At 72.4% G+C, this 56,796-nt stretch carries 49 protein-coding genes, 1 tRNA gene, 2 pseudogenes and 1 riboswitch (1 of these 53 only partly in view); of the genes and pseudogenes, 23 read left to right on the forward strand and 29 right to left on the reverse strand.

Features of this window, described 5'->3' with window-relative positions:
- Window positions 1–121: 121 nt before the first annotated feature.
- Window positions 122–2,854: a pyruvate dehydrogenase (acetyl-transferring), homodimeric type gene (gene aceE, locus ABZ990_RS23260; RefSeq protein WP_361234703.1), complete on the reverse strand. Its 2,733-nt coding sequence runs from the start codon at window positions 2,852–2,854 to the stop codon at window positions 122–124.
- Between the two features lie 418 nt (window positions 2,855–3,272).
- Between aceE and ABZ990_RS23265 the strand changes: the two genes are divergently transcribed.
- From ABZ990_RS23265 to ABZ990_RS23290, 6 genes are all read left to right on the forward strand, one after another.
- Window positions 3,273–3,695, forward strand: coding sequence for a DUF3052 domain-containing protein (locus ABZ990_RS23265; RefSeq protein ID WP_361234706.1), 423 nt, complete (start codon window positions 3,273–3,275; stop codon window positions 3,693–3,695).
- A 137-nt stretch (window positions 3,696–3,832) separates the two neighbouring features.
- Entirely contained in the window at window positions 3,833–4,291 is a 459-nt protein-coding gene (locus tag ABZ990_RS23270; protein WP_361234709.1) for a peroxiredoxin, read from the forward strand.
- 118 nt (window positions 4,292–4,409) lie between these two features.
- The gene (locus ABZ990_RS23275) at window positions 4,410–4,985 is read left to right on the forward strand and encodes a TerD family protein (protein WP_361234711.1); all 576 of its coding nucleotides are present in this window, start codon (window positions 4,410–4,412) and stop codon (window positions 4,983–4,985) included.
- 388 nt (window positions 4,986–5,373) lie between these two features.
- Window positions 5,374–5,949: a TerD family protein gene (locus ABZ990_RS23280; RefSeq protein WP_361234714.1), complete on the forward strand. Its 576-nt coding sequence runs from the start codon at window positions 5,374–5,376 to the stop codon at window positions 5,947–5,949.
- A 30-nt stretch (window positions 5,950–5,979) separates the two neighbouring features.
- Window positions 5,980–7,128 (forward strand): DUF475 domain-containing protein, encoded by a 1,149-nt coding sequence (locus tag ABZ990_RS23285; RefSeq protein WP_361234717.1) that lies wholly within the window; start codon window positions 5,980–5,982, stop codon window positions 7,126–7,128.
- Between the two features lie 101 nt (window positions 7,129–7,229).
- On the forward strand, window positions 7,230–7,967 hold the full coding sequence (locus ABZ990_RS23290; RefSeq protein WP_361234720.1) for a Tellurium resistance: 738 nt from the start codon (window positions 7,230–7,232) through the stop codon (window positions 7,965–7,967).
- Window positions 7,968–8,053: 86 nt separating this feature from the next.
- Here the strand turns inward: ABZ990_RS23290 and ABZ990_RS23295 are convergent, their stop codons facing one another.
- On the reverse strand, window positions 8,054–8,983 hold the full coding sequence (locus ABZ990_RS23295) for a TerD family protein (protein ID WP_361234723.1): 930 nt from the start codon (window positions 8,981–8,983) through the stop codon (window positions 8,054–8,056).
- Between the two features lie 168 nt (window positions 8,984–9,151).
- Here ABZ990_RS23295 and ABZ990_RS23300 point away from each other — a divergent pair, with 168 nt between their 5' ends.
- The 3 genes from ABZ990_RS23300 (at window position 9,152) to ABZ990_RS23310 (ending at window position 14,055) form a co-directional block, all read left to right on the forward strand.
- Window positions 9,152–10,372, forward strand: a complete 1,221-nt coding sequence (locus tag ABZ990_RS23300; RefSeq protein ID WP_361234726.1) for an HpcH/HpaI aldolase/citrate lyase family protein — start codon at window positions 9,152–9,154, stop codon at window positions 10,370–10,372.
- A 225-nt stretch (window positions 10,373–10,597) separates the two neighbouring features.
- Window positions 10,598–13,168, forward strand: coding sequence for a phosphoribosyltransferase (locus ABZ990_RS23305; RefSeq protein WP_361234729.1), 2,571 nt, complete (start codon window positions 10,598–10,600; stop codon window positions 13,166–13,168).
- Window positions 13,165–14,055, forward strand: coding sequence for an HAD family hydrolase (locus ABZ990_RS23310; protein WP_361234732.1), 891 nt, complete (start codon window positions 13,165–13,167; stop codon window positions 14,053–14,055). Before ABZ990_RS23305 ends, ABZ990_RS23310 begins: the two co-directional genes overlap by 4 nt.
- Before the next feature lie 127 nt (window positions 14,056–14,182).
- Here the strand turns inward: ABZ990_RS23310 and ABZ990_RS23315 are convergent, their stop codons facing one another.
- On the reverse strand, window positions 14,183–14,398 hold the full coding sequence (locus ABZ990_RS23315; RefSeq protein ID WP_361234735.1) for a zinc ribbon domain-containing protein: 216 nt from the start codon (window positions 14,396–14,398) through the stop codon (window positions 14,183–14,185).
- Window positions 14,399–14,426: 28 nt separating this feature from the next.
- The gene (locus tag ABZ990_RS23320; protein ID WP_361234738.1) at window positions 14,427–15,746 is read right to left on the reverse strand and encodes a hypothetical protein; all 1,320 of its coding nucleotides are present in this window, start codon (window positions 15,744–15,746) and stop codon (window positions 14,427–14,429) included.
- 233 nt (window positions 15,747–15,979) lie between these two features.
- On the opposite strand from ABZ990_RS23320, the gene ABZ990_RS23325 reads away from it, so the two are divergent.
- A tRNA-Val gene (locus tag ABZ990_RS23325) sits at window positions 15,980–16,054 on the forward strand.
- Window positions 16,055–16,123: 69 nt separating this feature from the next.
- Here the strand turns inward: ABZ990_RS23325 and ABZ990_RS23330 are convergent.
- Window positions 16,124–16,336: pseudogene (locus tag ABZ990_RS23330) on the reverse strand (tyrosine-type recombinase/integrase); the annotation flags it as partial.
- A gap of 1 nt (window position 16,337) precedes the next feature.
- On the opposite strand from ABZ990_RS23330, the pseudogene ABZ990_RS23335 reads away from it, so the two are divergent.
- Both ABZ990_RS23335 and ABZ990_RS23340 read left to right on the forward strand, forming a co-directional pair.
- A pseudogene (locus tag ABZ990_RS23335) lies at window positions 16,338–16,611 on the forward strand (GntR family transcriptional regulator); the annotation flags it as partial.
- 332 nt (window positions 16,612–16,943) lie between these two features.
- Window positions 16,944–17,150 carry a hypothetical protein gene (locus ABZ990_RS23340; RefSeq protein WP_361234741.1) on the forward strand — a complete coding sequence of 69 codons (207 nt, stop codon included), beginning with the start codon at window positions 16,944–16,946 and terminating at the stop codon, window positions 17,148–17,150.
- 588 nt (window positions 17,151–17,738) lie between these two features.
- Here the strand turns inward: ABZ990_RS23340 and ABZ990_RS23345 are convergent.
- On the reverse strand, window positions 17,739–18,059 hold the full coding sequence (locus ABZ990_RS23345; RefSeq protein WP_361234744.1) for a hypothetical protein: 321 nt from the start codon (window positions 18,057–18,059) through the stop codon (window positions 17,739–17,741).
- A 40-nt stretch (window positions 18,060–18,099) separates the two neighbouring features.
- On the opposite strand from ABZ990_RS23345, the gene ABZ990_RS23350 reads away from it, so the two are divergent.
- Window positions 18,100–18,411 (forward strand): hypothetical protein, encoded by a 312-nt coding sequence (locus ABZ990_RS23350; RefSeq protein ID WP_361234747.1) that lies wholly within the window; start codon window positions 18,100–18,102, stop codon window positions 18,409–18,411.
- Window positions 18,412–18,436: 25 nt separating this feature from the next.
- Here ABZ990_RS23350 and ABZ990_RS23355 read toward each other — a convergent pair whose 3' ends face one another.
- Window positions 18,437–19,036, reverse strand: coding sequence for a hypothetical protein (locus tag ABZ990_RS23355; RefSeq protein ID WP_361234750.1), 600 nt, complete (start codon window positions 19,034–19,036; stop codon window positions 18,437–18,439).
- 95 nt (window positions 19,037–19,131) lie between these two features.
- Here ABZ990_RS23355 and ABZ990_RS23360 point away from each other — a divergent pair, with 95 nt between their 5' ends.
- Window positions 19,132–19,791 (forward strand): DUF4231 domain-containing protein, encoded by a 660-nt coding sequence (locus ABZ990_RS23360; protein ID WP_361234753.1) that lies wholly within the window; start codon window positions 19,132–19,134, stop codon window positions 19,789–19,791.
- A gap of 127 nt (window positions 19,792–19,918) precedes the next feature.
- Here the strand turns inward: ABZ990_RS23360 and ABZ990_RS23365 are convergent, their stop codons facing one another.
- The gene (locus tag ABZ990_RS23365; RefSeq protein ID WP_361234756.1) at window positions 19,919–20,683 is read right to left on the reverse strand and encodes a GntR family transcriptional regulator; all 765 of its coding nucleotides are present in this window, start codon (window positions 20,681–20,683) and stop codon (window positions 19,919–19,921) included.
- 191 nt (window positions 20,684–20,874) lie between these two features.
- On the opposite strand from ABZ990_RS23365, the gene ABZ990_RS23370 reads away from it, so the two are divergent.
- Both ABZ990_RS23370 and ABZ990_RS23375 read left to right on the forward strand, forming a co-directional pair.
- Window positions 20,875–21,099: a hypothetical protein gene (locus ABZ990_RS23370; protein ID WP_361234759.1), complete on the forward strand. Its 225-nt coding sequence runs from the start codon at window positions 20,875–20,877 to the stop codon at window positions 21,097–21,099.
- A 54-nt stretch (window positions 21,100–21,153) separates the two neighbouring features.
- Window positions 21,154–21,411, forward strand: a complete 258-nt coding sequence (locus ABZ990_RS23375; protein WP_361234762.1) for a DUF2277 domain-containing protein — start codon at window positions 21,154–21,156, stop codon at window positions 21,409–21,411.
- Window positions 21,412–21,496: 85 nt separating this feature from the next.
- Here the strand turns inward: ABZ990_RS23375 and ABZ990_RS23380 are convergent, their stop codons facing one another.
- The 4 genes from ABZ990_RS23380 to ABZ990_RS23395 all read right to left on the reverse strand — a co-directional run bounded on the left by ABZ990_RS23380 (window position 21,497) and on the right by ABZ990_RS23395 (window position 25,615).
- On the reverse strand, window positions 21,497–22,306 hold the full coding sequence (locus tag ABZ990_RS23380) for a VTT domain-containing protein (protein WP_361234863.1): 810 nt from the start codon (window positions 22,304–22,306) through the stop codon (window positions 21,497–21,499).
- A 175-nt stretch (window positions 22,307–22,481) separates the two neighbouring features.
- A complete protein-coding gene (locus ABZ990_RS23385; RefSeq protein ID WP_361234765.1) occupies window positions 22,482–23,132 on the reverse strand; it encodes an HNH endonuclease family protein in 651 nt (216 codons plus the stop codon).
- 465 nt (window positions 23,133–23,597) lie between these two features.
- Complete coding sequence (locus ABZ990_RS23390; protein WP_361234768.1) at window positions 23,598–24,794, reverse strand: macrolide family glycosyltransferase; 1,197 nt, start codon at window positions 24,792–24,794, stop codon at window positions 23,598–23,600.
- 179 nt (window positions 24,795–24,973) lie between these two features.
- Window positions 24,974–25,615, reverse strand: coding sequence for a CatB-related O-acetyltransferase (locus tag ABZ990_RS23395; protein WP_361234771.1), 642 nt, complete (start codon window positions 25,613–25,615; stop codon window positions 24,974–24,976).
- A 222-nt stretch (window positions 25,616–25,837) separates the two neighbouring features.
- Between ABZ990_RS23395 and ABZ990_RS23400 the strand changes: the two genes are divergently transcribed.
- Window positions 25,838–26,902 carry a 5-methyltetrahydropteroyltriglutamate--homocysteine methyltransferase gene (locus ABZ990_RS23400; RefSeq protein ID WP_361234774.1) on the forward strand — a complete coding sequence of 355 codons (1,065 nt, stop codon included), beginning with the start codon at window positions 25,838–25,840 and terminating at the stop codon, window positions 26,900–26,902.
- A 255-nt stretch (window positions 26,903–27,157) separates the two neighbouring features.
- Here the strand turns inward: ABZ990_RS23400 and ABZ990_RS23405 are convergent, their stop codons facing one another.
- Complete coding sequence (locus ABZ990_RS23405; RefSeq protein WP_361234777.1) at window positions 27,158–27,829, reverse strand: HAD-IA family hydrolase; 672 nt, start codon at window positions 27,827–27,829, stop codon at window positions 27,158–27,160.
- Window positions 27,830–28,057: 228 nt separating this feature from the next.
- Complete coding sequence (locus ABZ990_RS23410) at window positions 28,058–29,350, reverse strand: peptidoglycan-binding domain-containing protein (RefSeq protein WP_361234780.1); 1,293 nt, start codon at window positions 29,348–29,350, stop codon at window positions 28,058–28,060.
- Window positions 29,351–29,517: 167 nt separating this feature from the next.
- Here ABZ990_RS23410 and ABZ990_RS23415 point away from each other — a divergent pair, with 167 nt between their 5' ends.
- Window positions 29,518–31,758: an MFS transporter gene (locus tag ABZ990_RS23415; protein WP_361234783.1), complete on the forward strand. Its 2,241-nt coding sequence runs from the start codon at window positions 29,518–29,520 to the stop codon at window positions 31,756–31,758.
- 96 nt (window positions 31,759–31,854) lie between these two features.
- On the opposite strand, the gene ABZ990_RS23420 is transcribed toward ABZ990_RS23415, so the two are convergent.
- From ABZ990_RS23420 to ABZ990_RS23440, 5 genes are all read right to left on the reverse strand, one after another.
- Window positions 31,855–33,144 (reverse strand): arginine deiminase, encoded by a 1,290-nt coding sequence (locus ABZ990_RS23420; protein ID WP_361234786.1) that lies wholly within the window; start codon window positions 33,142–33,144, stop codon window positions 31,855–31,857.
- A 165-nt stretch (window positions 33,145–33,309) separates the two neighbouring features.
- Window positions 33,310–34,773 carry a basic amino acid/polyamine antiporter gene (locus ABZ990_RS23425; protein WP_361234789.1) on the reverse strand — a complete coding sequence of 488 codons (1,464 nt, stop codon included), beginning with the start codon at window positions 34,771–34,773 and terminating at the stop codon, window positions 33,310–33,312.
- Window positions 34,774–35,117: 344 nt separating this feature from the next.
- Entirely contained in the window at window positions 35,118–35,672 is a 555-nt protein-coding gene (locus ABZ990_RS23430; RefSeq protein ID WP_361234792.1) for a GNAT family N-acetyltransferase, read from the reverse strand.
- Entirely contained in the window at window positions 35,669–36,043 is a 375-nt protein-coding gene (locus ABZ990_RS23435) for an antibiotic biosynthesis monooxygenase (protein ID WP_361234795.1), read from the reverse strand. The genes ABZ990_RS23430 and ABZ990_RS23435 overlap by 4 nt, the downstream gene beginning before the upstream one ends.
- A 399-nt stretch (window positions 36,044–36,442) precedes the next feature.
- Window positions 36,443–36,880, reverse strand: coding sequence for a hypothetical protein (locus ABZ990_RS23440; protein WP_361234798.1), 438 nt, complete (start codon window positions 36,878–36,880; stop codon window positions 36,443–36,445).
- Window positions 36,881–37,118: 238 nt separating this feature from the next.
- Between ABZ990_RS23440 and ABZ990_RS23445 the strand changes: the two genes are divergently transcribed.
- Window positions 37,119–40,880 (forward strand): DNA-binding protein, encoded by a 3,762-nt coding sequence (locus ABZ990_RS23445; RefSeq protein ID WP_361234801.1) that lies wholly within the window; start codon window positions 37,119–37,121, stop codon window positions 40,878–40,880.
- A gap of 293 nt (window positions 40,881–41,173) precedes the next feature.
- Here ABZ990_RS23445 and ABZ990_RS23450 read toward each other — a convergent pair whose 3' ends face one another.
- On the reverse strand, window positions 41,174–41,860 hold the full coding sequence (locus tag ABZ990_RS23450) for an O-methyltransferase (RefSeq protein ID WP_361234804.1): 687 nt from the start codon (window positions 41,858–41,860) through the stop codon (window positions 41,174–41,176).
- 88 nt (window positions 41,861–41,948) lie between these two features.
- The gene (locus tag ABZ990_RS23455) at window positions 41,949–43,202 is read right to left on the reverse strand and encodes a cytochrome P450 (RefSeq protein ID WP_361234807.1); all 1,254 of its coding nucleotides are present in this window, start codon (window positions 43,200–43,202) and stop codon (window positions 41,949–41,951) included.
- Between the two features lie 488 nt (window positions 43,203–43,690).
- Here ABZ990_RS23455 and ABZ990_RS23460 point away from each other — a divergent pair, with 488 nt between their 5' ends.
- The gene (locus ABZ990_RS23460; RefSeq protein WP_361234866.1) at window positions 43,691–44,863 is read left to right on the forward strand and encodes a steroid 3-ketoacyl-CoA thiolase; all 1,173 of its coding nucleotides are present in this window, start codon (window positions 43,691–43,693) and stop codon (window positions 44,861–44,863) included.
- A gap of 180 nt (window positions 44,864–45,043) precedes the next feature.
- On the opposite strand, the gene ABZ990_RS23465 is transcribed toward ABZ990_RS23460, so the two are convergent.
- The 7 genes from ABZ990_RS23465 to ABZ990_RS23495 form a co-directional block, all read right to left on the reverse strand.
- Window positions 45,044–45,445 carry a transglycosylase SLT domain-containing protein gene (locus tag ABZ990_RS23465; protein WP_361234810.1) on the reverse strand — a complete coding sequence of 134 codons (402 nt, stop codon included), beginning with the start codon at window positions 45,443–45,445 and terminating at the stop codon, window positions 45,044–45,046.
- 289 nt (window positions 45,446–45,734) lie between these two features.
- Complete coding sequence (locus ABZ990_RS23470) at window positions 45,735–46,595, reverse strand: ECF transporter S component (protein WP_361234869.1); 861 nt, start codon at window positions 46,593–46,595, stop codon at window positions 45,735–45,737.
- Between the two features lie 98 nt (window positions 46,596–46,693).
- A complete protein-coding gene (locus ABZ990_RS23475; protein WP_361234813.1) occupies window positions 46,694–48,499 on the reverse strand; it encodes an ATP-binding cassette domain-containing protein in 1,806 nt (601 codons plus the stop codon).
- Complete coding sequence (locus ABZ990_RS23480; protein ID WP_361234816.1) at window positions 48,496–49,848, reverse strand: CbiQ family ECF transporter T component; 1,353 nt, start codon at window positions 49,846–49,848, stop codon at window positions 48,496–48,498. Before ABZ990_RS23480 ends, ABZ990_RS23475 begins: the two co-directional genes overlap by 4 nt.
- A gap of 163 nt (window positions 49,849–50,011) precedes the next feature.
- A complete protein-coding gene (locus ABZ990_RS23485) occupies window positions 50,012–50,668 on the reverse strand; it encodes an SCO2322 family protein (protein WP_361234872.1) in 657 nt (218 codons plus the stop codon).
- Window positions 50,669–50,790: 122 nt separating this feature from the next.
- Complete coding sequence (locus tag ABZ990_RS23490; protein ID WP_361234875.1) at window positions 50,791–52,068, reverse strand: prenyltransferase/squalene oxidase repeat-containing protein; 1,278 nt, start codon at window positions 52,066–52,068, stop codon at window positions 50,791–50,793.
- A 95-nt stretch (window positions 52,069–52,163) separates the two neighbouring features.
- Window positions 52,164–52,237, reverse strand: a riboswitch (cobalamin riboswitch).
- A gap of 370 nt (window positions 52,238–52,607) precedes the next feature.
- The gene (locus ABZ990_RS23495) at window positions 52,608–53,789 is read right to left on the reverse strand and encodes an MBL fold metallo-hydrolase (RefSeq protein ID WP_361234819.1); all 1,182 of its coding nucleotides are present in this window, start codon (window positions 53,787–53,789) and stop codon (window positions 52,608–52,610) included.
- 183 nt (window positions 53,790–53,972) lie between these two features.
- Here ABZ990_RS23495 and ABZ990_RS23500 point away from each other — a divergent pair, with 183 nt between their 5' ends.
- From ABZ990_RS23500 to ABZ990_RS23510, 3 genes are all read left to right on the forward strand, one after another.
- A complete protein-coding gene (locus ABZ990_RS23500; protein ID WP_361234822.1) occupies window positions 53,973–55,445 on the forward strand; it encodes an aldehyde dehydrogenase in 1,473 nt (490 codons plus the stop codon).
- A gap of 23 nt (window positions 55,446–55,468) precedes the next feature.
- Window positions 55,469–55,702 carry a ferredoxin gene (locus tag ABZ990_RS23505; protein WP_361234878.1) on the forward strand — a complete coding sequence of 78 codons (234 nt, stop codon included), beginning with the start codon at window positions 55,469–55,471 and terminating at the stop codon, window positions 55,700–55,702.
- A 230-nt stretch (window positions 55,703–55,932) separates the two neighbouring features.
- Window positions 55,933–56,478 (forward strand): hypothetical protein, encoded by a 546-nt coding sequence (locus tag ABZ990_RS23510; RefSeq protein WP_361234825.1) that lies wholly within the window; start codon window positions 55,933–55,935, stop codon window positions 56,476–56,478.
- Between the two features lie 100 nt (window positions 56,479–56,578).
- Here ABZ990_RS23510 and ABZ990_RS23515 read toward each other — a convergent pair whose 3' ends face one another.
- Window positions 56,579–56,796: the end of a TetR family transcriptional regulator gene (locus tag ABZ990_RS23515; RefSeq protein ID WP_361234828.1), read on the reverse strand. The gene runs 478 nt beyond the window's last position; only the last 218 of its 696 coding nucleotides appear in the window; the start codon falls outside the window, past its right edge — the gene reads right to left on this strand; its stop codon occupies window positions 56,579–56,581.

Raw genomic sequence — 56,796 nt, forward strand, 5'->3', positions numbered from 1 at the left:
GCTCCTTGGCGTTCTTCTTGAGGTCCTCAAGACCACCACACATGAAGAAGGCCTGCTCCGGGAAGTGGTCGTACTCACCGTCGCAGATCGCGTTGTGCCTCTCCCCGCCCCCTCACTCCTCCTACGCGTCGCCCCCCGCCGCCCCCGGGTCCGCCGCCGCGACGTCCAGGAGCTGGTAGCGGTCGATGGCCTGCTTCAGGGCCGAGCGGTCGACCTTGCCTTCGCGGGCGAGTTCGGTGAGGACGGCGAGCACGATCGACTGGGCGTCGATGTGGAAGAAGCGGCGGGCCGCGCCTCGCGTGTCCGCGAAGCCGAAGCCGTCGGCGCCCAGCGAGCTGTAGGTGCCGGGTACCCAGCGGGAGATCTGGTCGGGTACCGAGCGCATCCAGTCGGAGACGGCGACGAAGGGGCCCTGGGCGCCCTGGAGCTTGCGCGTCACGTACGGGACGCGCTGTTCCTCCTCCGGGTGCAGCAGGTTGTGTTCCTCGACGGCGACGGCTTCGCGGCGCAGTTCGTTCCAGGAGGTCGCGGACCAGACGTCGGCGCGGACGTTCCATTCCTCGGCGAGGATCCGCTGGGCCTCCAGGGCCCACGGGACGCCGACGCCGGACGCCATGATCTGCGCGGGGATCGCTCCGGCCTCGCCGCGCCGGTAGAGGTGGATGCCCTTGAGGATGCCGTCGACGTCGACGTCGGCCGGTTCCGCGGGGTGCTGGATCGGCTCGTTGTAGACGGTCAGGTAGTAGAAGACGTCCTCGGCGTCGGGCCCGTACATCCGGCGCAGTCCGTCCTGGACGATGTGCGCGATCTCGAAGCCGAAGGCGGGGTCGTAGGCGACGCAGGCCGGGTTCGTGGAGGCGAGGAGGTGGGAGTGGCCGTCGGCGTGCTGGAGGCCTTCGCCGGTCAGGGTGGTGCGGCCGGCGGTGGCGCCGAGCACGAAGCCGCGTGCCAGCTGGTCGGCCATCTGCCAGAACTGGTCGCCGGTGCGCTGGAAGCCGAACATCGAGTAGAAGACGTAGACCGGGATGAGCGGTTCGCCGTGGGTGGCGTACGCCGAGCCGGCGGCGATCAGCGAGGCGGTGCAGCCGGCCTCGGAGATGCCGTCGTGCAGCATCTGGCCGGTCGGGGATTCCTTGTACGACAGGAGGAGTTCGCGGTCGACGGCCTCGTACTGCTGGCCGAGCGGGTTGTAGATCTTGGCGCTCGGGAAGAAGGAGTCCATGCCGAAGGTGCGGTACTCGTCGGGCGCGATCAGCACGAAGCGCTTGCCGAGTTCCTTGTCCCGCATGAGGTCCTTGAGCAGCCGGACGAAGGCCATGGTGGTGGCGATGGACTGCTGACCGGAGCCCTTCTTGACGGCCGCGTACGTCTTGTCGTCGGGCAGCGTCAGCGGCTTGGCGCGGACCACTCGGGTGGGCACGTATCCGCCGAGCGCCTGGCGGCGGTCGTGCATGTACTGGATCTCTTCGGAGTCCCGGCCCGGGTGGTAGTACGGCGGCAGGCCCTCTTCGAGCTGCCGGTCGGTGACCGGGATGTGCAGCCGGTCGCGGAAGCCCTTGAGGTCGTCGACCGTGAGCTTCTTCATCTGGTGGGTGGCGTTGCGGCCCTCGAAGTTGGGGCCCAGGGTCCAGCCCTTGACCGTCTTGGCGAGGATGACCGTGGGCTGGCCCTTGTGCGCCTTGGCCGCCGAGAACGCCGCGAAGATCTTGCGGTGGTCGTGGCCGCCGCGTCCCAGGTGCAGGATCTGGTCGTCGGTCATGTTCTCGACCATGGAGCGCAGCCGCTGGTCGTCGCCGAAGAAGTGGTCGCGGATGTACGAGCCGGTCTCCGTCGCGTACGTCTGGTACTGGCCGTCCGGGGTGGTGTTCATCCGGTTGACCAGGGTGCCGTCGCGGTCCTGGGCGAGCAGCGGGTCCCAGGAGCGGTCCCAGATGAGTTTGATGACGTTCCAGCCGGCGCCGCGGAAGACCGACTCCAGTTCCTGGATGACCTTGCCGTTGCCGCGGACCGGGCCGTCGAGGCGCTGGAGGTTGCAGTTGACGACGAAGGTGAGGTTGTCGAGGTTCTCACGGGCGGCCAGGGTCAGCTGGCCGAGGGACTCCGGCTCGTCCATCTCGCCGTCGCCGAGGAACGCCCAGACGTGCGAGCGGGAGGTGTCGGCGATGCCGCGTGCCTCCATGTACCGGTTCATCCGGGCCTGGTAGATCGCGCCGAGCGGGCCGAGGCCCATCGACACGGTCGGGAACTCCCAGAAGTCCGGCATCAGCCGCGGGTGCGGGTACGACGACAGGCCGTTCGGGAACCTCGACTTCTCCTGGCGGAAGCCGTCGAGCTGGGTCTCGGTCAGCCGGTCGAGGAGGAAGGCGCGGGCGTAGATGCCGGGGGAGGCGTGGCCCTGGAAGAAGATCTGGTCGCCGCCGTCGCCCTCGTCCTTGCCGCGGAAGAAGTGGTTGAAGCCGACGTCGTAGAGCGAGGCGGAGGAGGCGAAGGTGGCGATGTGGCCGCCGACGCCGATGCCGGGCCGCTGGGCGCGCGAGACCATGACGGCCGCGTTCCAGCGGGTGGCGTTGAGGACCTTGCGCTCGATTTCCTCGTTGCCGGGGAAGTAGGGCTCGTCCTTGGTGGCGATGGTGTTGACGTAGTCCGTGCTGCGCATCTCCGGCACGGCGACGCGCTTCTCGCGGGCCCGCTCGATCAGCCGCAGCATGAGATAACGGGCCCGCTCCCGGCCCCGCTCGTCGACGGCGGCGTCCAGGGAGTCGAGCCACTCCTGGGTCTCTTCCGGGTCGAAGTCAGGGACCTGACTGGGAAGACCGCCAATGATGATCGGGTTGCGATCGGATGCGGAAGCCACGCTATTCCTTCGCTGGTCGGTGGGGCCCACCGGGGGAGGGATCCCCTGCTGGGGCCGGGATGTTCATCGTGTACCCCGCCGACGGCAAACGTCATCTTTACCGAGCGGTAACCCTCTCGGGGCGCCTTGTCCGGTCAAATCGCAACCTTACGCCCGACCCGAGCATGCGTTTCGTCCGGTCGTTCGGCACACTGAAGCCGCGTAGTCCCTCATTCCAGGGCGAAGCGTGCATGATTCGTTACGGAGCGCGACGGGTTCTTGCCGGAAGTTGCGGCGAGACGGCCCCAAACGTCACCGTTTCGGCGGTCTCATGGGCCGGGTACTTGCGCGATCCGCCCCGGCACGTGTGGACTACGGCCAGCGCCACGTGTACGCGCGTGGCCGAAGCATTTTCCGATACATGATCAGGAGGCAAGCCGTGAGCGCGACCGCGGACCACGCGGAGGAGCGGACCAACCCGGCCACGAGGCTGGGGTTCGAGCCCGGACAGGTGGTCCAGGAGATCGGTTACGACGAAGACGTCGACCAGGATCTCCGCGAAGGCATCGAGTCCCTGATCGGCCAGGATCTCGTGGACGAGGACTACGACGACGTCGCCGACGTCGTACTGCTGTGGTTCCGTGACGAGGACGGTGACCTCACCGACGGCCTGGTGGACTCCATCGGTCTTCTGGAGGACGGTGGCCAGATCTGGCTGCTGACGCCGAAGACGGGCCGCGACGGCTACATCGAGCCGAGCGACATCAACGATGCCGCGCAGACCGCAGGTCTCTCCCAGACCAAGAGCATCAGCGTCGCCAAGGATTGGGTCGGCACCCGACTCGCCACCCCGAAGCGCTGATACCCATAACGCTGCACGGAGCCCCCACCGGGACCACCCGGTGGGGGCTCTGCGCGTGCCGCGGGGGCGGCCCTTAGGGTGGGTTTCACCGGTTCGGCCCAGGCAGACGGGCCGACGGCGGAAGGGATGCGTACGCCATGGCCATCGAGATCGGCGCCGAGGCTCCGGACTTCGAGCTGAAGGACCACCACGGCCGCACCGTGCGGCTCTCCGACTTCCGGGGCGAGCGCAATGTGGTGATCTTCTTCTATCCCTTCGCCTTCACCAGCGTGTGCACCGGCGAGCTGCGCGAGCTGCGCGAGAACCTGGACACCTTCGTCAACGACGACACCCAGCTGCTCGCCGTCTCCTGCGACTCCATGCACTCCCTGCGCGTCTTCGGCGAGCAGGAGGGCCTGGAATTCCCGCTGCTCTCCGACTTCTGGCCGCACGGCACCGCCTCCCGCGCCTACGGCGTCCTCGACGAGGACAAGGGCTGCGCGGTGCGCGGCACCTTCGTCGTCGACAAGGCCGGCGTGCTCCGCTGGTCCGTCGTCAACGCCCTTCCGGACGCCCGCGACCTCGACGATTACGTGAAGGCGCTCGCGACTCTCTGACGACGCTCGGGCGAAGTGTCTGCTTCCGCGGGGAACCCGTCACTAGGATCCAGACGTTGATCCCAATGCCAACGCACGACCCGGGGGCCGACGCCCCCGGAAACCAATGGAGGGACTCGTGGGAGTCAGCCTCAGCAAGGGCGGCAACGTCTCGCTGACCAAGGAGGCCCCTGGCCTGACCGCCGTCACGGTCGGTCTGGGCTGGGACGTCCGCACCACCACCGGTACGGACTTCGACCTCGACGCCAGCGCCATCCTGGTGAGCGAGGCGGGCAAGGTCCGTAACGACTCGGACTTCGTCTTCTTCAACAACCTGAAGAGCGCCGACGGCTCCGTCGAGCACACCGGTGACAACCTCACCGGTGAGGGCGAGGGCGACGACGAGCAGGTCAAGGTCAACCTGGCGGCCGTCCCGGCCGACGTGGCCAAGATCGTCTTCCCGGTGTCGATCTACGACGCCGACAACCGCCAGCAGTCCTTCGGCCAGGTCCGCAACGCGTTCATCCGCGTCGTGAACCAGGCCGGCGAGGCCGAGATCGCCCGGTACGACCTCTCCGAGGACGCCTCGACCGAGACCGCCATGGTCTTCGGCGAGCTGTACCGGCACGGCGCGGAGTGGAAGTTCCGTGCCGTCGGCCAGGGCTACGCCTCGGGCCTGCGCGGCATCGCGCAGGACTTCGGCGTCAACGTCTGATCCGACGCCGACGCCGACGCCGACGCCGGCGCTTGACGTCGATGTCGACGCGCACCGGGCGGACTCCGGCGCCGCGCCCCGAGCGCGGCGCCGGAGGCGCCCTGCCGTACGAGCGGCACCCGTCGCACCACCCGTGACACCGGTCGCACCCGTGGCGCCCGTAGCACCCGTAGCGCCCGCAACACCGGCCACGCCTCGCACCGGCCGTGCCCGTCACACCCGTCCAACCCGTCCCACCCGTCGCATCCGCCGCGCGAGCGGCACCGCGACACCGGCGTAACCAGCGACACACACCCGCCACGCACGCGACACCGGCGGAACCGGTCGCCCCCGTCGCGTACGCGGCGCCGGCGGCACAAGCGGACCACCCAGGGGAGGAACCATCGTCATGGGCGTCACACTCGCCAAGGGAGGCAATGTCTCCCTCTCCAAGGCCGCTCCCAACCTCACCCAGGTGCTCGTGGGCCTCGGCTGGGACGCGCGCTCCACCACCGGAGCCCCCTTCGACCTCGACGCCAGCGCACTGCTGTGCCGCGCCGGCCGGGTCCTCGCGGACGAGTACTTCGTCTTCTACAACAACCTGACGAGCCCCGAGGGCTCCGTCGAGCACACCGGCGACAACCTCACCGGAGAGGGCGAGGGCGACGACGAGTCGCTGATCGTCGACCTCGGCCGAGTCCCGGCCCAGTGCGACAAGATCGTCTTCCCGGTCTCGATCCACGAGGCCGACAACCGAGGCCAGACCTTCGGCCAGGTCTCCAACGCCTTCATCCGCGTGGTCAATCAGGCGGACGGCCAGGAGCTCGCCCGCTACGACCTGTCCGAGGACGCCTCCAGCGAGACCGCGATGATCTTCGGCGAGCTCTACCGCTACCAGGACGAATGGAAGTTCCGGGCAGTGGGTCAGGGGTATGCCTCCGGACTGCGCGGGATCGCTCTAGACTTCGGGGTCAACGTTTCGTAAAGCGGCGTATTCACCACGATGGGGAAGACAGTGATTCTGAAAACCTTCGGCTGGTCGTTCGCGATCACAGCGCTCGGCCTGGCCGCCGCCGTGTGGTACGGGGGGTGGGAGGCGTTCGGAGTCGTCGCGATCCTCTGCATCCTCGAGATCTCGCTCTCCTTCGACAACGCGGTGGTCAACGCCGGAATCCTGAAGAAGATGAATGCCTTCTGGCAGAAGATCTTCCTCACGGTCGGCGTGCTCATCGCCGTCTTCGGCATGCGGCTCGTCTTCCCCGTCGTGATCGTCGCGATCAGCGCCAAGATCGGCCCGATCGAGGCCGTGAACCTGGCGCTCAACGACGCCGACAAGTACCAGCAGCTGGTCACCGACGCCCACCCGGCGATCGCCGCCTTCGGTGGCATGTTCCTGCTGATGATCTTCCTCGACTTCGTCTTCGAGGAGCGCGACATCCAGTGGCTGCGCTGGATCGAGCGCCCGCTGGCCAAGCTCGGCAAGGTCGACATGCTGTCGGTCTGCATCGCGCTGATCGTCCTGCTCGTCACCTCGATGACCTTCGCGGCCCACGCCCACCAGCACGGCGGCGTTCACGTCGACAAGGCGCAGACGGTGCTCGTCTCCGGCATCGCCGGCCTCATCACGTACCTCGTCGTCGGCGGTCTGTCCGGCTACTTCGAGAACAAGCTGGAGGAGGACGAGGAGCGCGAGCACGAGGCCGAGGAAGCGGCCGCGCGCAAGGGCAAGAACGTCTCCGCCGTCGCCCTCGCGGGCAAGGCCGCGTTCTTCATGTTCCTCTACCTCGAGGTCCTCGACGCGTCCTTCTCCTTCGACGGTGTGATCGGCGCCTTCGCCATCACCAACGACATCGTCCTGATGGCCCTCGGCCTCGGCGTCGGTGCCATGTACGTCCGTTCGCTGACCGTCTACCTGGTCCGCCAGGGCACCCTCGACGACTACGTCTACCTGGAGCACGGCGCCCACTACGCCATCGGCGCCCTCGCCGTGCTGCTCCTGATCACCATCCAGTACGAGATCAACGAGGTCATCACCGGCCTGGTCGGCGTCATCCTCATCGCCTGCTCCTTCTGGTCCTCCGTCCGCCGCAACAAGGCCCTCGCGGCGGCCGAGGGGAACGCGGGGACCCCGGAGGGCAAGACCGGGGTTCCGTCCGGGGTGTGACACCCCCGACAATGAGGAACGCTTCACCACGGGGCGGCCGGAGCACCCGGCCGCCCCGTGGCGTGTCCGACGAGATGTGACGACAGTGGGGGGTGCGGCCCATGGGCTTCTTCGACAATCTCTTCCCGGGCCGAGGGGATCCGTTCGGCGCGGGCAACGGCATGTCCCACTCGATAGACCTGACCCGCCGCCGCCCCACGGTCTCCCTCACCAAGCAGGGCGCCGCGTCCGGCAATCTCCGGGTCAACCTCTCGTGGCGGATGCGCACCCCCGACCTCGAGTACCGGTCCCGCGCGTCGGGGGACCTGCTGCGCCACCCCATGCGGCTCTTCCGGCCCGCGGAGGTCCCGTCCCACACCCAGGGCCTGGCCAAAGTCGACCTCGACCTCGGCTGCCTCTACGAGCTGACCGACGGCAGCAAGGGTGTCGTCCAGCCGCTCGGCGATCTCCTCGGCGAGATCAACGAACCGCCGTATGTGAAGCTCAGCGGCGACGACCGGCTCGGCTCTGGCTCCGGCGAGACGATCCACGTCAACCTCGACCACCGCGACGAGATCAAGCGTCTGCTGTTCTTCGTCTACATCTACGACCAGACGCCGGCCTTCGACCGGACCCAGGCCACGGTCACGCTCTTCCCGAGCAACGGCCCGCAGATCGAGATCGCACTCGACGAGCACGCCCCCCAGGCCCGCTCCTGCGCCGTCTTCATGGTCGAGAACGTCAAGGGCGAGCTGGTCGTCCGCCGCGAGGTGCGGTTCGTGTACGGCTTCCAGTCCGAGCTGGACCGGCTGTACGGCTGGGGCATGCAGTGGGGCCAGGGCTTCAAGAGCCGTACCTGACGGGCGGGGCCCGGCCGCTGCCGTGCCCCGCCCTCTCCTCCGCGTCGGGTACGCCGGTCAGTGCCCGCCGGTACCTGGCAGCGCCCTCAGCGCCCGATGAACTGCGGGCCCATCGGCGGCATCCGGAACTCCGGGGCCGCGTGCGGATAGCCGTACGCGGGATCGCCGGCGGGCGGCGCGGCGGCCGGCTGCGGATAGCCGTACGCGGGCATGGGCGCGGGTACGGGCGCGGGTGCCGGGGTTCCGGCGGGCTGCGGGTAGCCGTAGGCCGGGCCCGGGGGCTGCGCCGGGAGCGGGGGAGCGGCCGGCAGCGGGGGTACGGAGGCGGGCTGGACCACCGTGGCGTCCGGGTCGTGCGGCGCCGGGGTGGCGGCCGGTGCCGGTGTCGGCGCCGACGGCTCCGGGGATTCCATGAGCGCGGCGTCCGCCGCGTCCGCCGTGTCCGCGGGGCCCTCGGCCCCGTCGTCGACGGACACCCCGAAGTCGGTGGCGAGCCCGACCAGACCCGTCGGATAGCCCTGTCCCACGGCCCGGAACTTCCAGCCGTCCCCGCGCCGGTACAGCTCGCCGCAGATGATGGCCGTCTCCTGGCCGGTTTCCGCCGATACGTCGAACAGTGCGAGCGGTTCGCCGCCCGCAGCGCCCGGGGCCGCGTCGTAGACCAGTATCCGCAGATCGGTGACGTGCCCGAAGGTGCCGCCGTCCGAGGAGGCCGCGATCACCACCTGGTCGACGGAAGGGTCCAGGGCGCCCAGATCGGCCTCGACGGTGTCCGTCAGCCCCTCCGGCCCCCGCTTCTTGGCGAGCCGTCGTACCAGGCCGGACGGGTGCCGGGGCTGGTTGTAGAAGACGAAGTCCTCGTCCGAGCGCACCCGGCCGTCCGCCCCGAGCAGCAGGGCCGAGGCGTCCACGTCGGGGACCCCGGGGCCCGGGGTCCAACGGAGCACGGCCCGTACGGCCGCGGTGTCGAGAGGGACGTTGGAGCCCTTCAGCATCGCGTGCGTCATGCCCGTCATCTTCCCTGTCCGCCCACCCGCCGGACAACGCGGGGGGCCGTATGCGGAGGTCCGGATACGGACGAGTTACCAGATCTTCACGCAGGCGGGGAACTACGGACACCCCTCCCTACGTACTATTACCGGCCACCTTTTCTCAGGGCCGCTCATTCAGTCGGGGGAAGATCGATGCGTCACTTCGGGCATGTCCCGGCCGCGGTACGAGCGGGTCTCTTCCACCGGGAACCCGTCGCGTTCACGGCCGAGGCGCCCGCGCACACCCTCGCGACGGCCCTCGGGGCCACCCTCTACAGCCCCGCCACCCGGCCCCGGCTCGCCGAGGACATACGCAAGCAGGCGGCGCGCGGGGTGGTCTCCATGGTGCTGTGCCTGGAGGACTCGATCAGCGACGACGAGGTGGAGGCGGGCGAGGCCAACCTGGTCCGGCAGTTCGCCGAGCTCGCGGCGTCCGAGGCCGGCGATTCCAGGGACTCCGGAGACTCCGGGGAATGTGGCGATTCCGGTGAGAGCGCCGGTCTGCCGCTGCTCTTCGTCCGGGTCCGGGAGCCCGGGCAGATCACCGACCTCACCGACCGCCTTGGTGAAACGGTTCGGCTGCTGTCCGGATTCGTTCTCCCGAAGTTCACCGGCCCCCGTGGCCGCCCCTTCCTCGACGCGCTCCGCGCCGCCGAGCGGACGCACGGCCACCGGCTCTTCGCCATGCCCGTCCTGGAGTCCCCCGATCTGCTCCACCGTGAGACCCGGACCGAGATCCTGGCCGGGATCGCCGCCCTCACCGCCGAGCACCGCGAGCGGATCCTCGCCCTCCGCCTCGGCGTGACCGACTTCTGCTCCGCCTACGGGCTGCGCCGCTCGCCGCACATGACCGCCTACGACGTCCGGATCGTGGCCGACGTCATCGGCGACGTGGTCAACGTCCTCGGCCGCGCCGACGGCACCGGCTTCACCATCACCGGCCCCGTCTGGGAGTACTTCCGGTCCGGCGAGCGCATGTTCAAGCCCCAGCTGCGCCGCAGCCCCTTCCTGGAGGGCCGCGCCGAGGAGCTGCGCACCACGCTCATCGAGCACGACCTCGACGGGCTGCTGCGCGAGATCGAACTGGACCGCGCCAACGGCCTGCTCGGCAAGACCTGCATCCACCCCAGCCATGTGGCGCCGGTGCACGCGCTGTCCGTGGTCACCCACGAGGAGTTCAGCGACGCCGAGGACATCCTGCGCCCGGACCGCGACGGCGGCGGGGTGCTCCGCTCCACGTACACGAACAAGATGAACGAGGTGAAGCCGCACCGCGCGTGGGCCGAGCGGACCCTGCGGCGCGCCGAGGTCTTCGGCGTGGCCCGCGAGGACATCGGCTTCGTGGAGCTGCTCGGCGCGGGCCTGGCCGTCTGACGGCCCCCGGGGCCCGCCCCGCCCCGGCGGCCGGGCCGCGGCCCCAAGGCGGTCGTACGGACGGTCCCAAAGCGTCCGTACCAAGGCCGTACGGCGCTTGCGCGCGGCCGCGTCCCGGCCGCGGACCGACGAAGACGTACACGTGCGCGTCCGCGTGCACGAAGACGCACACGAAGACGAAGACGTGCACGAAGACGTACACGAAGACGAGAGGGAGACATCGACGTGGTGTGGACCGGTACCTGGGTCGCGGAGCGACTGGGGGTCGAACTCGGCGGGGACGAGCGGTTGCCCGACCTGCTGGGCCTCGCCCTGCGCCGCAACCCCAAGCGGGCACACCTGCTCGTCTCCAACGTGCTCGGCAAGCACGTGCCCCAGAGCCCCGCTGTCGTCCACGGCACCGGGGTACGGCTCGGCCGGCGCGTGCGCGAGCTGCTCGGCCCCGAGGAGGCGGGCCACGCCGTCGTCGTCGGCTACGCGGAGACCGCCACCGCCCTCGGCCACAGTGTCGCCGACGGGCTGGGACACGTCCCCTATCTGCACTCCACCCGCCGTCCCGTCGCGGGCACGACCCCCGCGGGCGGCTTCGAGGAGTCCCACTCCCACGCCACCTCCCATCTGCTCCTGCCCGAGGACCCGGAGCTGCTGGGCGGGGACGGCCCGCTGGTCCTCGTCGACGACGAGTTCTCCACCGGCAACACCGTCCTCAACACCGTCCGCGCCCTGCACGAGCGCAACCCCCGCAAGCGGTACGTGATCGTCGCCCTCGTCGACATGCGCGGCCCCGCCGACCGCGCCCGCTTCGAGGACTTCGCCGCCGATCTCGGCGCCCGTGTCGACCTGGTGGCCGGTGCCCACGGCACCGTACGGCTGCCCGACGGGGTCCTGGAGAAGGGCCAGGCCCTGGTCGCCGCCCACGAGAACTCCCCGGCCCCGCTGTCCTCGGCGCCCCGCCACGTCCCCGTACGGGTCGACCTCGGCTGGCCGCCGGCCATACCCGACGGCGGCCGGCACGGGTTCCACGCCCGGCACGCCGCCGCCCTGGACGCGGCGCTGCCGGACATGGCCGCACGGCTGGCCGCGGCCCTCGGCGGTGACGGCGACGGTGACGGTGGTGTCCCTGGCGCGGGCGGTGGTGACGTGCGGCGCGTCCTCGTGCTCGGCTTCGAGGAGCTGATGTACGCGCCGCTGCGGCTCGCCGCCGAGCTGGAGCGGACCCTGGAGCCGTCCGGCACCGAGGTCCGCTACTCGACCACCACCCGCTCGCCCGTGCTCGCCGTCGACGACCCCGGGTACGCCATCAGGACCCGTCTCGCCTTCCCCGCGCACGACGACCCGGCCGACGGGCCCGGCGAGCGGTACGCGTACAACGTCGCGGGCGGCGGCTTCGACGCGGTCGCCGTCGTCGTCGACTCCGTCGCCGACACCCCCGCCCTGCACGCCCCCGACGGGCTGCTGGCCCGGCTGTGCGGACAGGTGCCGCGCGTCGTCCTCGCGGTCGTCCCCTCGTACGTGCCTGCCACCGACCTCGCCGCTGCCGCCGGCCCGGGTACCCAGGCTCCCGAGATCCCTCCGGCGCGGTCCGCCGGCGCCCCCCACGGAAGGAACCCCATGCCGTCCGAGACCCCGTCGCCCGGCCGGCCGGCCGAGCCCCTGCGCGGGCCCGCCTTCTCCTCCTACGCCCCCGACGAGGTCGGCTGGCTGCTCCAGGACCTGTCCGATGTGGAGCTGGAGGCCCCGACCGAGGAACGTGAGGAGGCGATCCAGAGCGGCGGGGCGCACTACGCCGAGTCGCTGCCCGTCGAGTACCAGCCCAGCGCGCGTTACCAGGAGCTGTTCCACGCCGCCCTGGGGGACTCCGCGGCCCGGATCGCCCGCGCCGTCGGCACCGTGACGGAGACCGTGCTCGCCGAGCGTGGCGGGCGTCCGGGCGGCGGCCTGCCCGTACTGGTGTCGCTGGCCCGCGCCGGCACGCCCGTCGGCGTCCTGATGCGCCGCTGGGCGCGGCACCGGCACGGTCTGGAACTGCCGCACTACGCCGTCTCCATCGTGCGCGGCCGGGGCATCGACGCCAACGCGCTGCGCTGGCTCGCCGCCCATCACGACCCGGCCGACGTCGTGTTCGTCGACGGCTGGACCGGCAAGGGCGCCATCACCCGCGAACTCGCCGAAGCCCTCGCGGAGTTCCCCGGTTTCGACCCGGACATCGCGGTCCTCGCCGACCCCGGCTCGTGCGCGTCCACGTACGGCACCCGCGAGGACTTCCTGATCCCCTCCGCCTGCCTCAACTCCACGGTCTCCGGCCTGATATCGCGCACCGTGCTGCGCTCCGACCTGGTCGGCCCGCACGACTTCCACGGCGCCAAGTTCTACCGCGAACTCGCCGGCGCCGACGTGTCCGGGCTCTTCCTCGACCGGGTCGCCGCCCACTTCGACGAGGTCGCCGAGGCCGTCGACGCCGATACGAGGGAACTCCTCGCCGCCGACCGCACGCCCACGTGGGCCGGTTGGGCGGCCGTCGAGCGGATCAGCGAGGAGTACGGCATCCACGACGTCAACCTCGTCAAGCCCGGCGTCGGCGAGACCACCCGGGTCCTGCTGCGCCGCGTCCCCTGGAAGATCCTCGCCAAGCGGGGCGCGGGCGCCGACCTCGCGCACGTCCGGCTGCTCGCCGAGCAGCGCGGCGTACCGGTCGAGGAGGTCGACGAACTGCCGTACACCTGCGTCGGGTTGATCCACCCCCAGTACACGCGCGGGGCGACCGGCGCCGACGGCCGGACGGTGGTGTCCCGATGACCGCCACCACTGCCACTGCCACTGCGACCGCCACCGTGACCGCCGTCGCGAGCGGTCCGGTTCTGGTCGCCAGCGACCTCGACCGCACCCTCGTCTACTCGGCGGCGGCCCTCGGCCTCACCATGCCCGACCACCGGGCCCCGCGCCTGCTGTGCGTCGAGGTCCACGAGTCCAAGCCGCTGTCGTACGTCACCGAGGACGCCGCCGGCCAACTGCGCGCTCTCGCCGCCGAGACGGTCTTCGTCCCGACCACCACCCGGACCCGCAAGCAGTACCAGCGCATCCGCCTCCCGGGCGCCGACGCGGCCGTCCCGTCGGGAGCCGGGCCGTCGTACGCGATCTGCGCCAACGGCGGTCATCTGCTGGTCGACGGTGTCTCCGACCCCGACTGGCACACCGGGGTGCTGCGCCGGATCGCCGACGCGTGCGCCCCGCTCGCCGAGGTCCGCGCCCGGCTGAACGACACCGGCGACCCGTCCTGGGTACGCAAACACCGCGTCGCCGAGGACCTGTTCGCGTATCTCGTCGTCGAGCGCGACCGGATGCCGGGCGACTGGCTCCCCGAGTTCACCGCGTGGGCCGACGCCCGGGGCTGGACCGTCTCGCTCCAGGGCCGCAAGGTGTACGCCGTACCGAAGCCGCTCACCAAGAGCGCGGCCATGCGTGAAGTCGCCCGCCGCACCGGCGCACGGCTCACCCTGGCCGCCGGCGACTCGTTCCTCGACGCGGACCTGCTGCTCGCCGCCGACTGCGCCTGGCGGCCCGGCCACGGCGAACTCGCCGACACCGGCTGGACCGCGCCCCACGTCGAGACGCTGGCCGAGCGGGGCGTGGCGGCGGGTGAGGAGATCCTGCGCCGCTTCAGGGCGGCGGCTCGGGCCGCCTGAGCCGTTTCCGGGAGCGGGGCTGGGGTTGGGGAGCGGGGTTGGGCGCTGGGGCCGTGCCGCCCGGCACGGCCCGTCGCCGGCCCTCACGCGCCGGAGAGGCCCCGGTCCCCGAATCTGCCGCCGAGCGCTACCCGCAGCAGCCGCCGCCGCAGCAACCGCCCCCGCCGCCACCGGCGTTGGGGGCGGGCGAGGAAGTGGTGCCGCCCACGGCGACGGCGGACAGCAGCTTCACGGTGTCGTCGTGCCCGGCCGGACAGGTGGCGGGCGCGGCGGACTCCGCCATGGGGCGGCTGAGTTCGAACGTGTCGCCGCAGGTGCGGCAGCGGTACTCGTAACGAGGCATGGACACAGCGTACGGCCCGCGCCGCGCCTCACACCCTGCCGCGCTCCTCGCGGATCCGCTCGACGACCCGGCCCACGTCCGTGCGGATCGCCTCCAGCTCGGTGAGGAAGGCCCAGTAGTCGGGGTGCCGGCCGGTGTCGAGGATGCCGGTGGCCCGCTCGATCCGGGCGACCGCCGCGTCCAGCGGCCCGGCGTCGCGCGGGTCCGGGGTGGCGCGGCCCGCCATGGCGAGGCGCTGCGCGTCCCGTACGGCGAACCGGGTCCGCTCGATCTCCTCCTGCGGGTCCTTCGCGACGGCCTCCAGCCGCCGCAGCCGCTCCCCGGCGGCCGAGACGCCCTCGTCGGCGGTGTTCAGCAGGGCGCGGGCGGTCGCGAGCAGCGAGGAGGCGTCGGGCCAGCGCTGCTCGGCGCGGGCGGTGGCGGCCTCGGCGAGCCGCTGCCCGGCCTGGCGGGCGGCGGTCGCGGCCTGCTCGGGCACGTCCTGGAGATCGCGCCAGCAGTCGGCGGCGAACCGGCGGCGCAGCTCCGAGAGGACCGGCGCGACCCCGGCGGCCCGGGTGGACAGCGCCTCGGCGCGGGTACGGAGGGACACGAGCCGCTTGTCGATCTCGGCGGCCCGCTCGGGCACCTGCTCGGCCTCGGCCCGTACCGCCTCCGCCTCGCGCAGCACCTGGTCGGCGCGGTGCAGGGTCTCGGTGGCGCCGTGCCGGCCGGCGCCCTCGTTCAGCTTGGTGAGCTCCGGCCCGAGGGCGGCGAGCCGCGCGGCCAGATGGCCGGCCTGGAACCCGGCCTCCCGGGTGGCGTCGAGCGCGGCACTCGCGTCGCGGAGCGCGGCTCTGGCCCGCTCGACGGCGGGCGCGAGTCGGGCCAGCTGGCTCTCGGCACGCGCGAGCAGCGGCCCCAGCCCCTGCTCGAACCGGTCCAGCTCCCCCTTGGCCCGTACGAGCTCGTCCCGGGCCCGCTCCAGCTCGCTCCGGGCCCGCCCGGCGGTCGCCGCGTCCAGCTCGACCCGGTCCAGGTCGTGGGCGTCAACGGCGGTGATGTAGCCGCCGCTCACCTCGTCGATCCGCCGCCCCAGCGCCGCGAAACCCTCCACGGCGCGCCGCGCGTCGGCCGAGTCGTCCATGGCGGTGATCGTCTCGATGGAGATCCGCAGCCCTCGCTGCGCGGTGTCCAGCTCGTAGAACGCGGCCGCGGCGGCGTCCTTCGCGGCCTGGGCCGCGGCCCGCCGGCTCTCGTCCCGGCCTCCGCCGAACCACCGGCGGCCCCCGCCGGCGCCACCGCCGGAGAAGGCGTGCGGCAGCAGCGCGACCGCGAGCAGCGGCATCGTGAGGGAGAGCCGCAACATGCCGGAGCCCCCGGACCTGGCCTTGCCCCTGTGCCCGCTCGCCGCCACGTTCGCTCTCCCGCGCTCGCTCCGCCATCCGCCCGGCCGCCCGGCTGTCCGACGCCCCGGATCCGGCTTCATTCTCCCACCTGCCAGGGACGCCACCACGGCCCCCTCGGTTCACCCCCGCCCCCGGACCCCCACCGGTTTGCGGCACTCGCCCGGACGCCATGTAGGCTGTTGGTTCACTCCACGGGTGCGTAGCTCAGGGGTAGAGCGCTGCTCTTACAAAGCAGATGTCGGCGGTTCGAAACCGTCCGCGCCCACCAGGGAAGTAATCCGAAGGCCCCTCGCCGATCATGGCGGGGGGCCTTTGACGGTAGAGGTTGACGGCAGTCTCACTCGGGACGGCGTCGGCGGAGCAGCCGGTCCATGTGCTCCATCGCCTCCCTCCGACGCTCGTCGGAGACGTGGGTGTAGATGTTCATCGTGATGGTGATCTGCGAGTGCCCCAGGATCTCCATCACCACCCGCGCCGGCACCCCCGCAGCGAACAGGAGCGTCGCGCACCCATGCCGCGCGTCGTGGAGCCGGATCATGCGAAGGCCGGACACCCTCATCGTGCTCCCCGAGGGCCGGCCACACGCTGGAGCGGGCGTAGTGAACCGTATGACCGTCATCGCGTCATGATCAGCCGCGCCGTCGAGCAGCCGGAGCCGAGGCAGGCGATTGCCGAGGAGGCGACGCTGCACGGGATTCAGAAGGCTGCTCTGATCATGCGCATCCGGCGCACGTACTGCAGCGACGAAGGGCGGCCCGTGGAGACGGCGGACCCCGTGGTGACTGCTGCCTTGTGCAAGCCGTCTACGAGGTCCCCATCGGTCGGCAGTACCGAGGGGCTTGTTGGCTCAGCCCAGGACGCATGCCGATCCATCGCCTGCGGCCCGCTGTCTCTTGCCCCTCGGGCGACTATGTGACCAACGCCACTGTCGCGAGAGTTGGGGTGTGCGTTGGAGGGGGCCCGAGGGGTGTTGGCGGGGGTTGGAGCGGACAAGGATCCGCTCGATCGTCACGCGCGTGAATGGCGGCGGGTTTCGGATTAGCGCTCCAACTCTCCTTGCGTTTCACTCTCTTCGTCTGAAGAGAGCAGCCCACTCGGTCGCTGATGCTTGGTCGGCTTGCGCGGCAGAGTGGGCCCAGAACCGTTGGAGGTTCAGCATGAGTGTGGCCATTGCCCCTACCTGGCTGTCAAACCCACGTCGCAAGCAATGGGTTGTGACGGTGCTCGTCGTCATCGTGATCGTCTCTCCCGCAATGGCGCATGTCGTCTCGTCCGCGGTCGAGGCCCTCGCTCTTGCTTCAGCCCTCGGTGCTGCGGGCACGGCGACCATGTTGCGTGGACCGTCGAGCCAGTCGACCGCGTGACATCCCCAGCCGACAACAACGACGCCAGATAACTGCAGCCGTCTGCGGCTCGCCATGGAAGTCGTGGCCAGTGGCCTGGCCTCAACTGGGACACCGCAATCGAACTGACAAAGCAGATGTCGGCGGTTCGAAACCGTCCGCGCCCACCAGCGCGAAGGCCCCTCGCCGATCATGGCGGGGGGCCTTTGGCATCCGTCTCCGACGGCAGCCACTACCGGGACCGGGCCGTCTGAGGGCCTTTCCGTGTCGCGGCCCCGAGGGGGCGGGTCAGCGTTTCTTCGTCTTCCGCTGCTGCGGGGGTGTCCAGTCTCCCCGGTGCAACTGGCACCGGGAGTAACCGATCATGGCCGGATTCTTGCAGGGCTTCCCTGTCGCGGTCCGCTTTGATCCGCACGTGACCTGGTATCCCACATGCCCTCCCTGTCGATTGGAACGGACGGGGAAATCGTCCTCCGGGACGGCCGGCTGCGAGGGCAGGATCCTTCCGGCAGGCCGATTCCATAGGCGATGCGACCAGATTCCAGCGGTGTGCGGCCGGCCTCGGGGCCCCTGCCCGGACGATGTGCGGCGGAGCCGGGTGGCCGCTGCTCATGGTCCAGGGGTAGTGACTGTCGGGGTGGCCGGGGTGATGGTGCCCGCCCACCAGTCCGGTTGCTCGTCCGGCTGCCATGCGATCGCCAGGGGGTGGTCGGCGAACAGTTCGGCCTTGGCGAGTGCGGCCGTCTGGGCCTCGTCCGGGGTGCTGTCGGCCGACGGGTGGTCGAGGGCGCCGCACACGATGCCGGCCGGGGAGGAGAGGTGGAGGCTGAATCGCCACTGCGCCGGGGTGCGGTAGAGGGCGATGCTCGACGGGGTGCCCTGGGTGCCCTGGGTGTCCTGCCGGTTTCTCCGGCTGCGTCTCTTCGCCACGGCCGCAGAGTAGCGCGCGGGGAGAGGCATGATGACGGCCATGAGTTTCGACGAAGCCGACATACCCGGCGCGGTACGCGTTCCGGTTGAGAGCACCCGTGTCGTCGCTGTGGGTGAGGGTGGCGGGCCGCTCGTCTTCGACTGGGACGTGGGTGCACGCATCAAAGTGCGCGACCTCGGGGGCGAGATCGTCATCGAGGCGAACGCCGCCGGCCTGCGGACACTGGCGGGGCATCTGCTCGTCCTGGCCGGGGACGGGGTGTTCGACGGGGCGCATCTTCACCTGGAGGCGGGCGTCGGGCTCCGGGAAGGGTCCGTCGGACTCGTTCTGGAGCGTGACGACGAGGAGTGAACGCGCGCCCGCCGGGGCCGGGTCGTCAGGGCGCGTAGGCGGTGCCGCCGGTTCGGGCGAGGGCGGTGGCGAGGTGGTGGTGGGCGCGGGTGCGGGCGGCCGGGGGGATCGGTGGGAGGAGTTCTTCCCAGACCGGGAGGAACGTGCCGCGCAGCCGGAGCAGGCCGGCGGGGCGGGCGAAGAACCAGAAGTGGAGATGGGCGGCGCCGTCGCCCCAGCGGTTGATGTGGACGCGGGCCACGTCGTCGAGGGTGAGCAGGGCGCGTTCGACGCGCTGGAGGAGCGGGCCGAGTTCGGCGGCCAGGGCCGGGGGCAGATCCGTCAGGTCGTGGTGGGCGCGCGGCTGGAGCAGCACCGTGGCCGGCAGTCGGGATTCGGTGCCGGGGGCGTCGAGGCGCCAGTTCTCGTCCGCCCACAGCGACTCGGTGACCGGCCTGCGGCAGGTCGGGCAGTCGGCCGGGCCGGACTCGCCCGCCCGGTCCGGTTCCGGGAGGACGGGCGGCTGGAGCGGTCTGACCCGCAGCTCGCCCTCGAAGGGGAACGTGGCCCAGCCCGCCAGGGAATCCTCGGGCAGCGGCAGTCGCTCGCCCACGGGCAGACGGTCGGTGAAGCTCTCGCGTTCCATGGTTCCCTTTCGAAGTGCCAAGCCTCTGGGGCGGGTTGGGGAATGCGGGCAGTGGCCTGGTGGGGCCGGGGGAGCAGGGTGGCATACTCCCCCGCATGGACGACATGGGGGATGGGCCGGAAGTGCCGCCGCGCAGTGGGGAGATGACGCCGAAGGCGTACATAGACGAGCGGCTCGGGCAGTATCAGGCGTGGTACGACCGCAAGGCCACCAAGATGAAGGCGATGCATCTGCGGATGCGGACCGTGTCGGTGGTCGGGGCCGCGCTCGTGCCCGTGCTCGTGAATCTGAACATGGGGTTCGCTCGGGTGACGGCCACCGTCCTGAGCGTGGTCGTGGTCGCGTCGGTGTCGCTGGAGAGCGTCTACCGCTACCGCGAGCAGTGGAAGAACTACCGCTCCACCGAGCAACTCCTCGGCCACGAGCGGGTCTACTTCGCCGCGCGCGTCGGGCCGTACCACAAGCTCTCCGGGCGGGAGGCGTTCACGACGCTGGTCGCGCGTGTGGAGAAGGCGATCGCCAGCGAGAACTCGGCGACGCTGAACGTGATGACCCTGGGCGGGCAGGTCAACGCCGAGTTGCAGCAGTACGGGCTGCCCGCGCAGCGCGACGACGCCGCGAGCCCGTCCGCTCCGGCACCCGCCCCCGTACCGGCGCCCGCGCCCGTGCCGGTACCCGCTCCCGCTCCCGCCTCCACCGGCGAGGCCGCCCCCGCGTCCCCGCCGGTCGCCACGGGCTCCGCCGCCGGCGCCTGAGGGGAACCCGGAGCTCCGGGCCCGGGGTTGCGGGGTTTCGGGGCTCCCACGCCTGCCGGGTCCCGGACGCCGGGTCCCGCACCTGCCGGACGCCGGACGCCGGACTCGGGCTCCAGGCCCCAGACGGTCAGGCGTCGAAGTCGTACTCCAGGACGTACGCCGACGAGTCCAGCGTCATCTCGTTGAACTCGACCGCGACTCCCGTCTCCGTCACCGCCGTTCGGCAGATCAGGATCACCGGTGTGCCCGACTCCAGCGACAGTCCGGCCGTCTCGGCCGGGGTCGGCATCCGGCAGCGGATCTCCTCGCGGAAGCGGGCCGGCCGGTGGCCCCGTTCGGTCAGCCGGGCGTAGGTGCCGCCGGGGCCGGTGTCCTGTTGCGTGATCGCGGTGCCCTCGGCGAGCGGGGCCGGCAGGTACGAGACGGCGAGCAGCACCGGCTTGCCATCGAGTACGAAGCGCCGGCGGCGGACGCAGACCGCCGCGTCGGGGGAGTCCAGGCCCAGGGCGCGGGCCACCCGTGGTCCCGCCGGGGCCGTCGCGGCCACCTCCACCCGGTCCACCACGAGCGTACGGTCGCCGAGGTCGGCCGACCAGACCGAGTGGCCGCTGCCCCACCGGTCGCGCGCCAGCCGGGTGATGCCCCGGCGGCGCAGCGGGCGGAAGGCCCGGACGAACACCCCGACACCCTTGCGGGCCTCGGCCAGACCTTCGGCCCGCAGCACGGACAGGGCCTGCCGGGCGGTCATCCGGGCGACGCCGTAGCCGGCCATCAGGTCGTTCTCGCCCGGCAGCCGGTCGCCGGGCGCGTAGTCGCCCGATTCCATCGCGGTTCTCAACTCGTCCGCGATGCGCTGGTACTTGGGCCGCCGGTCGCTGCCTCGGTCGGGCATGAGGGGACCACTCCCTTCGGTCTGCCGCACACCCTAAGGCCCGTTTCCCGGGGCTCGTGGACACCTGTGCGCAGCCCCGGGCCCGGGGTCCGTCCATCGGGGGACATCTCTAGAGACGCGTTGACAGGGGGCAGCGCCGGAGCTTGTCTGAGTGGTATCCATCTGATCTCCGAAAGGGACGGGAGGGATAGGTGCAGGCACAGCCCGAGGCCGGTGACCTCGTGCGGGACACGGCCACCGGAAGGGTCGGCTTCTACGTCGACAGCGTCGCCGGCCGCTTCGTCATCCGGCCGGTGCGCGGCGGACTGGAGTGGTACGCCGAACCCGCCGACGTACAGCCCGCGACACCCCTGCGGGAGCTGCGCGCCCGCGCGGCCGAGATCAACGCCCGCAGCAGACGGGGCTGGGGGACCTGACGCCGCCGGCCGGACAGCCCTGACGCTGTCGGTGGGGCGCGGCACACTGGAAGCATGTGCCGAAGCATCAAGACCCTCCGTCCGCCCGTGCTGCCCCATGAGGCCACCGGGGACGACATCCACGCGGCCGCGCTCCAGTACGTCCGCAAGGTCTCCGGCTTCCGCGCCCCCGCCGCGCACAACCGCGAGGTGTTCGACCGCGCCGTCGAGGAGGTGGCGGAGGCCACCGCCCGCCTGCTCGCCGGTCTGGAGGTACGGGGCACGCGCGCCGTGCACGACCCGCACGGTTCGCAGGAGGCGCACGGGGCGTAAGGAAGGTAAGGGGTACGGAAAAGGCGCGGCGCGTACGGGATGCGAGGCCCGCACGGAGCGGGCTCCACTCGCGGCGCGCGCCCCGTCAGGCCGCCGGAGTCGCGGGCGTTCGCTCCGGGGACGTCTGGACCTGGGGAGGAATGACCACCTGGGCGGACCCCTGGGCGGGCTCCTGAGCGGGCCCCTGACCGGACCCCTGGGCCGCAGCGGCCGTGGCGGTGGCGGCGGCGGTCGTGACGGTGGCCCGCGCCGGGGTCGTACGCCGGAGGGTGAGGGCCGCGAGCGAGCCCGCCAGGAACAGCGCCAGGACCGGGACGCAGGCGCCCAGCCACGTCGCGCCGAGCCAGTGGCCGCCGAGCCGGCCGAGCGCCACGCCGTACCCCGCCCAGGCCGCGGCCGCCAGGGCCGACCAGGGCAGGAAGTCGCGGGCCCGGCGCCCGGTCGCGCCCGCGCCGAGGGCGACGACCGAGCGTCCGGCCGGTGCGAAGCGGGCGAGGACGACGAGCGGGCCGCCGCCCTGGACGAGGGTCTCGCCGAGGCGTTCGCGCGCCGCGGTCAGCCGGCGCGAGCGGGTGACGGCGCGGGCGATCCGGCCCTCGCCGTGCCGGGCCAGCCGGTACGCGGCGAGATCGCCGAGGAACGAGGCCGCCGCCGCGCACAGGAACAGCGGGAGCAGGCCCGGTACGTACGGCGCCGTCGCCCCGGCGGCCCCCGAGGCCCCGCCCGCGACGGCACCCGCGGCCCCGGCGGCCGAGACGCCGGCCGCGACCGAGGCCGTGGCCGTGGCGGCGGTCACGACGAGGATCCCGCTCGGCAGGACCGGCAGGAACACGTCGAGCAGGATGGACGCCGACACCACCGCGTAGATCCACGGGCTCGCGGTCAGCGACGCCAGTGACCACCCCGTGCCGTCGAGCACGTTCACGCTGCGAGAGCCTACGCGGCGCCCGCGCGCCGCGGGCCCGCCGGGTCGCAACCCCGCGCGTCGGGCCGGATCACGGTGCGGGAGGCGGGGCCGGGTCGGCCCGGCCCGCCGGGGTCGAGAAGCCGGGCCGGCTGGGTCGGCCGGCTCAGCAGCCGTTCAGGGTCGTCTGGAGGGCGCTCTTCTCCGCCGAGTCGAGGGTGAGGTTGTAGTAGTACTTCACCTGCACCCACATACGGGCGTACGTGCACTGGTACGCGGCGCGCGACGGCATCCACTTGGCCGGGTCCTTGTCGCCCTTGGCCTGGTTGACGTTGTCGGTGACGGCGATGAGCTGGGGGCGGGTCAGGTCGTTGGCGAAGGCCTGACGCTGCGCGGTGGTCCAGGCGCTGGCGCCCGAGCGCCACGCCTCGGCGAGCGGCACGACGTGGTCGATGTCGAGGTCGGAGGCGGCGGTCCAGGTGGCGCCGTCGTACTCGGAGTACCAGCTGCCGCTGGTGGCGGCGCAGTTGGCGTCGGTGGTGACGTTCACGCCGTCCCGCTTGAGGACCGTCTCGCGGGTGTTGCAGGTGCCGGACTGGGTGATCCAGTGGGGGAAGAGAGAACGGCTGTAACCGGTGGAGGAACCTTCTGCCTGCACCGTCAGGGAGGCGAGGTAGGTGCGCGCGGTGGCGGCGGTGACCGGGGTGGGCGGGGAGGCCTGCGCGGCGGGCGCGGTGGCGAGGAGACCGGTCACGGTCAGGGCGGCCGACGCGGCGAGAACGGCGAAACGACGCGCGTAGACAGTGGGGGCGGACATACGAACTCCCTTGATGTGGGGGGCCGGTGAGCCGGAGGGCCCGGCCATCGTGCCGACGCACGGTTTCCTGGAGGGGTGCGTCAGGTTACAGAGTGACGACATGTGCACGTCACATCAAGGGGTGTCAGGTGGGTTGGCGTGCTGACGCCAACATTCCGGTGGGGGCATAGAGGGGCGAGGAGGGGTGAAAGGGGCGGCTCGTCCAAGTGCCGTGCTCCCACCCCTGGTTACGGAAGGTGCCCGCGCGCGGGGCGGGAGATGCTCGTGCGTGGAGGCGGGGGATGTTCTCGGGGATGTCCGTGCACGGAGGCGACGGATGTCCGTGCGTGGTGACGGAAGGTGCCCGTGCGTCGCGGGTGGTCGGGGATGCCTCTGCGTGGTGACGGAGATGTCCGCCCGGCGCGACGGGAGGCGCGCGCCCTCGGGGTGCGGAGCGGGTGCGGGGAGGGCGCGCGAGCCGGGCCGTCAGGCCAGCATGTCCTCGATCACGTCGGCCGCCCGTGCCGTGCCGCCCTCCGCCCGCGCGTCGGCCCGCAGCCGTGCCGACCGGCCGGCCACCTCCGGGTCCTCGGTCAGCTCACGCAGTGCCGCCCGCAGGTTCTCGGCGGTGGCGTCCTCGGTGTCGATCCGGCGGGCCACGCCCAGCTCCACCAGCCGGTCGGCGTTCATGAACTGGTCGGTCGCCTGCGGCACCGCGATCATCGGCACCCCGGCCAGCAGCGCCTCGCCGCAGCCGCCCATGCCGGCGTGGGTGACGAAGGCGTCCGCCTGTTCCAGGATCGCTCGCTGCGGGACCCAGGGATGCACCTCGGCATTCGCCGGGATGGTGCCGAGTTCCGCCGGGTCGGTGTGCTTGCCGATCTGGAGGACGACATGCCAGCCGGGCAGGTCGCCGAAGGCGGCCAGGCACTGCCGGTAGAACTCCGGCCGGTGTGTGAACGCCGAACCCAGCGAGACGAGAAGGACGTTCTCCGCCTCCGCCGGCCGGACCCACTCGTCCTTCGCCGGAGGTTCGAAGCACGGGCCGGTGAAGGTCACCGTGTCACCGTCCACCCGGTCGGAATGCGGCTGCATCGCCCGGGTGATCAGCGCGAGCGCCCGCCCCGGAGGCCCGGGGAACGCGTCCGCGTCCAGCGTGGTCGCTCCACAACCAGCCAGCCACGAGGCGAACTTGGCCCGGTACGCGTCGGCGCCGGGCAGCGTCCACAGCTGCGCCGCGACCTCCTCGGCGTATCCGTCCCACCCCACGAACGTCGGGGACAGCTGGAGCGCGGGCCGGCCCTGCGCCTCGGCGAGGGCGCGCGCCGCGTAGGCGCCGATGTCGTACAGATACAGGTCCGCCGGATCGTCGTCGTAGAACGCGCGCAACTGCGGCAGCGCCTGGACGGCGTCGTCGAGGAACAGCTCCATCGCGGCGATCGGGGAGTCGGGCCAGACGTTGTCGACGAACGGCAACGTCGAGGCGAAGGGCACCAGTTCGGCCCCGGTGGGCTCGATCAGATGGGCCACCGCCGGATCGTCGGCGTACGTCACCCGATGGCCGCGGGCCACCAGTTCACGGATCACCGCGAGGCTGGGCAGCATATGGCTGACGAGGGGAACGCCGACCATCGCGATATGGGCCCGGGTGCGGGTGCGGGTGTGGGTGCGGGGGCGGGACATGAGGCATCAACTCTTCCGGTTCGACGGGGACTTCGTCTTCTTCGAAGGTGCCGTGCTGTCTTCGGCGACGGTGTGATGCGAGGGCGGCTCCTCGGCGGTGACTCTTCAGTGGCGACTTCTCCGGGCTCCGGTCCGCGCGCCGGTCAGGGCGCGGGCCAGGACGCCGGTCCGGGCTCCGGTCACCCCTTCGGGGCGGCGGCCTCCAGTTCACCGATGCTTCCCGACATGATCGTCCGGACATGTGCGGTGATGTGCTCGGCCGGCCAGTCCCACCACGCGACCGCCAGCAGCCGGGCCACGTCCTTCTCCTCGTAACGCGTCCGGATCAGCCGGGCCGGATTGCCGCCGACGATGCCGTAGTCGGGCACGTCCCGGGTCACCACCGAGCCCGAGCCGATGATCGCGCCGTGCCCGATCCGTACGCCCGGCAGCACGGTCGTGCCGTGGCCGAACCAGACGTCGTTGCCGACGATGGTGTCCCCCCGGTTCGGGAGCCCGGTCAGCAGGTCGAAGTGGTCCGCCCAGGAGCCGCCCATGGTGGGGAACGGGAAGGTCGAGGGGCCGTCCATCCGGTGGTTGGCGCCGTTCATGAGGAAGCGCACGCCCGTGCCCAGCGCGCAGAACTTCCCGATGACCAGCCTCTCCGGCCCGTAGTGGTAGAGCACGTTGCGCGTCTCGAACGCCGTGGGGTCGTCCGGGTCGTCGTAGTACGAGTACTCCCCGACCTCGATCAGTGGCGACGTCACCAGTGGTTTCAGCAGCACCACCCGGGGCTGGCCGGGCATCGGATGCAGGACGGTCGGATCGGCGGGCACCGGCATGCGGAGGCTCCCTCGTCGGCGGCGGCGGTCTGGAGGTCTGGCGGGGGCTGGGGGACTGATCGGGGCGGCTGCGCGGGTCGAGTGGATCGGACGCGTGTACGGCCCTCCGCCATGATCGCGGTCCCGCGCCCCGACGGCACCCCCATTTGCCCGCGCGCCGAACGGGTGAACGTCGCCCGGTCCGTACCCCACCGGCCCGACCGCGTTCCTAGGGTGCCGACCATGAGCATTCCCACCGAGCCGATCGGCAGCCTTCCACGCTCGGCTGCCCTGCACCACGCACGCATCCAGCACGCCAACGGCCGGATCAACGACCAGGAGCTGGCCGAGGTCCAGGCGCAGGCCGTCGCCGACACCCTGGACAGGCTCGAGAAACTGGGCAGTCCCGTCCTCGTCGACGGCGACCAGGCCAAACCGTCGGCCGTCACCTACCCCCTCGACGGGTTCAAGGGCCTCGCCCCGGACGGGGTGGTCGTCCCCTACGCCGACGGCCACAGCCGGACCCTGCCCCGGCTGAGCGCCGGACCCTTCCGGTACGGGGTGCGCGCCGACTCCTATCTCCGTACCGCCCGGCAGCACACCGAACTCCCCGTCAAGGCGACCGTGGCCGCCCCCTCCGGCCTGAGCCTGCTCTACCCCGCCGACGGGCTCGCCGCCTACCCGCGCGAGACCTTCCTGGACGACCTGCTCGCCGAGTCCGAGGCCGAGATCCGGGGCTGCCTCGACGCGGGCGCGCACCGGGTCCAGCTCGACTTCGGCGAGGCCCGGCTGGCACTGAAGCTGGATCCCTCGGGCGGCCTGCTCGACGACCTCGTCGCGCTGAACAACCGGGTCCTGGAACGGTTCACCGAGGAGGAGCGGGCCCGGATCGGCGTGCACACCCACCCGGGCGCCGACCAGGGTTCCACGCACAGCCTGGACGTCGACTACGCCGAGCTGCTGCCCCGGCTGTTCCAGCTCGCCGCGGGAAGTTTCTTCCTCCAGATGGCCAGCGAGACCGATCCCGACCGGGTGCTCGGCGTCGTGGCCGGCACGCTGCGGCCCGACGCCCATGTCTTCGTGGGGGTGACCGACCCGCTGGACCCGCGGGTCGAGACCGCCGACGAGGTACGGGACCGGGTGCTGGCCGCGGCCCGCCATCTGCCCGTCGACCGGCTCGGGACCTGCGACGACGCCGGGTTCGCGATGTACGCGGACGACACCGCGCTCTCGCGTGAGACGGCCTTCGCCAAGATCGACGCCCGGCTGCGCGGCACGGAACGCGCCGCCCGGGACCTGGGGCTGTAGACCGTACGACCCCGAAGCGGCGTGATTCGCGAGTCGTGCGCTCCGCACGCCGCACCGCGTGAACGGACCTGAACGGATCTGAACGGACCACATGAACAGACCGCCCCGCCTTCACGGCGGGGCGGTCCTCTGTCGTATGGGGCCTGTCAGGCGGGGGTGGCGGCGGAGGCGGGGTTACGGGGCGCGGGTCGCCCGGCGTCCTCGCGGGAGGCCCCCCGTATGACGGTGCCGTGTATGACGGTGCCGTGGTGTCCGTTACGCGGCGTCGAACCGCAGTGTGATCGAGCCGTCCTCGGCCGGCTCGATCCGGATGCCCGCCAGGTCCGGCACATGGATGTCCGGGCCGAAGGCGTGGGCCCGCGGGCCCACGCCCACGACTCGCATGCCGGCCGCGCGGCCCGCCTGGATGCCCGCCTCGGAGTCCTCGAACACGACGCAGTCCTCCGGCGCGAAGCCCAGCTCGGCCGCGCCCTTCAGGAAGCCCTCCGGGTCCGGCTTGCTCGCGCCCACGCTCTCGGCGGTGATCCGGACGTCGGGCAGCGGAAGACCCGCGGCGCCCATCCGGGCGGTGGCGAGCTTCAGATCGGCCGAGGTCACGAGGGCGTGCGGCAGCGGCGCGAGCGCCGCCAGGAACGCGGGCGCGCCCGGCACCGGCACGACCCCGTCGAGGTCGGCGGTCTCCTCGGCGAGCATGACGCGGTTGTCGGCGTAGTTCTGCTCCATGGGGCGGTCCGGCAGCAGCGCGGCCATCGTCGCGTATCCCTGGCGCCCGTGGACCACCGTCATGACCTCGTCGGGGACGAGCCCCTGGCGTTCGGCCCAGCGCCGCCAGCAGCGTTCGACGACGGCGTCGGAGTCGACGAGCGTGCCGTCCATGTCGAGCAGCAGGGCGCGGGCGGTGAGGGACGCCGGGGTGGTGGCGGTCATGCGGGATCTCCTGGTGGGGTCGGAGATGGGAGAAAAAGTACGAAGCGGCCCCGCCCGCCGGTCAGGGTATACGGGCGGAACCACTTTGTTCGTCAACGATACAAAACCTGGCCGGGAGCCCGCCAGCCCCTTTCCACATCCCGGACCGGGGGATGGACAGGGGGCCGGTCGGGTGGGTTCGGTCGAAGCCAGCCTGGTCCGTGGCGGGCTCTCCCCTCTGCTGATCTCCTATTGGTTCTGGCCGCCCCGGGACTCCGCCTCCAGCGCCGCGCGCGTGCTCGGCCCGTACACGCCCCGGGGGTCGCCGGTGAGGCCCCTGGTCGCCTGGAACGCCGCGACCCCGCGTTCGACCCGCCGGGTGTACGAGCCGTTCGCGGGCCCGGCGTACAGCCCGATCTGCCGCAGCCGCCCCTGGAGCTCCACCACCTCCGGGCCGGACGATCCCGGGGACAGCGTCACCACCGGCGCGGTGGTCGCGGTCGCCGTCGGGACCGGGCGGCCCGGGTGCGCCGGGTGCGTCGCCGGAGCCGTCGGAGTGGCCGGCGCGCCTCCGCCGCCGGAGGGCGCGGCCGGGGTGCTGGAGGCGGAGGTCGAGGCCGAGGAGCCGGTGGAGCCGGTGGAGTCGGAGGCGGAGGTCGTCCCGGGGGACGGCGAGACGGACGCCGGGGTCCGGTCCGGGGCCGCGGAGGCCGAGTCGGACGCCGAGGGGGAGGGGGAGGCCGGATCGGTCGGCGCCTCGGAGACGGCGTCGTTCCCGAAGCCGCTCGGGGTGACCATGGGCACGGCGGCCCGGTCGTCCGGGCCCGGATCCCCGCCGCCGACCAGCGCGGAAGCCAGCAACGTGGTCCCGACGACCCCGGCCGCGACGACCCCGGCGATCAGGACCCCCCGGCCCCGGTTCCGGCCGTCCCCGTTCTTCCGGCCGTTCGGGCTCCGCCGCCGGCCGCCGCGCCGCCCCGCGCCCGTCGTGCCCGCCGCCCCCGGGGCATACCCGAGGGTGTGCGTGGGCTCGTCGTCGTACGGAGCGACCCCGGCGGCCCCGACACCCGCGCCGATTCCGCTCCCGGCACCGGTCTCGTACGCACCCCCTGCCACGCCCGGCACACCGGTCTCGTACGCCCCACCGCCGCCGTACGTCGCCTCGCTCCCGTACGTATCCCCGTACGCGCTCCCATGCCCGTACCCGGACTCAGGCCCAGGCCCGTAGCCGTACCCGTACTCCGGCATCGCGTCCGGACCCTGGTCCGCAGCCCCCGCGCCCACCACCCCCGCGCCCGCCCCCGCCCCCGGCATCGGAACCTCCGGCGGCAGTGGGCCCGCCGGCCTCATCGCCGTCTCCGCGTCCGTCGCGCCCAGCGTCACGTACGGCCGGATCCGCAGCGGCTCGAAGTCCTCCGCCGCCCGGGCCGCGACCTGGGCCGCCTCCTGCTCCGCGGCCCGTTCGGCGGCCTGCGCCCGCGCGCGATCGCAAGCGCAGCCGGGCCGGTGTGCCCCGCACTCGGGACAGACGTGTCCGGACATCGTTGGATCCCCTCCCCAGATAGCTGCGAGCGATTATGCAGCCCGCTTCTGTCCCCCGGGCGAACACCCGTACCCCCGCGCGATCCTCCGCAGGCCGTAACAGGACAAACGCATCAGGATGGAGGGCACGGACCGGACGGGACCACCGGAGGGAGAGCGGAGAGCCCATGGCCCAGGACGTACCCGCGCCGGACCCCGGCGAAGGCCCCGCACCGAGGGGGTCGCCCAGGGGGTCACCCAGGAGGTCACCAAGGAGGCCGGGCAAGAAGACGGAGGGCCCGCCGGACGGCCCGGACGGCCGAACGGGGAACGCCCCGGCGGCGGCCCCCGGCGAGGGCCAGAGCCACCGCACCGTCGTCGTCGCGATCGGCGCGCTGCTCATGGGCCTGCTCCTCGCGGCCCTCGACCAGACCATCGTCTCCACCGCCCTGCCGACCATCGTCAGCGAACTCGGCGGCATGGAGCATCTGTCCTGGGTGGTCACCGCCTACCTGCTCGCCTCCACCGCCGCCACCCCCCTGTGGGGCAAACTCGGCGACCAGTACGGCCGCAAGCGGCTCTTCCAGGGCGCCATCGTCCTCTTCCTCATCGGCTCGGCGCTCTGCGGCATCGCCCGCGACATGCCGCAGCTGATCGGCTTCCGCGCGCTCCAGGGCCTCGGCGGCGGCGGGCTCATCGTGCTGTCCCAGGCGATCGTCGGCGACCTCGTCACCCCGCGTGAACGCGGCCGCTACCAGGGCCTCTTCGGTGCCGTCTTCGGCGCCAGCAGTGTCCTCGGCCCGCTGCTCGGCGGCCTGTTCACCCAGCATCTGTCCTGGCGCTGGGTCTTCTACATCAATCTCCCCATCGGCATCGTCGCCCTCTTCGTCATCGCCACCGTCCTGCACATCCGGGTCGGCACCACCCGCCACACCATCGACTACCTCGGCACCTTCCTCATCGCCTCGATCGCCACCAGCCTGGTCCTGGTCGCCTCCCTCGGCGGCAACACCTGGGCCTGGGCCTCGCCGCAGATCATCGGCCTGGTGGTGCTCGGCGCGGTGCTCCTCGTCTGGTTCGTGTTCGTGGAGCGGCGCGCCGCCGAACCCGTCCTGCCCCTCAAGCTCTTCCGGATCCGGACCTTCACCCTCGCCTCGCTCATCAGCTTCGTCATCGGCTTCGCGATGTTCGGCGCGATGACGTACCTGCCGACCTTCCTCCAGGTCGTGCACCGGGTGACCCCCACCATGTCCGGCGTGCACATGCTGCCGATGGTCGTGGGACTGCTGTGTACGTCCACGCTCTCCGGGCAGATCGTCTCCCGCACCGGCCGCTGGAAGGTCTTCCCGATCGCCGGCACCGCCGTCACGGCCATCGGACTGCTGCTGCTCCACCGGATGACGGAGTTCACCCCGAACTACGTGATGAGCCTCTACTTCTTCGTCTTCGGCGCCGGGCTCGGCCTCGTCATGCAGGTCCTCGTCCTCATCGTGCAGAACTCCGTCTCCTACGAGGACCTCGGCGTCGCCACCTCCGGAGCCACCTTCTTCCGTTCCGTCGGCGCCGCCTTCGGTGTCGCCGTCTTCGGCACCGTCTTCACCAACCGCCTCACCGGCAACCTGGCCGCCGCCCTCGCCGGCATCCCGCTCCCGTCCGGCATCGGGCCCGCGACCCTCGCCGCCGATCCGCGCGCCGTCGTCGCGCTGCCGCCCCCGCTGCGGCCCGTGGTCCTGCACGCGTACGCCACGTCCATCACCGACGTCTTCCTGTACGCGGCGCCGGTCGTGCTGGTCGCGTTCCTCGTCGCCTGGTTCCTGAAGGAGGACCGGCTGCGCGGCTCGGTCACCGCGCCCGACGCCGGCGAGACCCTCGGCACCGGACCCGTCGAGCGTTCCTCGTACGAGGAGTGCGCCCGCGCGCTGTCGGTGCTCGGCTCCCGTGCGGGCCGCCGCAAGGTGTACGAGAAGATCACCGCCCGCGCCGGGCTCGACCTGCTGCCGGCCGCGAGCTGGCTGCTGCTGCGGGTCCGCCACCAGGGCACCGTCGAACCCGGCCGGCTCGCCGAGACCGTCCCCGTACCCCTGGGGACGATCACCGAGGCCGCCGGCCAGCTGGAGGAACGGCGGCTGGTGGCGCGCGGGGGCGAGGGGCTGGTGCTCACCGAGCGGGGGGCCGAGACGGCGCTGCGGCTGGGGCGGGCGCGCGAGGAGTCGCTGGCCGAACTGCTCGGCGACTGGTGGGGGCCGGACCGGCCGACGGACCTGGTACGGCTGGTGGAAGTGCTCACCGAGGAGCTGAGCGGCTCGAACGGCTTCCACACGGACGGTACGCAGGAGGGGAAGACGGGGAAGGCGCGCAAGGGGCCGTTGGAGGGGCGGCCGCCGTCCGGCCCGCCGGAACCGGGTGACGACGGGCCGTCTCGCGGTTAGGGGGAGGGCGAGGGCGAGTCCGGGGCCGGGTCCGAGCCCGGGACGACGGCGGGCCCCGGACCTCCGTACCGGGAGCCCCGGGACCCGTCCCCTCCCTCAGAACTCGACCGGATCCCGCACCAGCGGACACGTCATGCAGTGCCCGCCCCCGCGCCCCCGCCCGAGTTCGGCACCGACGATGGTGACCACCTCGATGCCGGCCTGCCGCAGCAGCGCGTTGGTCTGGGTGTTGCGGTCGTACGTGAAGACGACCCCCGGCTCCACGGCGACGGCGTTGTTGGCGCTGTCCCATTGCTGCCGCTCGGAGGAGTACTCGTCCCCGCCGGTCTCGATGATCCGCAGCCGCGACAGCCCGAGGGCCCTCGCCACGACGTCCGTGAAGGCGGCGCTGCCCTCGTCCGTGATGTCGAGGCCGGACGGCGACGCGCTGGTGCCCGGGCGCAGGGTGAAGGTGTGGACGGCGCTCATGATCTTCGGGTAGAGGGTCACGACATCGCGGTCCGCGAAGGTGAAGACGGTGTCGAGATGCATCGCGGAGCGGAGCTTCGGCATGCTCGCGACGACGACCTGCTCGGCGGCACCGTTCTCGAAGAGCGCGCGGGCGACCTGGGTGACGGCCTGGCGCGAGGTGCGTTCGCTCATGCCCATGAGGACGACTCCGTTGCCGACGGGCATGATGTCGCCGCCCTCGAACGTGGCCTGTCCCCAGTCCTGTTCCGGATCGCCCCACCACACGGTCGCGTCCCGGTAGCCGGGGTGGAAGGTGTAGACGGCCTTCATCAGGAGGGTCTCGCCGTGGCGGGCGGGCCAGTACAGCGGGTTGAGGGTGACACCGCCGTACAGCCAGCAGGTGGTGTCCCGCGTGTACAGGGAATTGGGCAGCGGCGGCATCAGGTACTCGCGGGCGCCGTGCCCCTCGCGCGCGAGCGCCACGTACCCGGGCCGGGAGTCCTCCGGCAGGTCCGCGACGGACAGCCCGCCGATGAGGTACTCGACGAGCAGCCGGGGGCCGAGCGAGTCGAGATACGCGCGGGTGTCGTCGACCAGGCCGAGCCCCACCTCGTTCGGCACGATCTTCCGGTCGAGGAGCCAGGACCGGGCCTCGGGGATGGCCATGGTCTCGGCGAGGAGATCGTGCAGCTCGACGACCTCGACTCCGCGCCGGGTCAGTTCGGCGACGAAGGCGGCGTGGTCGCGCTGGGCGTTCTCCACCCACATGACGTCGTCGAAGAGCAGCTCGGCGGCGTTCGTCGGGGTGAGCCTGCGGTGGGCGAGTCCGGGGGAGCAGACGAGCACCTTCCGGAGCCGTCCGACCTCGGAGTGGACGCCGAGCGCCGGACGGGCGGCGCCGGTTTCGCCAGTGGCGCCGGCGTGGGGGGTGGTCATGGGCGGCCTTTCCGGTGTCCGGTGGGGGAGGGAGGGCGGATGCGAAGAGTTGGGGGAGTTACGGGAGTTACGGGAGTTACGGGAGTTACGGGAGGTACGCGAAGGACGGCGGGTACGGCGGCGGGCACGGCAACGGGAACGACTGCGGGCACGACTGCGGCCCGTTCACAGGCTGATCCAGCCGGTGGCGAGCGCGACGATCCCGAGCACGGCTCCCGCGACGGAGACGGCGAGGATCACCACCTCCCTCGGCGAGAACAGCCGCCGGTTCTGCTCGCGGCGCGCCTTGACGAAGAGGAGGGTGGCCGGGGCGTAGACGATGAGGGAGACGAGGACGAACTTCAGCCCGGCGGCGTACAGCAGGAACGCCGTATAGACGGTGGCCAGGGCGCCCACGACCAGCTCGCGGCGGGTTCCGGAGCCGGCCGGCACCCCCGCCCGCTCCGGCCGCAGCGCGATCTTCAGGGCGAAGGCGGCGGCCAGGAAGAAGGGGATGAGGGTCAGGGAACTGGTCAGATCCAGGGCGAAGTTGAACGCGTCGCCAGAGAACGCCGTGACGACCAGGACGACCTGCACGAGCGACGTCGACATCAGGAGCGCCGGGACCGGTACGTCGTCGTGGCTGACCCGGGCCAGGAAACGTGGCATGTCCTCGTCCTTCGCCGCGACGAACAGCACCTCCGCGGACATCAGGGTCCAGGCGAGATACGCGCCGAGGACGGAGACGATGAGCCCGACGCTGACGAACACCTGGCCCCAGGTGCCGACCGCCGCCTCCAGGACGCCCGCCATGGACGGCTGGCGCAGATGGGCGAGTTCGGCCATGGGCAGGATGCCGTACGACACGATCGTGACCGAGGCGAAGATCGCGAAGACGCTGAGGAACCCCAGGACCGTGGCCCGCCCGACGTCCTTGCGGCGTCTGGCGTGCCGCGAGTAGACGCTGGCACCCTCCACGCCGAGGAAGACGAACACGGTGGCCAGCATCGTGCCGCGGACCTGAGTGAACAGGGAACCGGCGTAGTCCGCGCCGCGGATGTTGTCCGCGAAGACGGACGGCTTGAAGAAGACCAGGGCCAGGACGACGAAGACGAGGATGGGGACGACCTTGGCGATGGTCACGATCCGGTTGACCGAGGTCGCCTCCCTCACCCCGCGGCGGATGAGGAAGAAGAAGGACCACAGGCCGACGGACGACAGGACGATCGCGAGGGCCGTGTCGCCGTCGCCGAGCGCGGGCGCGATCGCTCCGATCGTCGACATGATGAGCACCCAGTACGTCACGTTGCCCACGCAGGCGCTCGCCCAGTAGCCGAAGGCGGAGAAGAACCCGAGGTACTCGCCGAAGCCCGCCTTGGCGTACGCGTAGACGCCCGCGTCGAGATCGGGCCGGCGCACCGCGAGCGCCTGGAAGACGAACGCGAGCATCAGCATCCCGAGACCCGCGACCGCCCACGCGATCAGCGCCCCCGCGACCCCCGTCTCCTGCGCGAACCGCCGCGGCAGCGAGAAGACGCCGGCCCCCACCATGGAACCGACGACCAGCGCGGTGAGCGTCGGGAGAGTGAGCTTGGCGGGCTCCGGCGCGTCGGCGGACCGGGCGTCCTCAAGGGTGTCGGCATGCGGCAAGGGGCACCTCGTCCAAGCGCTCGGTCCACGGCGGAACCGACACCGACACTGGCCCCGGCACCACGAGCGGCCGTGGCCGCGTCCGAGGCGGCGGCGGTGACGGTGGCGGTGGCTCCGGAACGGCGGGCCCCGGATCCGAACGTACGCACCACCGGGGCCCGGGTCCCGCTGGGCGCGTCCATCCGGGCGAGGGCCGGGGGACTTGGGCCGGGGTCGGGGGCCGGCCGGGCTCCGAGGGGCCCGACCGGAGGGACCCGACCGCCGGGACCCCACCGGCCGGACGGGGACGAGGCGGGGACGAGGCAGGGTGTGAGACAGGGTGTGAGACAGGGACGAGGCCAGGCTCAGGCGGGTGGCCGGACAGCCGCTCCCGCGAGCTCCTTGCCGTACCAGATCTCCATGTACGGGCCGCTGCAGTACGCCGGTATCTCCGCGTACCCGTGCCGCGTGTACAGCGCCCGCGCCTCCACCAGGTCGAGCCGGGTGTTCAGCACCATCCGGGTGGCGCCCAGGTCGCGGGCCGCGTCCTCCAGGCTGCGCAGCAGCTCGCCGGCGCCGCCCTTGCCGCGGAAGCCCTGCCGCAGGAACACCCGGGTCAGCTCGGCGCGCCCGTCGTCCAGCAGGAGCACCCCGCCGCAGCCGACGGGCTCGCCGTCGTACCGGGCGACCAGGAACTGCCCGGTCGGCGGCGCCAGCCGTTCGACGCCGTCGTTCGTCAGGCCCGAGTCGACCTCCGCCGTGGTCGCCGGCCGCTTCCAGTAGCGGCTGGCGACATCGTCGTAGTACGTGCGGCGAAGCGCGGAGGCGTCGGCCGTGTCGTACGCCTCGGGGGTGAACGTCCAGCCCCGCGCCGTACGCGGCGGGCCTGCCGTACCCGCCGGGCCCGCCGCCGTGCTCACTCGGCGGCCGGCTTCGGGGCCGCCTGCTGGACGACCTCGAACGACCACACGGTGGACCCGGTCGCGGCGGGCTTCGGCCGCTCGCCGCCGCCCTCACCACCACCCTGACCGGCGCTCTGGCCACCACCCTGGCCGCCGCCCTGGTGACCGGCCTTCATGGGGCCGTTCATCCAGTTCTGGAAGTCCTCCTCGCTGCGCCACCGGGTGTACACCAGGTAGTCGTCGGTGCCCTCCAGCGGGCGCAGCAGCTCGAACCACTCGAAGCCGTCCGACCCTTCGACCACCCCGGCGCGGGACGCGAAGCGCTTCTCCAGTACTTCGCGCTGCTCGGCGGGGACGGTCAGGATGTTGATCTTCACCACACTGGCCATACGGCACCTCTCGGGAAACACGGGCAGGGCGCTGTGCCGAGCCTTGATCGCGTACCCGCAGTCTCTTACATCCGCCGGCGACGTGGGCGTGGACCACCTGCGGCCCCTCTCGGCGGGAGGGCCGGGGTGACCCCGGCAGGAGCCACCCCAGCCACTGACCCACCGCGTGCGAGGGGACCCGCGCCTCGGGCGCGGGCCCCCTCGTGCGAGGTCGAGCTTCCCCCCCCGCTGCGCGGGTGTGCCCGACCGGCCGGTCAGGGCGGGGGCTCCGTGGGGGTGTCCGGCGGTGCCGCGGTCGCCTTCGACGCCCATGACGACGCGGAGGCGGACCAAGCGGTTACCGGATCTCGCCGAAACCGCCGGTCATCTCGTGTGTCCGGCGGTTTCGGACGGTCGGTCTCAGGACCACTTCTCCGCGCGGACGAAGGAGCCCTGCTTGCCGTAGACGTGGACCCTCAGCGCGTGGCGGGTGTTGTTGACCGTGCCCGTGGCGATGATGCTCCCGTTGGGGTTGCACCGCTTCAAGCCGCTGTCCGCGATCTTCTTCGTGCGGCCCCCGCCCAGATCCTCGGAGATCCATACGCTCATCCGGGCGTGCGTGTTGTAGCAGCGCAGGACAGCGCGCGTCTTCCTGCTCGGCGACTTGTAGGCCTTGGACGTCCACTTACCGCTCTTCTGCGCGGCGACCCAGGAGTTGCCCCAGATCGTGTGCCATCCGGCTCGTGCCGCGACGTCCGCACGGGGGGTGGGGGCGGCCGTCGCGGGATTCGCCACGGCCATGCCGGAGCCGAGTACCAGCGCGACGGCCGAGAGCGTGAGGGTCTTCTTGAAACTCATGGTCGAGGTTCCTTCCGCATCGGAAAACGGCGCCGCGGTGCGGTGCCGCGTCGGCCCGGTGATCGGCCCGACGACGACTACTCCAGCCGCCCGCACCGTTGTTCAGCAGGCCCCTTCCGCCACTCCGAACAAACACCGGGGGCCAGTCGAGAGGCCGGGGCGAGCCCTTGCCGGTGCACGCGGCGGGTTCCTATCGTGACCACGAAACGGGTTGTGGGGCGCGAGGGGGCCAGTCGCGATGGGGCGTCGTGAAACACCGCTGGATCCGGCCGAGGGGCCGGTGCAGCGGTTCGCGGACGAGTTGCGCAAGCTGCGGCGCGAGGCGGGCGGGCTGACCTACCGGGAGATGGCGCGCCGGGCCCATTACTCGGTGACCGCGCTCTCACAGGCCGCCGCGGGTGAGCAACTGCCCTCACTGGCGGTCACCCTGGCCTACGTGGCGGCCTGCGGCGGCGATGCGGGGGAGTGGGAGCGGCGGTGGCGGGAGACGGCCGAGGAGTCGGCGGTCCGCGGCCGCGAGGACAACGGCGAGCAGTCGCCGTATCAGGGGCTGGCCCGGTTCGAAGCCGGGGATCACGAGCGGTTCTTCGGCCGCGGCACGCTGGTGGAGGACGTACGCGAACTGGTGCTGACCCACAGCTTCGCGGCCGTGTTCGGTCCCTCCGGCAGCGGTAAGTCCTCGCTGCTGAGGGCCGGGCTGATCCCCGCGCTGCGCACCGAGGGCGCCTCACTGGCGGAGATCCGGGTGCTCACCCCGGGGGAGAACCCGCTGCGCACCCACGCGAAGGCGCTGAGGCCGAAGGACGCCGACGGCGACACCGTCCTGGTGGTGGACCAGTTCGAGGAGGTCTTCACGCTGTGCCGGGACGTGCAGGAGCGCACCGGGTTCATCGAGGCCCTGCTCGCCGCCCGCCGGCCGGACAGCGGGCTGCGCGTCGTGATCGCCGTACGCGCCGATTTCTACGGCCGCTGTGCCGAGTACCGCGAGTTCGCCGACGCGCTGCGGGAGGCCAATCTGCTGGTGGGGCCGATGAATCGCGCCGAGTTGCGCGAGGTGGTCGTCAGACCGGCCCAAGCGGCCGGGCTGATCGTCGAACGCGAACTGACCGCCCGCCTCGTGGAGGAGGTGGACGGCGAGGCCGGCGGCTTACCGCTGCTGTCCCACGCCCTGCGCGAGACCTGGCGTCGACGCCGGGGCCGTGCGCTGACGATGGAGGCGTACGAGGCGGCGGGCGGCGTCCATGGCGCCATCGCCAAGACCGCCGAGGAGGTCTACACGGCGTTGTCCGCCGACGACGCGGAACTGGCCCGGCTCGTGCTGCTGCGGTTGATCACTCCCGGAGAGGGCTCCCCGGACACCCGCCGCCCGGTCGGCCGTGGAGAGCTGGACTTCGCCCCCGCCGCCCAAGTGGCGCTGGTCCTCGACCGCCTGGCCCAGGCCCGCCTCGTCACCCTCGACGACAACACGGTCGACCTCGCCCACGAGGCCCTCATCACGTCCTGGCCCCGTCTGCGCACCTGGGTCGAGGAGACCCGCGATCGCCTGCGAACCCATCGCCGCCTGACGGAGGCGGCCGCCGAATGGGAGGTCCTGGCCCGTGACCCGGGGGCCGTCTTCCGGGGCACGCGCCTGGCCACGGCGGACGAACACCTCTCCGACCAGCCGCTGACCCCTGTGGAGCGGGCATTCCTGACCGCCGGCCGTACCACCCGCACCAGGGAACTGCGCCGCCGCCGCACCCTGCTGACCACCCTCGCCACCCTCCTCGCTCTCGCTCTCGTCGCGGGCGCCACCGCCTGGCAGCAGTCCCGCACCAGCGACCGCCGCCACCGGGAGTCCGAGGCGCGCCGGATCGCCGCGGTGGCCGACGGCATGCGCGCCACCGACCCGGTCACCGCGGCCCGGCTGAGCGTCGCCTCCTGGCAGCTCGCCGACACCGTGGAGACCCGCTCGGCCGTGCTGTCCGCGCTGAACCGCCACGAACAGGATGTCTTCAGGGTCCCGGAACGCGACGCCCGCTCCACCGTCCGCCGCCTCACCGGCGACGGACGGGAGCTGGTATCGGCCGCCGGCGACCACGTCCGTGTCTGGGACCTGCGCACCCACCGCCTCACTCACACCTACCCGGGGCCCGGCGAGCGGCTGTCCGGCCCCGATCAGGACGTGATCAGCCCGGACGGCCGGACGATCGCGCTGAGCGGGTCGGAGTCCGTGACGTTGTGGGACATCCGCACCGGACGGCAGACGGGGAGCCTGCGAGCGATGCTGCCCCTGTTCGTCGCCTTCAGCGGGGACGGGCGCAGCCTCGCGGTCCAAGCCGAGAGCGAGGTGCAGGTCTGGGACGTGCCGAGTCACCGACTGCGGCTGCGCGTCCCCACCGAAGAGGAAAAGCTGCCGGCCCTGGCCATCAGTGCGGACGGGCGCCGACTGGCGACCTGCGCCACCGGGCAGCCCCTGCGGATCTGGGACGTCGCCCGCCGCGTCTTTCAGCCCATGCGCCGGACGGCCGAGCACGACAGGGATTTCTGTTCGCGGACGCGGCTCACCTTCTCGCCGGACGGTACCGCCATCGGCCTCGGTTCCTCTGCCGGAGTCCTCGTCCGGGACATCGCCTCGGGGCGTGACCTCGCCCGACTGGACACGGAGGCGGCGGCCGACGTGCGGTTCAGCCCGGACGGTGCGTTCGTGGCCGCGTTCGACGAGGAAGGCCGGGTCCTTCTGTGGCGCCTCGCGTCCCCCGAGGCCGGCCCGGTGTTCCGCCACGCTCTGGGCAGTGAGGCCGCTGACCAGTACGAAGTCGATTTCACCGCGGGGGTGATCCGTTACCTCGACGGCTCGGGTACGGCCGTCCGATCCCTGGCCCTGGGCTCGGCGACCACGTCCGACTGGCGCCGGCAGAGCGTGGACGGGGCCCTGCTGTCCCGGGACGGCCGGACGTCGGCCACCCTGCGCGCCCCGGTGGACGGGAAGGGCGACGACAGTGTCCGCCTCTGGGACACCCGGACCGGCAAGGCATTCCTGACCCTGCCGGACAAGCCGTGTTCCGTCGAGGCCGCCGGCCCTCCGGCGGTGGCCGCCCCGCATCGGAGACCGCCCGCCGAATTCGGGCCGGCCGCGGTCTACGACGAGGCACTGCAAGCGACTCCGGAGCGCTCGTGCCTCGGCCTGATGGCGATGAGCGCCGACGGCCGGTCCTTCGCGTACGCCCGGAGCGGCACGGATACGGGACAGTCCATCACCGTCTTGGACACGTCGACACATCGCAGGCGCGCGAACATCACCGTACCTCCCGGCCCGGACGGACCGGCCGACGTCGACGGACTGGCCCTGAGCCCCGACGGCCGCACGCTGTATGTGTCCCGGAGCACCACGACACGGCAGGTCGTGGACGCCTGGGACGTACCGCGCGGGAAACGTCTGCGGACACTGGAAGACGTCTCCGCACAGGACATGGCCATCCGCGACGACCAGCGCCTGCTCGTCACCGCGCAGGACGAGGTGACCGACCTCCGTACAGGGCGGACGGATTACCGTGCCCTCGGGGAGGACATGTCCGATGTGCTGGCCTTCAGCCCGGATGGGGCGTACTTCGCGGCCGGCGACGCCATGGGACACGTCACCGTGTGGGACGGCGATGTGCGCAACCGCGTCGGTGTGGCGGGAACCGGCCCCGGTGAGTCCGTCACCGCCCTCGCCTTCTCCCCGGACGGCCGCACCCTGGCGGTGTCCGGCAGCGGGGGCACCGTCCAGCTCTGGGACGTGGCCTCCAGCCGCCCCCTCGGTTCCCCGCTCCCGTCCCCCGGCGACCTCGCCCAGGCGCTCGCCTTCGACCGGGACGGCACCACGCTGTACGTCGCCGGCTCCCACGTCCGGCTGTGGAGGTACGGCATCGCGCCCGCCCAGGTGGCCCGCCAGGTCTGTGCGCGTACCGGCTCCGGGCTCTCCCGCGCGGACTGGAAGGCATACCTGCCCGACATCCCGTACCGCAGGACCTGCTGATCCTTCGCGACTCCTCGGATCACCCCGCGCCGCGGCACCGCACCCCACTCCTCCGGACGCCGGCTTGCGGCGACGCCGGCATGCGCCTTCCGCCCTCGATGTGCCAGAGATACAGGGACAGGCACTCGAACAGTCCGAGGTGAATCGATTCCTCTTGAGCGAAGAGGTGAAGCCCTGCGCTCCGCCGGCCGCGATCACCGGCGGAGCGCCGCACGGGCATGGGGTCACGTGGTCATGCGGTTCGCGTCACTCGGCCACGTGGTCATGCGGCCACGTGGTCGTGCGGTCATGTGTCACTCGGCCACGCGGGCGATCAGCAGGCCGTCGTAGCCCTTCGTGCCGACGGTCTGGACGGCGGTCGCGTCCAGCCGGGGCTCGCGGGCGATCAGGTCGAACATCTCGCGGGTGCCGGTGATCGCCGGGTCGTCGGGGTGCGGGGTGGCGACCTTGCCGCCACGCACGACGTTGTCGACGATGATCAGGGAGCCGGGGCGGGTGAGCTTCAGGGCCCAGGCGACGTAGTGCGGGTTGTTGACCTTGTCGGCGTCGATGAAGACGAGGTCGAACGGGCCCGCGCCCTCCGCCTCCAGCTTCGGCAGGGTGTCCAGGGCCGCGCCGGTGCGGACCTCGGCGATCGTGTCGAGGCCGGCGCGGGCGAGGTTGGCGCGGGCCACGTCCGCGTGGGCGGCGGAGTACTCAAGGGTGATCAGCCGGCCGTCGGCGGGCAGCGCGCGGGCCAGCCAGATGGTGCTGTAGCCGCCGAGGGTGCCGATCTCCAGGATGCTGCGGGCGCCCTGGGTGGCGGCGAGGAGATGGAGCAGCTTGCCCTGGTTGGGCGCCACGGCGATGGGCGGAAGCCCGGCCTCCTCGGATGCGGTGAGGGCGGCGGTGAGGGCGTCGTCCGCGGGGGCGAGGAGGTCGGTGACGTACGTGTCGACGGTGTTCCAGCGGTCCTGATCGTTCTCGTATGCGGTGCTCATGCCGCCGAACGTACACCGGGCCGGGCCGGTACCGGTGTACGTTTTCCGACCGCCACGGGGGAGTCGGGAGCGGCGCGCGGGATACGGGTCAACCCGCCCTGACCTGGAGCTCCTTGATGCCGTTGAGCCAGGACGCGCGCAGCCGGCGCGGCTCGCCGGCCAGGGTGAGGTCGGGGAGTTCGTCGGCGAGGGCCTCGAAGACGAGGTCGATCTCCTTGACCGCGAGGGACTTGCCGAGGCAGAAGTGCGGTCCGCCGCCGCCGAATCCGAGGTGGGGGTTGGGGTCCCGGGTGATGTCGAAGAGTTCGGGGCGGTCGAAGACCTCGGGGTCGTTGTTGGCGGACGAGTAGAAGATGCCGACCCGGTCGCCCTGCCGGATGTGCTGCCCGCCGAGTTCGGTGTCCTGGGTGGCGGTGCGCTGGAAGGCGGTCACCGGGGTGGCCCAGCGCACGATCTCCTCGGCGGCGGTGGCCGGCCGTTCCCGCTTGTACCGCTCCCACTGGTCGGGATGGGTGAGGAAGGCGTGCATGCCGTGGCTGATGGCGTTGCGCGTGGTCTCGTTGCCCGCGACGGCGAGCAGCAGCACGAAGAAGCCGAACTCGTCGGAGGACAGGTTCCCTTGGCCCTCGGCCGCGACGAGCTGGCTGACGATGTCCTCGGCCGGACACTTCTTGCGGTCGGCGGCCAGGTTCATCGCGTAGCCGATGAGTTCCATGGCGGCCTCGGCGCCGATCTCCTCGGTGATGGCGTACTCGGGGTCGTCGTACGCGACCATCTTGTTCGACCAGTCGAAGATCCGGGCCCGGTCCTCCTGCGGTACGCCGATGAGTTCGGCGATGGCCTGGAGCGGCAGTTCGACGGCGACCCGGGTGACGAAGTCGAAGGTGCCGCCCGGTCCCGCGTCCGCCGCCGCTGCCTTGGCCTCGGCGACGATCGCGCGCGCCCGGGAGCGCAGCGCGGACTCCAGGCCGCGGATGGCGCGCGGGGTGAAGCCGCGCTGCACGATCTGACGGACCCGGCTGTGCTCGGGCGGGTCCATGTTGAGCATGATCAGCTTCTGGACCTCGATCTGGTCGGGGCTGATGTGCTCGTTGAAGCGGATGACGGCGGTGTTGGTCCGGGACGAGAACAACTCCGGGTGTGTGGAGACGTACTTGACGTCGGCGTGCCGGGTGACGGCCCAGTAGCCCTCGTCGGCGAAGCCGGTGACCCCGGCCGGCTGGGCGCACCACCAGACGGGCGCGGTCTGCCGCAGCCGGGCGAACTCCGGGTGCGGGATGCGGGCGTGGAGCAGATCGGGGTCGGTGGCGTCGAACCCTTCGGGGAGGCGGGGGCAGCGCATCGGCACACACTCCAGATATCTGATGGTCCATCAGAAGTTGCCGGGAAAGGTAGTGAGGGGTCCGGTAAGAGGCAAGGCGTACGCCGGGAAGTATTGCGTTCCGGACCCTTGCCTACCGGCGGTAACCCCCATAAGACTGCACTCGTAACTAGAACGCGTACTAGTTCTGCGTGAAGTTGCACATCCTCCGCACATTTCTGCGCGGACCTGCCCGGTCGTGCGTGTTCTCGTGCCAAGTACGCGGTGAAGCAGGCGCAGTTCGCGCGCCGCGTATGCCTCGCGCGCCCCGCGCGCCCCGCGTGCGGTCCGTACAGCCCGTGCGGTGCACGCAGCTCGTACAGCCCGTACAGCCCGCACAGCTCACGCAGTTCGTGAAGCTCCTGAAGCTCACGCAGTACCTGAAGCTCACGCAGTCCGTGCAGTTCCACGTGACCGTCGACCGGTGGGGTGCCGGGAACACCCGCACCGGGCGAGGAGAGGACCAGCTCATGGCCGCGGAACCCGTCATCGTCGAAGCCGTACGCACCCCCATCGGCAAACGCCACGGCGCACTCGCCCACCTCCACCCCGCCTACCTCCTCGGCGAGACCTACCGCGAACTCCTCGGCCGCACCGGCATCCCCGCCGACTGCGTCGAGCAGATCGTCGGCGGCACCGTCACCCACGCCGGCGAACAGTCCATGAACCCCTCCCGGACCGCCTGGCTCGCCATGGGCCTGCCGTACGAGACCGCCGCCACCACCGTCGACTGCCAGTGCGGCTCCTCGCAGCAGGCCGCCCACATGGTGGCCAACATGGTCGCCGCCGGCGTCGTCGACATCGGGATCTCCTGCGGGGTCGAGGCCATGTCCCGGGTCCCGCTCGGCGCCGGCTCCAAGCACGGGCCGGGCAAGCCGTTCCCCGACGAGTGGAACGTCGACCTGCCCAACCAGTTCGAGGCCGCCGAGCGCATCGCCCGCCGCCGAGGTCTCACCCGCGAGCGGGTCGACGCCTTCGGGCTGCTCTCACAGGAGCGCGCCGCCGCCGCGTGGGCCGAGGAGCGCTTCAAGCGGGAGACCTTCGCCGTCCAGGTCCCCACCACCGAGGAGGAGCAGCACGCAGGCCAGGGCATGTGGCGGCTGGTCGACCGGGACGAGGGGCTGCGCGACACCAGCCTGGAGGCGCTGGCCGGGCTCAAGCCGGTGCTGCCCACCGCCGTGCACACCGCCGGCACCGCCTCGCAGATCTCGGACGGCGCCGCCGCCCTGATGTGGGCCTCCAAGCGGATGGCCCGCGCGCTCAAACTGCGGCCCCGCGCGCGGATCGTCGCCCAGGCCCTGGTCGGCGCCGACCCGCACTACCACCTCGACGGGCCCGTCGACGCGACCCGCGCGGTCCTCGGCAAGGCGGGCATGTCCCTGACCGACATCGACCTCGTGGAGATCAACGAGGCGTTCGCGGCGGTGGTGCTGAGCTGGGCGGACGTATTCGGGCAGGACCTGGAGAAGGTGAACGTCAACGGCGGCGCCATCGCCCTCGGCCACCCCGTCGGCGCCACCGGGGCCCGGCTGATCACCACGGCCCTGCACGAGCTGGAGCGGCGGGACGGGGAATTCGCGCTGATCACGATGTGCGCGGGCGGTGCGCTCGCGACCGGCACCATCATCCAGCGGCTGTCGTAGACGTACGTACGTATATATAGGCGCACGTACGCATATAGGGGTGCGGGTGCGCGCATACGCACCCGGACACACGGAAACGACGCAGGCCCCGCCCCTCCGAAGGTGGAGGGCGCGGGGCCTTGCGACGTCAGGGTGCCGCTAGCGCGGCGAGGCTACGACCGAGGCTGCCGGTGGGGCGGCTCAGTACCAGCCGTGCGACTGCCAGAAGTTCCAGGCGTCGTTCGGGGAGCCGTAGCGCTCGTTCATGTAGTTGAGACCCCACTTGATCTGGGTGGCGGGGTTCGTCTTCCAGTCGGAGCCGGCCGAGGCCATCTTCGAGGCCGGCAGGGCCTGGACCAGGCCGTAGGCGCCGCTGGAGGAGTTGGTGGCGGTGTGGTTCCAGCCGGACTCGTGCTCGACGATCTTGCTGAAGGACGCGTACTGATTCGACGGCACGATCTGGCGGGCGATCTCCTGCGGGGTGCTGGCCGAAGCCGTACCCGTCGTGCCGAGCACCGCGCCGGAAGCGGCGACCAGAACCGCGGCGGAGGCGGCGAAGGTCTTCTTGCGGGCAGAGACACGGGTGGTGATCGAGCGGATCAAAACGTCATACCTAACGTCGGGGACAAAGGGCGCGCCGGGCGATTTCGACAAGCCGGAACCAGAGCCCGGGGAATCCGGGATCCGGGGGGAATCCGGTCTGCCTGCCCCGGTGACGAGCACCGGCTGCCTGGCGACGTCCACCAGATAAGCAAACCCGGCGGGGGGCTTGCAACGCCCCCCGGTACGAGCCCCGATCGGAGACCGCCGCCCACCGCCCCCACCCCCGCCCCGGATATTTCCGCAGGTCGCGAGGGTCTGGGAGGGGCGGCAGGCGGGGTGCCCGGGCCTACTACCCGGCTTCGGAAGTGATCTGGGCCCTATGAGGGGCCTCACCCGCCGGGGCCTTTTCGGGACCCCCGAAAGTGACCTGGGCCTCGAAGTTCGCGCGCCGCGTGGCCCGCCGGAGTGCCCGTAGAAGCGCCCCGCCGGTGGTGAGCGTGAGGACCACGGTGAGCAGCGCCCGGCCCAGGTCCCAGCCGAGCGAGGTGGCGGCCACGTACGCCAGGAACCGCACCAGGTTGTCCCCGAGCGGCTCCCCGGGCTGGAAGGAGATGCCCTCGCCCATGCCCTGGCCGGTGCCGGCGACCGTCACCCAGCCGTAGAGATTGGTGACCGTGCCGTACGCGAACGCCGCCGCGAAGCCGTACGCCGCCAGCATCACCCGCTCCCCCCGGCCCCGGAGCCGCTGTGGGGCGGGCAGCAGCCCGGCGCCCATCGAGAACCAGCCCATGGCCAGCATCTGCGTCGGCAGCCACGGCCCCACCCCGCCCGTGAGCAGGGCCGACGCGAACATCGTGACCGCGCCGAGCACGAAACCGAAGCCCGGTCCGAGCACCCGGCCGCTCAGCACCATCAGGAAGAACATCGGCTCCAGACCGGCCGTCCCGGCCCCGATCGGCCGCAGCGCCGCCCCCACGGCGGCGAGCACCCCCAGCATCGCCACCGCCTTGGCGTCCATGCCGCAGTCGGCGATCGTCGCGACGACGACGGCGATGAGCAGGGGCAGCAGCAGTGCGAAGAACCAGGGGGCGTCGGCGGCGTGGTCGGTGAGAGCCGAGCCCTTGTCCGCGAAGAGCGGCCAGCCGACCGCGATCAGCCCGACCACGGAGACGAGGACGAGCGCGGCGACGGAGCGGGGGCCCAGCCGGATGGGACGGGAGGAGGCGGTGGCGCGGGTGGTGGCGGTGGCGCGGGCGCGCGCCCGGGTCGCGGGTGCGGGCTCCGGCTCTGGTGCCGTGGGGATGGCCGTCACCTCAGCGCCTCCGCGACCTGCTCGACCGTGAGCCACGGCTCCGGCGCCAGGATCTTCGCGACCTGGGGCGAGAAGGCCGGGGACGACACCACGACCTCCGCCGTCGGCCCGTCCGCGACCACCTCGCCGCCCGCGACGATCACCACCCGGTCCGCCAGCTCCGCCGCCAGCTCCACGTCGTGCGTCGCCAGGACGATCGCGTGCCCCTCGGCCGCCAGTGCCCGCAGATGGGTCACGAGCCGGGCCTTGGCCGCGTAGTCCAGGCCGCGGGTCGGCTCGTCGAGCAGCAGCAGCGGCGGGCGGGCGGTCAGGACGACGGAGAGCGCGAGCGCGAGCCGCTGGCCCTCCGAGAGGTCCCGTGGATGGGTCGAGTCCGCCACCCCCGGCAGCAGCTCGGACACCAGCGCCCGGCAGCTGCCGGGCGCCGCGCCCGCGTCCTCGTCGGCCGCCGCGCACTCGGCCGCGACCGTGTCGGCGTACAGCAGATCCCGTGGTTCCTGCGGGACGAGACCGACCTGCCGGATCAGCGCGCCCGGATCCGTCGTGTGCGGGACGAGGCCCGCGACGCGGACCTCCCCGGAGGTCGGGGCGATCATGCCGACGAGGGTGCCGAGCAGGGTGGACTTGCCCGCCCCGTTGCGGCCCATGAGCGCGACCGTCTGCCCGGCCCGGACCTCCAGGTCCACCCGGCGCAGCGCCTCGACCCGGCCGCGGCGGACGGCGAGCCGTTCGATGGAGACGAGCGGGGCGGCGGGATCGGCGGCGGCAGGGCCGGTACGGGGACGGCGCCGCCCGAAGAGGGAGAAGCCGCCGGTCCGCGCCGGAACGGGAGAGGGGAGAGGGGAGAGCAGAGGAGGGGAAACCGGGCCGGAGGAGGAAACCGGGTCGGAAGCGGAAACCGGGCCGGAGGAGGAAACCGGGGCGGAGGGGGAAACCGGGGCGGAGGGGGAAAGCGGGGCGGGTGTACGGCCGGGTATACGGCCCGGTGCGGGCGTACGGCCGGCCAGCCGGGCCCGCAGGGGCGCCGCGCGGCGGCGGGCGTCACGGACGGTGAGCGGCAGCGGGTCCCAGCCGACGGCGCGCCCGAGCGACACCACCGGCGGATGCACCGGCGACAGCGCCATGATGTCCGCGGGCGGACCCATGGTCGCCTCGGGGAGCAGCAGCACCTGGTCCGCGTACTGCACGACCCGTTCGAGCCGGTGCTCCGCCATCAGGACCGTCGTGCCCAGGTCGTGCACCAGCCGCTGGAGTACGGCGAGGACGTCCTCGGCCGCCGACGGGTCGAGGGCCGACGTCGGCTCGTCGAGCACAAGCACCTTGGGGTGCGGGGTCAGCACCGAACCGATCGCGACCCGCTGCTGCTGCCCGCCCGACAGGGTGGCGATCGGCCGGTCGCGCAGCTCGGCGAGACCCAGCAGATCGAGCGTCTCCTCGACCCGCCGCCGCATCACGGCGGGCGCGAGGCCGAGCGACTCCATCCCGTACGCCAGCTCGTCCTCGACGATGTCGGTGACGAAGTGGGAGAGCGGATCCTGACCCACCGTGCCCACCAGATCGGCCAGCTCGCGCGGCGGATGCGTCCGGGTGTCCCGGCCGCCGACGGTGACCCGGCCCTGGAGCGTGCCGCCGGTGAAGTGCGGGACGAGGCCCGACACCGCGCCGAGCAGTGTCGACTTGCCGACCCCGGACGGGCCGACGAGCAGCACCAGCTCGCCCTCGGGCACGGTCAGGTCGACGTCCTTCAGCGTGGGCTCGGCCTCGCCGTCGTACGTCACCGAGACGTTCTCGAAACAGATCATCGCGACGATTCCTCCGATCCCTCTGCCGCCTCGGCCGCTGCGGCGGGCGTGGCTGCCTTGGCCGTCCGGACTGTTCCGGCTGTTCCTGCTGTTCCGGTCGCCTTGGCCGTCCTGGCTGTCCTGGCTGTCCTGGCCGGCTTCGAGCCGGTACGTGTCTGCCGCCCCGAAGGCTCCACCGGTCCCTGCGGCCCCTGTGCCCCCTGCGACCTCTGTGCCCCCTGCGACCCCCGGGGCCCCACCGGCCCCTCGGTCGCCGTCGGTCCCTTCGGCACCGGCGCCACGAACGCGGGCACCAGCCCCACCAGGACGGCCAGCGCCGGCCACAGCGGCAGCCCGGGCGCCTCCAGTGGTACGACCCCGGGGCGCAGCGCCTCCGGCATCACCGACGCCGCCGTGATCATCGCGGTCGCCACGGCGGCCCCCGACCCCGCCACCAGCCAGGCCCGGACGCCCCACCGGTCCGGCCGGTACCGGGAGCGGGTCGCCCGCCGTCCGCCGAGCCGCAGCCCGGCGACGGCCGCGCCGAGCCCGGCGACGAGCAGCGGCAGCCCGTACCCGGCGCCCTGCGCGGCGAGCAGTCCGTACGAACCTGCGCACACCCCGAGCAGGCCGCCGAGGGTGAGGACGGCGGTGGTCCGCCGGACCGCGCGCGGGACATGGGCCGTACGGCCGTAGCCGCGCGCGTCCATCGACGCCGCCACCGCGACCGACCGTTCCAGCGCGCCCTCCAGGACCGGCAGCCCGATCTGGGCCAGGGCCCGCAGTCCGCCGGTCGGGCGGCCGCGCAGCCGGCGGGCGGTGCGCAGCCGGGAGACGTCGGCGACCAGGTTCGGCGCGAACGTCATGGCCACGACGACCGCCACGCCCACCTCGTACAGTGCGCCGGGCAGCGACTTCAGCAGCCGCGCCGGGTTGGCGAGCGCGTTCGCCGCGCCCACACAGATCAGCAGGGTGGCCAGCTTCAACCCTTCGTACAGGGCGAACACCAGCTGCTCGCCGGTGACCCGGCCGCCGATCCGGATGCCCTGCACCCAGTCGGGCAGCGGCAGCTCGGGCAGCGTGAACAGCTCCACCGACCCCGGGATCGGCGTGCCGAGGAGCAGCGAGAAGAGCACTCGCAGCGCCACCACGAACAGGCCGAGCTTCACGAACGCGCCGTACGAACGGGCCCAGGGCGCGTCCGTACGGCGGGCCGCGACGACATAGCCCGCGACCCCCACGAGCAGGCCGAGCAGCAGCGGATTGGTGGTGCGGGAGGCGGCCACGGCCAGGCCGAGCGCCCAGAGCCACCAGGCTCCGGGGTGCACGGCGTTGGAACGGTTCGCCTCGGGGGCGCGCAGCGGGGTCATCTCGGAGTCATCCCAGAGTCGGGGGCGTCTCGGTCGTTCCAGGGTCGGGGTCGTCCCGGAGCCGGGCCGTCCCGGGTGGGGCGGGGACGGCCCGCCCGGAGGCGGGGAGGTCTCGGGGCCGGTCTCGGGGGCGCGTCGGGGGCGCTCCCGAGACCGATCCGGATCAGTCGCGCCGGCGGCGCGCCTGCCAGACGCCGGCGGCGCCGAGCGCGAGCACGGCGGCCCCGCCCGCGACGACACCGACGGACGGGCCGCCGGAGGAACCGCCGTCACCGGCCGCCGAGGAGCCCGCGGACTCCCCGGCCTTCACCGTCTTCTCCGTATCCACCGTCACCTGCTCGCCGCAGCCCTTCGCCGGGTACCCGGCGATGCCGCACAGCATGGCGTTCGCGTCGTACCGCAGCGGCTTCGCGACCTCGGCCAGCGCCTCCGCCGCCGAGGCGTCCTCGCGGAGCACGGGACAGCCGACCCGGACCCGTGAGCCGGGCGGCTGCTCGCCGGCCGGGGCGTCCTGGCCGGTGCCGAAGTCGATCACGACCGCGACCCGCTTGGCGCCCGCCTTCTCCGCCACGCCCGAGCAGATCGCCCGGAAGTCGGGGGCGGTGGAGGGCTTCGCGGCGGCGGCGGAGTTCGCGCTGACGGCGAAACGGAAGCCGACGGAGTCGCCGTCGGCGGGCCGGGAGGTCGCGGGCCCCTGGGTGGCGAAGTCCCAGCCCTTCTCGCCCGACTCCCAAAAGGCCCAGTAGCGGTAGCCGGCGGCCTGGGCGGGCGCGGCGACGGCGATGGCCGAAACGAGGGCGAGGAGGCCCGCGGCGAGCACGGTGAGCACGGTGCGGGCCGCTCCCGCGAGGGTCGAACCCGTACGGGTCGTTCCGGCCTTGGCCACTCCGGCGCGAGTCCTACCCGCCCCGGCTGTTCCCGCCCCGGCCGTTCCGGCGCGGGTCACTTCTTGCGACCGCTCAGGAGGAAGCCGACGCCGACACCGACGACCGTGCCGATGCCGATGATCCACCACACGTTGAAGCCGCCCTCGTCGTCGGCGCCGGTGGACGCCTCCGAGTTGTCGGGGGCCTTCGGGGCCGGGCCGGTGGCGTTCAGTGCCTTGATCAGATCGAGGGTGCCGAAGCTGCGCGGGTCGGTGTCCATGGCGTGCGCGGCGAACACGAGCTGCGCGTACGCGCCCGGGCCACCGGTCTTCGCCCAGTCCTCGGCGTTCTTCTCCAGCCACGCCAGCGCGCCGGTGGCCTCCTTCTTCGCCCCGGCGGCGGCCAGCGCGACGACCGCGTCGGCGGTGTTGCCGTAGTCCGGCAGCTCGGCGGCGTCGGTGGCGCCCGGCATCGGCGGCAGATTCAGATGGCCGGTCTTCGCGAGCTGCGCGGCGAGGTGGGCGGCGCCGTTGGCGGCGGCCCGGTCGGGCGTCGGCGGGGTCGTGTCCGCGCAGGTCGGGGACTGCTGCGGCGCGGAGCCGCGCGCGGTCAGGCCCTTGCCGAGGCCGGCCACGGTGGCGGCGGCGGTCGCGTCGTCGTTCGCGACGAGCGTGCCCTTCTTGTCCGGCTGGTACGCGAAGGCGCCGGCGCCGCCGTCCTTGACCGACTCGCCCGTGCAGGGCAGGGCGAAGGTGACCAGGGCGTCGTACGGCGTCTTGCCGTCGGCCGACTTCGTCATCCCGGGCCGGACCTTCGCGGCGGCGAGCGCGCCGATGACGAGGGAGGTCGAGTTGGCGTCGCTGGGGCTCGCCGGACCGCCTGCGGCGGCGGGGTTGTAGGCCCAGCCGCCGTCGGCGTTCTGCGTGCTCTTCAGCCAGGCGACGCCCGCGTCGGCGGCCTTGGTGGTCTTGTCCGGGTCGGCGGACTGCCGCGCCACGGCGACGAGCGCCTGCACGGCGGCGGCGGTGGCGTTGGAGTCCCGCATCGTCTTCGCGTCACAGGGCCGGGCCGCCGGGTCGGGGCGGAACGAGGCGAAGGCGCCGTCCGCGCACTGCTGGCCGAGCAGCCACTCCACCGCCTGGTCGGCGGGCTGGATACCGGAGGTGCGCTGGGCCAGGAAGGCCAGCGACTGGCGCCAGACACCGTCGTAGGTCGGGTCGCTCTCGCCGTACAGACCGGCCGGGACCGTGACCGGGGAAGGCGTCGGCGACGGTGCGGCGGCGGCCACCCCGGCGGCGGTGGTGCTGAGCACGGCACCGGCCGCGAGTGCGGCGGCGGCGCGGCGAACGCTGATCATGGGTCCCTCTCCTCGTGTGCCGGGACACCGGCACACGAGGGCCAGCGCCCGGCCCGTATTCCTCGACGATGCCGGCGCTCACGTCCCGTACAGGGCAATCCGACTCGCCGCCCGATGGGCGGCTCACGGCTGCGGGTCAGTGCCGGACTTCCACCGGCTTCCCCCTGTTCGGGCATGACGACAGCCGCCGAGTCTACCGGCCGGGCATCGTGCCGCCAGGGCGTCTTGGGTCACATGTGGCGGGTGTGGCCGGATCGGGCGCCGGAGATCGCCGGGGGCGGCGGCGGTTCCGGTGGCGGTTCCGGGGTCGGATTCCAGGGGCGGGAGCACCGGGTACGGCGGGCCCTGGGCGTACGGCGGGCCCTGGGCGTACGGCGGGCCTTGGGCGTACGGGAGGGGCAGGGCGTACAGGGGGCCGGGCCGTACGGCGGGACTCGGCGCATCCGGGCGTACGGCGGGCCTCCGGCGGCGGCCCCCCTTGCCCGGTGTCAGCCCCCCCCGTGCCCGGCGCCACCCCACCCCCTTCGTGCCGGCGGCTACACCGCCACGTACGCGACAGGCTCCGTACCGGCCACCGGCTCCGCGCGGCCGAGCCTCACCAGGCGGCGGAGGTGGGCCTGGGCCTCGCTGACGGCGATGGAACGCGAACCGTGCGGGATCCGGCCCCAGGGGCGGTTCCACTCCATGCGCTCGGCGAGCTGCCAGGGGGTGAGCGGGGTGGCGAGGAGGGCGAGCAGGCCGGCCAGCCGTTCCTCGTGGTGGGCGAGAAGGGCGCGGACGCGGCCGGCCGCGTCGGTGAAGGCGTGCTGATGGGCGGGAAGCACCTCGGCCACGCCGAGCCGGCCGACGCGTGCGAGGGAGTCGAGATAGTCGCCGAGCGGGTCGCCGCCGGTCGTACCGTCCGCCGTTGTGGCCCCCGCCTCGTCCGGGTCCTCGTACAGCCCGATGTGCGGGCTGATCCCGGGCAGCAGGTGATCGCCGGAGAACAGCCGACCGTGGCCGGGCAGCCCGGCGGGGTGGTCCTCCTCCAGGTGCAGACAGACATGGCCGGGGGTGTGGCCGGGCGTCCACACGGCGCGCAGCCGTCGTCCCGGCAGGGCGAGGAGTTCGCCGGGGACGATCTCGCGGTCGGGCAGCGCGGCGCGCTCCCCGGGCAGGGTCCGGGTCCGCTCCCCGGTGGCCCGCCCGGCCCGCCCGGCCTGCTCGGCCTGGGAGGACCGGCCGGCTTGGGAGGACTGGCCCGCCCGGACCGCCCGGCCCGTCCGTCCGGTCAGTGCGGCGCGCAGCGGGGCGAGATGTTCCTCGGGCGCTCCGGCGGCGGTCAGTTTGCGGTCGAGATAGCCGAGCCAACTCCCGGGCGGGGACTCGCGGGTGCGGCGGACGACGGCGATGTCGGCGGCGTGCATGGCGATCCATGCGCCGGACTCCTCCCGCACCCGGCCGGACAGGCCGTGGTGGTCGGGATGGTGGTGGGTGACGACGACCCCGTGGACGTCGGCAACTCCGATCCCCAACTCCGCCAACCCGGATGTGAGTTCGGCCCACGAGGCGGGATCGTCCCAGCCGGTGTCGATCAGTACGGGGCCGCGGTCGGTGTCGAGGACGTGGACGAGGGTGTGGCCGAGCGGATTGTCCGGGATGGGCACCCGCAGGGACCACACACCGCCCCCGTGTTCGGTCACCGCGCCGGCCGGGCCGGACGCCGCCGTCTGCGTCATGGGCGTTCTCGCCTCCGCTCGCCATCTCCGCCTGCCGGTATGGCCGTTGCTCATCATAACGAGAACTGGTATCAGTTCTGAAACATCGTCAGATTCGTTCGAACGGGGTTCGACCGGGACGGTCCGCGTGTCCGGCCGGCCGGGGCCGTCGGACGCGCGCGGGTTCCCGGGAGGCGGTCGGTCGTGACCGAGGTTGTGGAGCACGGAGAACTGTTCATCGGCGGCGCGTGGACCGCGCCGCTCGGCGACGGCGTCATCGAGGTGATCTCCCCGCACACCGAGGGGGTCATCGGCCGTGTCCCGCACGCCTCCCCGGCCGACGTCGACCGCGCCGTCGCCGCCGCCCGCCGGGCCTTCGACGAAGGGCCCTGGCCGAGGATGAGCCTGGAGGAACGGATCGCGGTGATCGGCCGGATCAAGGACGCCCTCCTGGTCCGCCACGAGGAGATCGCCCGCGTCGTCAGCGCGCAGAACGGCTCGCCGTACTCCTGGTCGGTCCTCGCCCAGGCGCTGGGCGCGATGATGGTCTGGGACTCGGCGATCAAGGTCGCGCGGGAGTACGTGTACGAGGAGCCGCGCGCCGGCGCCCTCGGCCCGCTGCTCGTGCGGCGTGAACCGGTCGGCGTGGTCGCGGCCGTCGTCCCGTGGAACGTCCCGCAGTTCACCGCCGCCGCCAAACTGGCGCCCGCGCTGCTCGCCGGCTGCACCGCGATCCTCAAACCGGCGCCGGAGTCGCCGCTCGACGCGTATCTGCTCGCCGGGATCGCCGCCGAGGCCGGGCTGCCGGAGGGTGTCCTGTCGATCCTTCCCGCCGGCCGGGAGGTCGGCGAGTACCTGGTGGGGCACCCCGGCGTCGACAAGGTCTCCTTCACCGGTTCGGTCGCCGCCGGCAAGCGCGTCATGGAGGTCGCCGCCCGCCATCTCACCCGGGTCACCCTCGAACTCGGCGGCAAGTCCGCCGCCGTCGTCCTGCCGGACGCCGACGTGGCCACCGCCGTCGCCGGTATCGCGCCCGCTGCCTGGATGAACAACGGCCAGGCCTGCGTCGCCCAGACCCGCGTCCTCGCCCCCCGCTCCCGCTACGAGGAGATCGCCGAGGCCCTCGCGGCCGAGGCCGGCGCCCTCGTCGTCGGCGACCCCCTCGACCCGGCCACCCAGGTCGGCCCGCTCGTCGCGCGCCGCCAGCGGGAACGCTCCCTCGACTACATCGCCCACGGCCAGTCCGAAGGCGCCAAGATCCTGGCCGGCGGCGGCCGTCCGGCGGGCCTGGAACGGGGCTGGTACGTCGAACCGACCCTCTTCGGCGATGTCGACAACTCCATGCGGATCGCCCGCGAGGAGATCTTCGGCCCGGTCGTCTGTCTCATCCCGTACGGGGACGAGGCCGAGGCCCTGCGGATCGCCGACGACTCCGACTACGGCCTCAGCGGCAGCGTGTGGACCGGCGACATCGAGCACGGCATCGACTTCGCCCGCAAGGTCCGCACCGGCACCTTCAACGTCAACACCTTCAGCCTCGACATGCTCGGCCCCTTCGGCGGATACAAGAACTCCGGCCTGGGCCGCGAGTTCGGCCCCGAGGGCCTGTCCGCCTACCTGGAGCACAAGATGATCCATCTGCCCGCCGGTTACCAGGCCCCGGGGAGTGGTGCCTGATGGGCGACCGTATCGGTGACCGCATGGGCGATCGCTGGCACGTCGAGGTCGACCGTGGTGTCTGCATCGGATCCGGCATGTGCGTGGGCCACGCCCCGGACGCCTTCCGGCTCGACGCCGCCCGCCAGTCCCACCCGCGCGCCGCGGAGACGGACGCGGGCGAGAGCGTCCTCGCGGCGGCCGAGGGCTGCCCGGTCGAGGCCATCCTCCTCACCCTCGCCGACGGCGGCGAACCCGTCTTCCCGCCGGAGGAGTAGAGCCGGAGGAGTAAGGACGGGCGACGGGGGCAGGCGCGGACCGGGAGGAACGGGAACCTGGACGGGTACTTCATGCGGGTACCTCGTGCGGGTGTCACGTGCGGGTAGGTGCGCGGGTATGGGTGCGGCGCGTCTCCCCTTGTGTGAGCGGCGAGTTGGTTCCCGTATGCAAAACTACTCCCTTGATCACGGGGGCAAGAGGCTTTCGTGCGCGCGAGTTTGGGAGAGTTGTGCGCAAGGCGAAGTGGGTGGCCGCGGCCGCCGGTGTGGTGCTGCTGGTCGCGGGTTGTGGCAGCAACGACAGCTCTGACAAGGGTGGTTCGAACGCAAAGGAGAGCGGCTCGACGGCCGGGTCCGAGGCGGGTGGCGGCGGTGCGGAGGCGGGCGGCGCGGAGCTGACCGCCGACGCGGTGCGGACGGAAATCGAGACCGCGGCGACCGGTGCCGGCTTCGCCAAGAGCGACCGGCCCGAGAACGTGCCGACGGGCCTGGAGCAGTGCATGGTCTCCTGGACCCCGGACGCCCAGAAGGCCGCCGACCCGAAGAAGTCCGCCGCGGAGACGGTCACGGCGCTCGGCAAGGGCGGCTGGAAGACGGAGAAGACCTTCTCGCAGTCCGGCTCGACGATCACCTCGCTCGCCAAGGGCACCTGGCAGCTGAAGTCCAGCGACCACAGCGCGGGCCCGGTGAAGCTCGTCATGTTCGTCGCCACGGACACCACGCCCGCGTGCGAGGCGCTGTTCAAGGCCGACCTGGAGAAGAACAAGAAGTCGTAGCGACGCGCACCGGCCGCGCCCGCGCCCCTGACCGGGGGCCGGGCGCGGTCCCGTACGCCGTACCCGCACCCCGTCTGCCGGAGAGTCGGCGGCACCGCGCTCAGTCGCGGGCCGGCTCCTTGGCGGCCTCGGCCCCGGACCCGGCTTCGTCCCCGGCACCCCCGCCACCCCCGCCACCCGCGCCCGGCCCCGCCGTCTCCTGGGCCGTCAGGTCGATCAGCCGGCAGGCCATCTCGATGTCGATCTTCACCTGGGCGATCGACGCCCGCCCCGACAGCCAGGTGATCAGCGCCGAGTGCCAGGTGTGCTCGATCACCC

The sequence above is a fragment of the Streptomyces sp. NPDC046203 genome (genome assembly GCF_040646255.1).
Lineage (GTDB): Bacteria > Actinomycetota > Actinomycetes > Streptomycetales > Streptomycetaceae > Streptomyces.

Coding starts and splice junctions, on each gene's coding strand:
- ABZ990_RS23385 (WP_361234765.1), bottom strand. CDS start 23,132: ATGTCCGCCCCCACTGTCTACGCGCGTCGTTTCGCCGTTCTCGCCGCG.
- ABZ990_RS23455 (WP_361234807.1), bottom strand. CDS start 43,202: ATGCGCTGCCCCCGCCTCCCCGAAGGGTTCGACGCCACCGACCCCGAT.
- ABZ990_RS23450 (WP_361234804.1), bottom strand. CDS start 41,860: ATGAGCACCGCATACGAGAACGATCAGGACCGCTGGAACACCGTCGAC.
- ABZ990_RS23400 (WP_361234774.1), top strand. CDS start 25,838: ATGAGCATTCCCACCGAGCCGATCGGCAGCCTTCCACGCTCGGCTGCC.
- ABZ990_RS23395 (WP_361234771.1), bottom strand. CDS start 25,615: ATGCCGGTGCCCGCCGATCCGACCGTCCTGCATCCGATGCCCGGCCAG.
- ABZ990_RS23445 (WP_361234801.1), top strand. CDS start 37,119: ATGGGGCGTCGTGAAACACCGCTGGATCCGGCCGAGGGGCCGGTGCAG.
- ABZ990_RS23365 (WP_361234756.1), bottom strand. CDS start 20,683: ATGCCCGACCGAGGCAGCGACCGGCGGCCCAAGTACCAGCGCATCGCG.
- ABZ990_RS23375 (WP_361234762.1), top strand. CDS start 21,154: ATGTGCCGAAGCATCAAGACCCTCCGTCCGCCCGTGCTGCCCCATGAG.
- ABZ990_RS23405 (WP_361234777.1), bottom strand. CDS start 27,829: ATGACCGCCACCACCCCGGCGTCCCTCACCGCCCGCGCCCTGCTGCTC.
- ABZ990_RS23270 (WP_361234709.1), top strand. CDS start 3,833: ATGGCCATCGAGATCGGCGCCGAGGCTCCGGACTTCGAGCTGAAGGAC.
- ABZ990_RS23420 (WP_361234786.1), bottom strand. CDS start 33,144: ATGACCACCCCCCACGCCGGCGCCACTGGCGAAACCGGCGCCGCCCGT.
- ABZ990_RS23360 (WP_361234753.1), top strand. CDS start 19,132: ATGGACGACATGGGGGATGGGCCGGAAGTGCCGCCGCGCAGTGGGGAG.
- ABZ990_RS23435 (WP_361234795.1), bottom strand. CDS start 36,043: ATGGCCAGTGTGGTGAAGATCAACATCCTGACCGTCCCCGCCGAGCAG.
- ABZ990_RS23440 (WP_361234798.1), bottom strand. CDS start 36,880: ATGAGTTTCAAGAAGACCCTCACGCTCTCGGCCGTCGCGCTGGTACTC.
- ABZ990_RS23280 (WP_361234714.1), top strand. CDS start 5,374: ATGGGCGTCACACTCGCCAAGGGAGGCAATGTCTCCCTCTCCAAGGCC.
- ABZ990_RS23480 (WP_361234816.1), bottom strand. CDS start 49,848: ATGACCCCGCTGCGCGCCCCCGAGGCGAACCGTTCCAACGCCGTGCAC.
- ABZ990_RS23315 (WP_361234735.1), bottom strand. CDS start 14,398: ATGCCTCGTTACGAGTACCGCTGCCGCACCTGCGGCGACACGTTCGAA.
- ABZ990_RS23290 (WP_361234720.1), top strand. CDS start 7,230: ATGGGCTTCTTCGACAATCTCTTCCCGGGCCGAGGGGATCCGTTCGGC.
- ABZ990_RS23415 (WP_361234783.1), top strand. CDS start 29,518: ATGGCCCAGGACGTACCCGCGCCGGACCCCGGCGAAGGCCCCGCACCG.
- ABZ990_RS23475 (WP_361234813.1), bottom strand. CDS start 48,499: ATGATCTGTTTCGAGAACGTCTCGGTGACGTACGACGGCGAGGCCGAG.
- ABZ990_RS23320 (WP_361234738.1), bottom strand. CDS start 15,746: ATGTTGCGGCTCTCCCTCACGATGCCGCTGCTCGCGGTCGCGCTGCTG.
- ABZ990_RS23340 (WP_361234741.1), top strand. CDS start 16,944: ATGAGTGTGGCCATTGCCCCTACCTGGCTGTCAAACCCACGTCGCAAG.
- ABZ990_RS23310 (WP_361234732.1), top strand. CDS start 13,165: ATGACCGCCACCACTGCCACTGCCACTGCGACCGCCACCGTGACCGCC.
- ABZ990_RS23300 (WP_361234726.1), top strand. CDS start 9,152: ATGCGTCACTTCGGGCATGTCCCGGCCGCGGTACGAGCGGGTCTCTTC.
- ABZ990_RS23355 (WP_361234750.1), bottom strand. CDS start 19,036: ATGGAACGCGAGAGCTTCACCGACCGTCTGCCCGTGGGCGAGCGACTG.
- ABZ990_RS23390 (WP_361234768.1), bottom strand. CDS start 24,794: ATGTCCCGCCCCCGCACCCACACCCGCACCCGCACCCGGGCCCATATC.
- ABZ990_RS23505 (WP_361234878.1), top strand. CDS start 55,469: ATGGGCGATCGCTGGCACGTCGAGGTCGACCGTGGTGTCTGCATCGGA.
- ABZ990_RS23295 (WP_361234723.1), bottom strand. CDS start 8,983: ATGACGGGCATGACGCACGCGATGCTGAAGGGCTCCAACGTCCCTCTC.
- ABZ990_RS23495 (WP_361234819.1), bottom strand. CDS start 53,789: ATGACGCAGACGGCGGCGTCCGGCCCGGCCGGCGCGGTGACCGAACAC.
- ABZ990_RS23350 (WP_361234747.1), top strand. CDS start 18,100: ATGAGTTTCGACGAAGCCGACATACCCGGCGCGGTACGCGTTCCGGTT.
- ABZ990_RS23460 (WP_361234866.1), top strand. CDS start 43,691: ATGGCCGCGGAACCCGTCATCGTCGAAGCCGTACGCACCCCCATCGGC.
- ABZ990_RS23410 (WP_361234780.1), bottom strand. CDS start 29,350: ATGTCCGGACACGTCTGTCCCGAGTGCGGGGCACACCGGCCCGGCTGC.